Annotated in this window: 41 protein-coding genes, 1 tRNA gene, 1 other RNA gene and 2 pseudogenes; 30 read left to right on the top strand and 15 right to left on the bottom strand. The window is 61.2% G+C overall.

The window, feature by feature from the left end:
- The first annotated feature begins 147 nt into the window (after nucleotides 1–147).
- Together HMPREF2792_RS11850 and tgt are read left to right on the top strand one after the other, a co-directional pair.
- Nucleotides 148–2,580, top strand: coding sequence for an MMPL family transporter (locus HMPREF2792_RS11850; protein ID WP_070533847.1), 2,433 nt, complete (start codon nucleotides 148–150; stop codon nucleotides 2,578–2,580).
- A 6-nt stretch (nucleotides 2,581–2,586) separates the two neighbouring features.
- Nucleotides 2,587–3,870, top strand: a complete 1,284-nt coding sequence (gene tgt, locus HMPREF2792_RS11845) for a tRNA guanosine(34) transglycosylase Tgt (RefSeq protein WP_070533844.1) — start codon at nucleotides 2,587–2,589, stop codon at nucleotides 3,868–3,870.
- On the opposite strand, the gene HMPREF2792_RS11840 is transcribed toward tgt, so the two are convergent.
- The 3 genes from HMPREF2792_RS11840 to HMPREF2792_RS11835 form a co-directional block, all read right to left on the bottom strand.
- Entirely contained in the window at nucleotides 3,858–4,598 is a 741-nt protein-coding gene (locus tag HMPREF2792_RS11840) for a sortase family protein (RefSeq protein WP_070533842.1), read from the bottom strand. The genes tgt and HMPREF2792_RS11840 overlap by 13 nt on opposite strands.
- Entirely contained in the window at nucleotides 4,591–4,755 is a 165-nt protein-coding gene (locus tag HMPREF2792_RS13085; RefSeq protein ID WP_154762325.1) for a DUF6290 family protein, read from the bottom strand. Before HMPREF2792_RS13085 ends, HMPREF2792_RS11840 begins: the two co-directional genes overlap by 8 nt.
- Before the next feature lie 115 nt (nucleotides 4,756–4,870).
- Entirely contained in the window at nucleotides 4,871–5,605 is a 735-nt protein-coding gene (locus tag HMPREF2792_RS11835; RefSeq protein ID WP_070533839.1) for a queuosine precursor transporter, read from the bottom strand.
- A 439-nt stretch (nucleotides 5,606–6,044) separates the two neighbouring features.
- Here HMPREF2792_RS11835 and HMPREF2792_RS13360 point away from each other — a divergent pair, with 439 nt between their 5' ends.
- The 9 genes from HMPREF2792_RS13360 (at nucleotide 6,045) to HMPREF2792_RS11790 (ending at nucleotide 22,797) form a co-directional block, all read left to right on the top strand.
- Nucleotides 6,045–6,680 carry a hypothetical protein gene (locus HMPREF2792_RS13360; RefSeq protein ID WP_227486021.1) on the top strand — a complete coding sequence of 212 codons (636 nt, stop codon included), beginning with the start codon at nucleotides 6,045–6,047 and terminating at the stop codon, nucleotides 6,678–6,680.
- The gene (locus HMPREF2792_RS11825; RefSeq protein ID WP_070533837.1) at nucleotides 6,680–9,547 is read left to right on the top strand and encodes a VWA domain-containing protein; all 2,868 of its coding nucleotides are present in this window, start codon (nucleotides 6,680–6,682) and stop codon (nucleotides 9,545–9,547) included. Before HMPREF2792_RS13360 ends, HMPREF2792_RS11825 begins: the two co-directional genes overlap by 1 nt.
- A 70-nt stretch (nucleotides 9,548–9,617) precedes the next feature.
- Nucleotides 9,618–13,283, top strand: coding sequence for a tubulin-like doman-containing protein (locus HMPREF2792_RS11820; RefSeq protein WP_070533835.1), 3,666 nt, complete (start codon nucleotides 9,618–9,620; stop codon nucleotides 13,281–13,283).
- Nucleotides 13,283–16,120: a hypothetical protein gene (locus tag HMPREF2792_RS11815; protein ID WP_070533832.1), complete on the top strand. Its 2,838-nt coding sequence runs from the start codon at nucleotides 13,283–13,285 to the stop codon at nucleotides 16,118–16,120. The genes HMPREF2792_RS11820 and HMPREF2792_RS11815 overlap by 1 nt, the downstream gene beginning before the upstream one ends.
- Before the next feature lie 23 nt (nucleotides 16,121–16,143).
- Nucleotides 16,144–18,579: a SaeA-related protein gene (locus HMPREF2792_RS11810; RefSeq protein ID WP_070533829.1), complete on the top strand. Its 2,436-nt coding sequence runs from the start codon at nucleotides 16,144–16,146 to the stop codon at nucleotides 18,577–18,579.
- Nucleotides 18,580–18,581: 2 nt separating this feature from the next.
- The gene (locus HMPREF2792_RS11805; protein ID WP_070533827.1) at nucleotides 18,582–20,315 is read left to right on the top strand and encodes a GAP1-N2 domain-containing protein; all 1,734 of its coding nucleotides are present in this window, start codon (nucleotides 18,582–18,584) and stop codon (nucleotides 20,313–20,315) included.
- An 18-nt stretch (nucleotides 20,316–20,333) separates the two neighbouring features.
- On the top strand, nucleotides 20,334–21,293 hold the full coding sequence (locus HMPREF2792_RS11800; RefSeq protein ID WP_070533825.1) for a hypothetical protein: 960 nt from the start codon (nucleotides 20,334–20,336) through the stop codon (nucleotides 21,291–21,293).
- Nucleotides 21,293–22,303: a TRAFAC clade GTPase domain-containing protein gene (locus HMPREF2792_RS11795; protein WP_070533823.1), complete on the top strand. Its 1,011-nt coding sequence runs from the start codon at nucleotides 21,293–21,295 to the stop codon at nucleotides 22,301–22,303. The genes HMPREF2792_RS11800 and HMPREF2792_RS11795 overlap by 1 nt, the downstream gene beginning before the upstream one ends.
- Nucleotides 22,300–22,797, top strand: a complete 498-nt coding sequence (locus tag HMPREF2792_RS11790; protein ID WP_070533821.1) for a hypothetical protein — start codon at nucleotides 22,300–22,302, stop codon at nucleotides 22,795–22,797. Before HMPREF2792_RS11795 ends, HMPREF2792_RS11790 begins: the two co-directional genes overlap by 4 nt.
- A 25-nt stretch (nucleotides 22,798–22,822) precedes the next feature.
- Here the strand turns inward: HMPREF2792_RS11790 and HMPREF2792_RS11785 are convergent, their stop codons facing one another.
- Nucleotides 22,823–24,154 (bottom strand): hypothetical protein, encoded by a 1,332-nt coding sequence (locus tag HMPREF2792_RS11785; protein WP_070533819.1) that lies wholly within the window; start codon nucleotides 24,152–24,154, stop codon nucleotides 22,823–22,825.
- Nucleotides 24,155–24,212: 58 nt separating this feature from the next.
- Between HMPREF2792_RS11785 and gluQRS the strand changes: the two genes are divergently transcribed.
- The 6 genes and pseudogenes from gluQRS to HMPREF2792_RS13080 all read left to right on the top strand — a co-directional run bounded on the left by gluQRS (nucleotide 24,213) and on the right by HMPREF2792_RS13080 (nucleotide 28,884).
- Nucleotides 24,213–25,145, top strand: a complete 933-nt coding sequence (gene gluQRS / locus HMPREF2792_RS11780; RefSeq protein WP_070533873.1) for a tRNA glutamyl-Q(34) synthetase GluQRS — start codon at nucleotides 24,213–24,215, stop codon at nucleotides 25,143–25,145.
- A gap of 70 nt (nucleotides 25,146–25,215) precedes the next feature.
- Nucleotides 25,216–26,787: a cation:proton antiporter gene (locus tag HMPREF2792_RS11775; RefSeq protein ID WP_070533817.1), complete on the top strand. Its 1,572-nt coding sequence runs from the start codon at nucleotides 25,216–25,218 to the stop codon at nucleotides 26,785–26,787.
- A 48-nt stretch (nucleotides 26,788–26,835) separates the two neighbouring features.
- Complete coding sequence (locus HMPREF2792_RS11770; RefSeq protein WP_070533815.1) at nucleotides 26,836–27,171, top strand: hypothetical protein; 336 nt, start codon at nucleotides 26,836–26,838, stop codon at nucleotides 27,169–27,171.
- Nucleotides 27,172–27,445: 274 nt separating this feature from the next.
- On the top strand, nucleotides 27,446–27,811 hold the full coding sequence (locus tag HMPREF2792_RS13495) for a VOC family protein (protein ID WP_070533813.1): 366 nt from the start codon (nucleotides 27,446–27,448) through the stop codon (nucleotides 27,809–27,811).
- A gap of 216 nt (nucleotides 27,812–28,027) precedes the next feature.
- A pseudogene (locus HMPREF2792_RS11760) lies at nucleotides 28,028–28,497 on the top strand (IS256 family transposase); the annotation flags it as partial.
- Between the two features lie 141 nt (nucleotides 28,498–28,638).
- Nucleotides 28,639–28,884 (top strand): hypothetical protein, encoded by a 246-nt coding sequence (locus HMPREF2792_RS13080; protein WP_158011605.1) that lies wholly within the window; start codon nucleotides 28,639–28,641, stop codon nucleotides 28,882–28,884.
- A 456-nt stretch (nucleotides 28,885–29,340) separates the two neighbouring features.
- On the opposite strand, the gene HMPREF2792_RS11755 is transcribed toward HMPREF2792_RS13080, so the two are convergent.
- Nucleotides 29,341–29,429, bottom strand: a tRNA-Ser gene (locus HMPREF2792_RS11755).
- Nucleotides 29,430–29,596: 167 nt separating this feature from the next.
- Here HMPREF2792_RS11755 and ffs point away from each other — a divergent pair.
- From ffs to recR, 6 genes are all read left to right on the top strand, one after another.
- Nucleotides 29,597–29,695, top strand: an RNA gene (gene ffs, locus HMPREF2792_RS11750) — signal recognition particle sRNA small type.
- 81 nt (nucleotides 29,696–29,776) lie between these two features.
- Complete coding sequence (locus tag HMPREF2792_RS11745) at nucleotides 29,777–31,048, top strand: aspartate aminotransferase type Ic (protein WP_070533811.1); 1,272 nt, start codon at nucleotides 29,777–29,779, stop codon at nucleotides 31,046–31,048.
- 85 nt (nucleotides 31,049–31,133) lie between these two features.
- Nucleotides 31,134–31,610 carry a suppressor of fused domain protein gene (locus HMPREF2792_RS11740; protein WP_083306439.1) on the top strand — a complete coding sequence of 159 codons (477 nt, stop codon included), beginning with the start codon at nucleotides 31,134–31,136 and terminating at the stop codon, nucleotides 31,608–31,610.
- A gap of 32 nt (nucleotides 31,611–31,642) precedes the next feature.
- Nucleotides 31,643–34,147 carry a DNA polymerase III subunit gamma and tau gene (locus tag HMPREF2792_RS11735; protein ID WP_070533809.1) on the top strand — a complete coding sequence of 835 codons (2,505 nt, stop codon included), beginning with the start codon at nucleotides 31,643–31,645 and terminating at the stop codon, nucleotides 34,145–34,147.
- Between the two features lie 57 nt (nucleotides 34,148–34,204).
- Complete coding sequence (locus tag HMPREF2792_RS11730; protein ID WP_070524027.1) at nucleotides 34,205–34,585, top strand: YbaB/EbfC family nucleoid-associated protein; 381 nt, start codon at nucleotides 34,205–34,207, stop codon at nucleotides 34,583–34,585.
- 114 nt (nucleotides 34,586–34,699) lie between these two features.
- A complete protein-coding gene (gene recR, locus HMPREF2792_RS11725; RefSeq protein WP_070524029.1) occupies nucleotides 34,700–35,356 on the top strand; it encodes a recombination mediator RecR in 657 nt (218 codons plus the stop codon).
- A gap of 25 nt (nucleotides 35,357–35,381) precedes the next feature.
- On the opposite strand, the gene HMPREF2792_RS11720 is transcribed toward recR, so the two are convergent.
- The 6 genes and pseudogenes from HMPREF2792_RS11720 to leuA form a co-directional block, all read right to left on the bottom strand.
- Nucleotides 35,382–36,254 (bottom strand): DUF3800 domain-containing protein, encoded by an 873-nt coding sequence (locus tag HMPREF2792_RS11720; RefSeq protein WP_070533870.1) that lies wholly within the window; start codon nucleotides 36,252–36,254, stop codon nucleotides 35,382–35,384.
- A gap of 136 nt (nucleotides 36,255–36,390) precedes the next feature.
- Entirely contained in the window at nucleotides 36,391–37,170 is a 780-nt protein-coding gene (locus HMPREF2792_RS11715; protein ID WP_070533806.1) for a type 1 glutamine amidotransferase, read from the bottom strand.
- Nucleotides 37,163–38,452 (bottom strand): Mur ligase family protein, encoded by a 1,290-nt coding sequence (locus tag HMPREF2792_RS11710; protein WP_070533804.1) that lies wholly within the window; start codon nucleotides 38,450–38,452, stop codon nucleotides 37,163–37,165. Before HMPREF2792_RS11710 ends, HMPREF2792_RS11715 begins: the two co-directional genes overlap by 8 nt.
- 372 nt (nucleotides 38,453–38,824) lie before the next feature.
- A pseudogene (locus HMPREF2792_RS11705) lies at nucleotides 38,825–39,991 on the bottom strand (DNA polymerase III subunit epsilon); the annotation flags it as partial.
- A gap of 98 nt (nucleotides 39,992–40,089) precedes the next feature.
- Complete coding sequence (locus HMPREF2792_RS11700) at nucleotides 40,090–42,012, bottom strand: hypothetical protein (RefSeq protein WP_070533801.1); 1,923 nt, start codon at nucleotides 42,010–42,012, stop codon at nucleotides 40,090–40,092.
- A gap of 303 nt (nucleotides 42,013–42,315) precedes the next feature.
- The gene (gene leuA / locus HMPREF2792_RS11695) at nucleotides 42,316–44,130 is read right to left on the bottom strand and encodes a 2-isopropylmalate synthase (protein ID WP_070533800.1); all 1,815 of its coding nucleotides are present in this window, start codon (nucleotides 44,128–44,130) and stop codon (nucleotides 42,316–42,318) included.
- A 304-nt stretch (nucleotides 44,131–44,434) separates the two neighbouring features.
- On the opposite strand from leuA, the gene HMPREF2792_RS11690 reads away from it, so the two are divergent.
- Nucleotides 44,435–45,628, top strand: coding sequence for a mannosyltransferase family protein (locus HMPREF2792_RS11690; protein ID WP_070533797.1), 1,194 nt, complete (start codon nucleotides 44,435–44,437; stop codon nucleotides 45,626–45,628).
- A 14-nt stretch (nucleotides 45,629–45,642) separates the two neighbouring features.
- Here HMPREF2792_RS11690 and HMPREF2792_RS11685 read toward each other — a convergent pair whose 3' ends face one another.
- Nucleotides 45,643–46,515, bottom strand: coding sequence for a DMT family transporter (locus HMPREF2792_RS11685; RefSeq protein ID WP_070533795.1), 873 nt, complete (start codon nucleotides 46,513–46,515; stop codon nucleotides 45,643–45,645).
- 146 nt (nucleotides 46,516–46,661) lie between these two features.
- Between HMPREF2792_RS11685 and HMPREF2792_RS11680 the strand changes: the two genes are divergently transcribed.
- On the top strand, nucleotides 46,662–47,927 hold the full coding sequence (locus HMPREF2792_RS11680) for an aspartate kinase (protein ID WP_070533793.1): 1,266 nt from the start codon (nucleotides 46,662–46,664) through the stop codon (nucleotides 47,925–47,927).
- 19 nt (nucleotides 47,928–47,946) lie between these two features.
- Nucleotides 47,947–48,984 carry an aspartate-semialdehyde dehydrogenase gene (locus tag HMPREF2792_RS11675; RefSeq protein ID WP_070524049.1) on the top strand — a complete coding sequence of 346 codons (1,038 nt, stop codon included), beginning with the start codon at nucleotides 47,947–47,949 and terminating at the stop codon, nucleotides 48,982–48,984.
- Between the two features lie 135 nt (nucleotides 48,985–49,119).
- On the opposite strand, the gene HMPREF2792_RS11670 is transcribed toward HMPREF2792_RS11675, so the two are convergent.
- Together HMPREF2792_RS11670 and HMPREF2792_RS11665 are read right to left on the bottom strand one after the other, a co-directional pair.
- Nucleotides 49,120–50,442: a YkvI family membrane protein gene (locus HMPREF2792_RS11670; RefSeq protein WP_070533791.1), complete on the bottom strand. Its 1,323-nt coding sequence runs from the start codon at nucleotides 50,440–50,442 to the stop codon at nucleotides 49,120–49,122.
- A 277-nt stretch (nucleotides 50,443–50,719) separates the two neighbouring features.
- Nucleotides 50,720–51,268: an RNA polymerase sigma factor gene (locus tag HMPREF2792_RS11665; RefSeq protein ID WP_070524053.1), complete on the bottom strand. Its 549-nt coding sequence runs from the start codon at nucleotides 51,266–51,268 to the stop codon at nucleotides 50,720–50,722.
- Nucleotides 51,269–51,444: 176 nt separating this feature from the next.
- Between HMPREF2792_RS11665 and HMPREF2792_RS11660 the strand changes: the two genes are divergently transcribed.
- From HMPREF2792_RS11660 to HMPREF2792_RS11650, 3 genes are all read left to right on the top strand, one after another.
- Complete coding sequence (locus tag HMPREF2792_RS11660; RefSeq protein WP_070533789.1) at nucleotides 51,445–53,001, top strand: catalase; 1,557 nt, start codon at nucleotides 51,445–51,447, stop codon at nucleotides 52,999–53,001.
- A gap of 124 nt (nucleotides 53,002–53,125) precedes the next feature.
- Nucleotides 53,126–54,577, top strand: coding sequence for a hypothetical protein (locus HMPREF2792_RS11655; RefSeq protein WP_070533787.1), 1,452 nt, complete (start codon nucleotides 53,126–53,128; stop codon nucleotides 54,575–54,577).
- A gap of 262 nt (nucleotides 54,578–54,839) precedes the next feature.
- Nucleotides 54,840–56,342, top strand: coding sequence for a DUF5129 domain-containing protein (locus tag HMPREF2792_RS11650; RefSeq protein ID WP_070533786.1), 1,503 nt, complete (start codon nucleotides 54,840–54,842; stop codon nucleotides 56,340–56,342).
- 125 nt (nucleotides 56,343–56,467) lie between these two features.
- On the opposite strand, the gene HMPREF2792_RS12795 is transcribed toward HMPREF2792_RS11650, so the two are convergent.
- A complete protein-coding gene (locus HMPREF2792_RS12795) occupies nucleotides 56,468–57,325 on the bottom strand; it encodes a DUF3800 domain-containing protein (RefSeq protein WP_083306438.1) in 858 nt (285 codons plus the stop codon).
- A gap of 84 nt (nucleotides 57,326–57,409) precedes the next feature.
- Between HMPREF2792_RS12795 and HMPREF2792_RS12790 the strand changes: the two genes are divergently transcribed.
- A partial coding sequence (locus tag HMPREF2792_RS12790; protein ID WP_198530325.1) for a transposase family protein occupies nucleotides 57,410–57,671 on the top strand: 262 nt, incomplete at its 3' end.

Raw genomic sequence — 57,671 nt, 5'->3', positions numbered from 1 at the left:
TTCGCGGCGCTTTCATCTCATCCTGGTGCCCAGCTGGGCGTGCGATACCGTTAGGGCTTCACAGCCCAACTGGTTAAACTGGTGCACATTCATGTCCACCACCAAAGCTTCCGCGAGCAATAATCGCGCATGTGAAGGGGAATTTCCGTGGCAAAGCTGCTTTACCACCTAGGCCGCTGGTCTTACATCAACCGATGGAAGGTCATCATCGCCTGGATCTTCATCGTGGCGGCTGCAGGCGGAGCGACCTTGAGCTTGATGAAGCCGATGACCACGGAGTACTCCATCAGCGGCACGCCTGCTATTGACGCTACCCGCCGCGCGGTGGAGCTGTTCCCGGAGAACGGTAACCCGGCCAATGCGCCGTCGGTCAATCTCGTCTTCAAGGCCCCGGAAGGGCAGAAGCTCAGCGATCCGCAGAACAAGGAAGCTATCGAGGATGTGGTGCACCACATTGCTGAGGGCTTGGACATCCCGGAGGGCAGCCAGCAGCGCTGGGGTAACCCGCTCGACGTATCGCCAGCACTTCAGCAGCAGGTCATCGAGCAGTTCACCTCCATGGGTTTGCCGGAGGAGACCGCGCGGGCGGATGCCGATAACCTGGCCATGGTCAATGCCGATGAGACCATCGCCTACACCACCTTCGACTTTGATGCGGAAAGCCCCTATTCGGTGGACCCCGCGGATAAAGACGTGGTCCATGAGGCCATGGATATCGGCCGCGCGGCGGGGCTGGAAGTAGAGGCCGGCGGCGCGGGCTTCGGTGATGAGATCCAGGTCAATTCGATTTCTGAGGTCATCGGCCTGGCCGTGGCGTTTATCGTCCTGATTATTACCTTCGGTTCCTTGGCCTCCGCGGGCATGCCACTTATCTCTGCGGTCGTGGGCGTGGGCCTGGGTGCGATGGGTGTCATGATCGCTACCCACTGGATTGAGCTCAACAACCTCACCCCGGTGCTGGCCGTCATGATTGGTCTGGCCGTGGGCATCGACTATGCGCTGTTCATCATGTCGCGCTACCGGCAGGAGCGCTCCCGCATGGACGGGCCGGATGCCGCCGGCATGGCCGTTGGCACGGCGGGTTCCTCGGTGGTCTTTGCCGGCGCGACGGTCTTCATCGCGCTCTTCGCGCTGCTCGTGGCGCGCATTAGCTTCCTCACCGCCATGGGCCTGGCCGCTGCGGGCACGGTCTTCATGGCAGTGCTCGTCGCGCTGACCTTGGTGCCCGCGATGCTGGGCCTGCTCGGTGATAAGGCCTTCGCCGGGCGCATCCCCGGCGTGGCCGGCAACCCCACGAAGCGCCGCCCGCGCCGCACGAAAGCAACGATGGGCAACCGTTGGGTGCGCACGGTGCAGCGCGCCCCTGGCATCGTCATGGCCTTGGTGGTGCTCGGCCTCGGAGCTTTGACCGCCCCGGTCCTGCACATGGAGCTGGCCCTGCCAGCGGATACCACCTCCAACCCGGATACCACCCAGCGCAAGGCGGCGGACCTGCTCTCCGAAGGCTTTGGTCCCGGCATCAACGGCCCCTTCCTGGTGATCGTGGATGGCGCCAATGCCAACCCGGAATCCGCGGCGCTACAGCCCTATATCCAGGGCCAGGAGGGCGAGGAAGACGAGCAGAAGAAGGCCGCGCTTTCCTCCTTCATCTATTCCGTGCAGCGCCTCAACCAGGTGGGTGGGGTCAAGCACGCCCAGCTGGTGGGCGTGAGCAAAGACATGAAGTCCGCGCAGATCATGGTCAGCCCCACCACAGCGCCGACGGATGAGGCCACGATTGGCACCGCCTCCGCCTTGCGCACGGCTAGCGCGGAGCTGGAGGATGCCACCGGCGCCGAGATCGGCATGACGGGCCTGACCGCGGTGCAGCTCGATATCACCGAGCGCCTTGAAGGGGCCATGGGGCCATACCTCGCCATCGTGGTGGGCCTGGCCATTATCTTGCTCTTGGCGGTGTTCCGCTCCATCTTGGTCCCGTTGGTCGCGGGCCTGGGCTTCCTGCTTTCCGTCGGCGGCGCTTTCGGCCTGACCGTGCTTGTGTGGCAGGACGGCCTCACCGGCCTGGTGCCCGCGCCGGGCCCGCTGATTTCCTTCATGCCCATCTTCCTCATCGGCGTGACCTTCGGCCTGGCCATGGACTATCAGGTCTTCCTGGTCACCCGCATGCGCGAGCATTTCTCCCGCTTCCCGCAGGGCAGCGGCGGGCAGTACAGCAAGTACAACGCCAACGACGAGGCCACCATCGCCGGCTTTACCGCCGGTGCCCGCGTGGTCACCGCTGCGGCCATCATCATGATTTCCGTCTTCGTGGCGTTTATCAGCCAGCCCCTGCCCTTCATCCAGATTTTCGGCTTCGCGCTGGCGGCGGGCGTGCTTTTCGATGCCTTCTTAGTCCGCATGTCGCTTGTCCCCGCCACGATGTTCCTCATGGGTCACACCACCTGGTGGATGCCGAAGTGGCTGGACAAGCTGATCCCGCAGCTGGACATCGAGGGCACCGCACTCGAGGAAGAATGGGAGCGCAAACACGCGGCAGCATCCCGTGAAGCAGAGGATAAGGCAGCGCAGCCCGTAGAATAGTTCCCTATGACTCACCCTAAGCCGCAGCTTGAGACCGATCTTTCCTTCGACGTGAAGAAGGAGCTGGACTTGAGCGGTCCAGCACAACCGGGAAAGCACGGCCGCACCGGCGTTATCCATACCCCGCACGGTGATATCCAAACCCCGGCCTTCATCCCGGTGGCCACCAAGGCCACGGTGAAAACGCTGACCCCGGAACAGATCCGGGCCACCGGCGCCCAAGCCATCCTGTCCAACGCCTATCACCTTTACCTGCAGCCGGGCCACGACATCGTGGATGAGGCCGGTGGCGTGGCTACCTTCGAGAACTGGCACGGGCCGACCTATACCGACTCGGGCGGATTCCAGGTCATGTCCCTGGGCGTGGGGTTCAAGAAGGTCCTGGCCATGGACGTGGCGGAGCTGACGGATTCTGATATCCGTGCGGCGAAGAAGGAACGCATGGCACAAGTGGATGAGGACGGTGTGGACTTTAAGTCCGTCATCGACGGCTCCTCCCACCGCTTTACCCCGGAGGTCTCCATGCAGATTCAGCATGGCCTGGGCGCGGACATCATGTTTGCCTTCGATGAGCTCACCACCCTGGTGGATACCCGCACGTACCAGGAGGAATCCGTGGAGCGCACGCGCCGCTGGGCGCAGCGCTGCCTGGATGAGCACGACCGCTTGACGCTTGCTCGCGGTCCGCAGAAGCCGCGCCAGTCCCTGTGGGGCGTGGTGCAGGGTGCGCAATACGAGGACCTGCGACGCCAGGCCGCGCGCGGGCTGGTGGAGCTTTCCGATCGCGCCGAGGCGAATGGCCGTCGCGGCTTCGGAGGCTTCGGCATCGGTGGCGCGTTGGAGAAGGAGAATCTGGGAACGATTGTGGGCTGGGTGTGCGATGAGCTGCCCGTCGATAAGCCCCGGCACCTGCTGGGCATTTCCGAGCCGGATGATTTGTTCACCGCGGTGGAGGCGGGTGCGGATACCTTCGACTGCGTGGCGCCGACCCGCCTGGCGCGCCGCGGTGGCGTCTACACCCTCGATGGACGCCTCAACCTCACTAATGCGCGTTTCAAGCGCGACTTTGCTGGCGTGGACGAGGAATTCGGCGGTTACGTCTCGGAGAACTATTCCCGTGCCTACATCCACCACCTGCTCAAGGCCAAGGAATTCCTAGCGGGCACGCTGTGCACCATCCACAACCTGGAGTTCATGATCCGCTTGGTGGATAACATCCGGGCGTCGATCGACGGCGGCTATTACGAGGCCTACCGCGATGAATTCCTGGGGCGCTATTACGCCAAGTGACCGGTGACGATGACGTTGTACTCCAAGTCAGTAGCGCCGTCGACAGCGCAGGCAATGAGTACGATGCGCCCGGGAACCTCGGTATTCATCAGGTCCGCGTCGCTTCCTAGCTGTTCCTTGCCCACCAGGAAAGCGTTATCGACAATCCACTCGCGGCCCGCACCACCCTCAGAGGTCATGCGGATGTGGGAGCCGTTGAGGACGGGCGTCGCAAAGCGCTGTACCTGCGCCCCGTCGAGGCCCTCCACGGTGGTGGGGTTGCTCAGATCGACGTTGGCGGTGACCACCTCGGAGAAGGGGTTGAATACCAGCTTCTGCTGGCCCCAGGCATGGCCCAAGACGTAGGTGGTGCCCTGTTCTGCCGTGGCGGGTGACTCACCCCAGTCTTGCACCCAGCGCACCATGGTCTCCTGTGGCCCAGCGGGGTTGAGGGGCAGGACGAAGGGCATCGAGTCATAGGTCGCGCCCGTGATGGTGGCCGGGCCATCCATCTCAAACGTACCGGTCAGTGCGGGTGACGGGCCTTGGTTGAGCGGCGGCGGGGTAGGGGTGGTGCTGGGCGCTGCGCTTGGCGACGCCCCACTGCTCACCGTCGTCGTTTCCGGTGCCGCGTGGCTAGTCGTTGCGGACGGCGTGGTGACTTCCTCTGTACCCGAGCACGCCACAAGATTGAAGGCTGTGGCCAGGCCAAGAATAGGGAGGAGGGAAGCTCGTAGATGCTTATGCATCGTCGATGTCCTTTAATACCTCATCAAGATTAAACCGCTCGCCAGAATCCTCTGCCATTGCTGTGCGCAGTTCCTGAAGGTCGTAGTAGTCTTCGACCCGTTCCAAAAGTGCTGCACGGGCTGAAGCAGATTTCGGACGGCCTTCACATGCAGCCATTTATTCTCCTTTGCTCTTGTGAATGCATCGTATTACGCAAGTTGGGTGAAGGGAAGAGAGAAATAGACCCCCTCAGCACAGTGCGTGCCAAGGGGGAATTCGGGACGGGTTGCTGCTACTTAGACGGCGCTGCCGTAGAGGTTTCGGCCTCGGCGATAGGTGCGTAATCCTCGCGGCGCTTAACCCAGGAGATAACCAGCGTGGTCAGCGGAAGCATGATGACCTCGCAGGCGGTCTTCCAGAGGAAGCCCACGATGACGTAGTTCAGGAAGCCACTGAAGGAATCGATGCCGATGACGGGTGCTGCGATGGCGCAGAACAGCAGAGTATCGCCGAATTCGCCGACGACGGTGGAAGCAACAAGGCGGCCAATGAGACCCTTTTCGCCGGTGCGGGCCTTCATCTTCACCAAGGTGAAGGAATTGAGCAGCTGGCCCACGAGGTATCCGGCTAGGGAGGCGGCGAGAATCTGCGGCACGAGGCCGAGAGTTGCTTCGAAAGCTTCTTGGCCTTCGTAGAAGTCCGCGGCGGGCAGCCAGACCGCAATGTAGAAGGAGACTGCGGCCAAAAGCGCCATGGCAAAACCGATGTAGACGGCGCGGCGAGTGGACTTGAAGCCGTAGCACTCGGAGAGGACATCGCCCACGATGTAGGCGAGGGGGAAGAGGAAGAAGGCACCATCGGTGATGAGTGGGCCGAGTTGGACGCCCTTCGTGGCGTTGATGTTCGAGATGAGGAAGGTAACGACGAACACCGAGACCAGCCACGGGTACAAAGTGGAATGTACCGGGATGAATCGGATGCTCTCGCCACCGTTTGTGGTGGTTGCGGTTGCCGATTGAGTTGTCATGGCACAGCATTTTTCCACGAAACTAGGGGAACTAGAAATAGGGAGTTTCATTCGGTTCACGCGGGGAGCACTCCCTTGCCCGGCGGTTCCTTGGGAAAAGGCAGCGGAACAGGTTGTTTCATTGCCGTGGTTCCAGCGCTTCGCCCATCAAAATCTGCAAACTGGGCAGAAAAAATGCACGTAGTATGGCATTCTTTTGCTTGCAGTGTTTTCGTGTTCCCTGAACGTTTCCTGTCTATTGTGCCGCGGTGCGTGCTCGAAGAGATTCGGGGCGTTCGAAGTCCGAGGCTCGTGACAGGCATGTCGTGTCAGGGGGTGCGACTACCTTGGTTTCTAGTCCTTAGAGCTTTCCGGCTGATCTTCTACCTTCTGCGTCGCTAGATGGGGGAGGCACCAGGTTTGCCGGTGGCCCAACTTCGTACAAGGGAAGGTCATCGATATGACGTTTGGTTCCCCAGGCTCCTCACCACAGTTTGGCGGGCGCCCGCCCCAAGGTGCTAACCGGCCAGGTGCAGGATCCGCACCTAGTTCTGGCTCCGGGTTTGGCTCGCCCACTGGGGCTGGGGGCTTCGGCGGTTTTGGCGCCCCGAATCCTTCCCAGAATCCTGCGCAGAAGCCCTCTCCGGGTTTTAACTCCGGTTCGGGCGCGGGCGGCTCCTTTGGCGCGCCGGGCTCGCCGGATGGTTTCGGTGATTCCTCGCCCGCGCCGGATTACCGCCGTCAGGTGGCAACACCGACGAGCCCAACGAAGGGGCCGTGGCCGCTGCTCATTGCCGCTGGCGTATCCGCGGTCATCGCGCTGATCCTGTTGATTCTTGCGCCGCTGCTCGCCGCTCCGACGGAAGGCCTTTTCTTCGGCCTGGCAATCGGGGGATGGCTCTTGGCTGGAATCGTGTCCTTCATCCTCTTGGGCTTGTACACGCTGAAGAACACGCAGCGCCAGGCTGAGACCTTTTATATTGAGGATACGACGCAAACCTTGCTCTACCGCGTCATTATGGGTGGAAGCTTTGTCCTTGTCATTGTTGCTGCGGTGGAAATCGCCTTCTACGTAGGAAAGGCGGTTGGCGCCTAATGAAGAAACTCACTCGTGCACTTGCCCTATCCGCGGCGGTGACTATCGCTGGATTCGGTGGCAGCTTAGGCGCGGTAGCTCAGGATGCTCCGCCGCCTCCGGAAGCTCCTGAGGCCCCAGAAGCCCCAGAAGCTCAGCCGGAAGAGCACCCTGAGGGAATCGGTTCCGAATCCTCGCTCTCTGAGGTTTCGCAAAAGAACCTGTCCGATTTCGGCTCCTGTATTGCCAGCGAGAAGTCTGCGGACTTGCTTTTTGTTCTTGACCAATCAGCGTCGTTGGTGGGCTATGAAGGCTCTCAGCCGACGGACGCCGATGCCTTCCGCGTCGATGCCACGGGGGACATCGTGAAGCAGCTGGCACACCTCGGGGAAGATAACGGCGCAGACATCAACGTGAAACTCGCCGGCTTTGGTTCTGACTATTACAGTGATCCGGCCGAGTACGGCGGGTGGACCAATATTTCCGGAAACGGTGATGCCCTGCAGAGCGAATTGGACAAGTTCCGCAAGGAGGACCGCGTAGCGGACCTCGAAACCAACTACGGCGCGGCTTATAAAGGCGCGTTGAAGGAACTGGCGTCTCACCAAGGAAGTAGCTGCCGCGGCATCGTGTTCTTTACCGATGGCAAGTACTACACCGACGCCGAAGCCAATGACCTTCAAGGTGCACAGGACAAGCTGTGTGAGGTCAATTCCTCTGTTACTGCGTTCCGTAACTCCAATATCCGCCTCTTTAACGTGGGACTCGTTCCGGCGGCGGAAGCCCAGGACCAGGTCCGCCAGCTCACCCGCATGGCGGAGGGTGAAGACTGCGGCCAGGGTGCCCCGAACGGTGCATTCTTCGACGCGGGTGAGGACCCGGCAGCGCTGTTCGCGGCCTTCCGTAACCTCATCCCCACCTCGGGTGGCGTGACCAAGGACGGCAACTTCAAAGACCAGTTTGATTTCGTCCTCGATGACTCCGTATCCCCTGTGCGTTTGTCGGCGGTACCGAAGAACTCGGTGGGTGAGGACGATCTCATCCCAACTCTGACTGGCCCCGATGGCGAAACCGTGGAACTCAAGCCGGATACCACGAAGGTTGCCGGTGCGAAGGTCTCCGTGACGGAGAACAACAAGCTGCCGGGCATGGTCGATATCGCGATGGAAAAGGACGGCGATTCCTGGGCAGGCGCGTGGACTTTTGGCTACAAGGTGGCAGAGGGGACCGAAGGCGAGTACCTCGCATCCGTTGTCATGGTGCCGGGCCTTAACCTGGACCTCAAGACGGAAGATGGCGCCAAGGTAGAAGGCGGCATCAACTCTGACCAGGTATTGAAGGGGCAGTTGGTCGATGGCCACGGCGAGCCCCGTGCGCTGGAGGGCCAGGGAACCCTTCATGCGGAGTTCGTGCCGGAGGATGGTTCCCCGGTTACCCTCGTGGACAATGCCCCCATCACCGATGGGCAGCCAGTAGACATTCCGCTGGAGAAGGTGGAAAACGCAGCATCCGGTCAGCTCGTGACCCGCGTGGAAATCACCACTAAGGACACAGGTGAGCGCCCGGGTTCGAAGCTGGACCCCATCAACGCTGAAACGCCGCTGACGGTTACCCCGGTCAACATGCCGACGGTGGGCTCGGCGCAGACGATCACCATGACGGAGAAAGAAGTTACTGTCGACGTCCCGGTGACCGGCCCCGGCAAGGTATGGGTAGCAGACCAGACCGTGGATTCCGCTGACGGGATGCTCCCCTCGGGAGTTCCTGCCGTTGCGGTGAGCTCCAAGCACAACTCGGAGGATTCCGCGCTGGAGCTCTCCAGGGACGAAAAGGCGACCATCCCGGTGACGTTGAGCGTTAAAGAGATGGCGGATGGCCCGCTGCGCGTGGATCCGGTGATCAACCTGCAGTCTGCTGAGGATAACCAGCAAATGGAGCTGCCGCTGACGCTGCAGGGTTCCATGACTGCGCCACTGAGCAAGTCCGCTTTCGGCCTCTCCTTTGTCCTCGCGGTGTTGCTTGCGCTGCTGATTCCGCTGGCCATCTTGTACCTCATGAAGTGGGTTAGCGGCCGTATTCCGGAAAAGCCCCGAATGTTTGCGAAGACCATCCCGGTACGCCGCGAGGGTGCTAACCTCGTGCGCACCGACAATGGCCGCCCGTTCGCGGTGTCCAAGGAGGAGTTCCAGGGCGCTGTTCCGGTAGAGACCACCGGACGCTCTGCTCGCTTGGGCAGCAACGATGCCAAGGTAAAGATGGGGCTGAGCCCGTTTACCGCCGCCCACGTGGAGGTCCAGCGCGATGGCACCATTTCCGGCAAGGGCAAGAAGTCCGGCTGCCGGGCAGTTCTGCCGCTTGCGGTGCAGAACACGTGGTTCTTCGTGGGCAACGAGAAGGATCGCGATTCCGGTGAGATTGTCATGACCATCGATACGCTGGCCCAGGCCAGCGCGTATGACGAGATGTCGAAGGAGATCAGCCGCCAGGCCCTGCAACTCTTTGACCAAGTCGAATTCCCAGCCGAGAAGCCCGACAAGGCACAGACACCGCCGCAGTCCGGCCAACCGGGGCAGCCGGTCCAGCAGAACCAGCCTGGCTCCCAGCCGCCGAGCGGTCCGCCGCCGCAACGTGGACCGCAGCAGGGTGCTCCGCAACCTGGTGGATTCGGCCAGTCCCAGCCTTCCGGCCCGTCACCTCACGGCCAGCAAGGGCGTGCGAACGGGCCGGGACGCCCCGGCTTCGGCGGAACGCCAAACGTTGGCGGTGGCACTGGCTTTGGTGGGGGCTCTGGCTTTGGGCAACCAGGCCAGCAGCGCCCGGGTAATCCTGGTAACCCTGGTACCAACGGCGGCTGGCCCCCAAGCCCGGGATTCGGCTCCCAGGGCTAAGCCGGTAGAGCAGTACACAACAGCCATAAACAGCACAGAAGCGAACCTCCCCTTCGAAAGGTAGTTAAAGATGAAGAAGTTCCTCGTCGTCGGTTGCGGTGGCTCCGGCGCCAAGACACTGGCGTTCATGATGGATCAGCTCAAGGCCGAGCTGCGAAGCATTGACCCGGACATGACCGAGCTGCCCAAGGCATGGCAGTTCGTCAACATCGACGTGCCGCTCGAAGAAGAGGCTGGACCGCAGAAGCTGCCGAATGTAACCCAAAACGGTGGCCACTACGTAGGCATTGGTGCCCGCCAGAACTACAACTCCTTCGACGAAGGCGTGTCCAGCACCTTGGGGCGCGCTGGCAAGCTCGGTGAGATTGCAACGTGGGCCACGCGCAACCCCTCCACCAACGACGTGAAGCTGGCGGACGGTGCCGGCCAGTATCGCGCGATTGGCCGCATGCTGACGCTGCCGAATCTCAAGAAGATCCGCCAGTCGCTCAAGGAAGCGGTGGATGAGATGTTCACACAGGAGGCAATCCAGGAGCTCAACCGTCTTAACTACAAACAGACCAAGCTGGATTCTGATACCGGTGATTCCCAGCCGGTTGTCCTCGTTGTCTCCTCCATGGCGGGTGGCGCGGGCGCCTCGATGTTCCTGGATGTGTGCCGCGTGCTCACCACCATCCCGAACGTGAACCCGCAGGGCACCCTCATCTTCATGTACACCCCCGAGATCTTCGCCGATAACAAGGCGGATGACATGGCTGGTGCATGGCCGAACTCGCTGGCTATGTTCGGTGAGGTCGTCGCCGCGCAAATGGGTAATGCCTACGAGCATGACCGCGCCATCTTCGAGGCCTTCGACATGGGCACCCCGCCGGAGGGGCAGACCTTCGGCCGTATTTTCCCCATCGGTTCCAAGATGGGTACCACCAGCGCTCGCTTCGGCGATGGTTCCGCCATGTCCATCTACCGTGGCCTGGGCCGCGCGCTAGCAGGGCTGATGGCTTCCACCAAGGCCAGCGATAACCTCGTGTCCTACGCGCTGACCAATACTCCGGCCGGTGACGGCGGCCGCCGCTTTTTCGGCTGGGATCGCCCAGACGGGACGCCGTGGGGGCGCCTGCCCTGGGGTTCGCTGGGTTATGCCCAGGTTTCGATGGGCCGCGACCGCTTTGCCGAATACTCTTCCCAGCGTCTTGCCCGCAGCGCCTTCGAGCGCCTCTTCAACGGGCACCTCGACCCGCAGAACCCCGAGGCCGGCGAGATGCAGATTGCTAAGAAGCTGGAGGAGCGCCTGCCCAAGGCCTTTAGCTCTATGACGCTTGATCCCTCCTGGGCACAAGGCGGCCAGATTGATAGCGGCACCGTGTGGAATTGGCTCAACAGCGTCTTTGGTGGCCAAGCCCAGCAGGCCGCGGATAGTGCTGCGAAGCACCTGCAGAACTTCATTCCGGTGGGCCAGGGCCGTAACGTCAACGAATGGCGTGAAGAGTTCGAGGGCAACATGGCCGATCCCCGCAATGAACAGGCCATCGCATCTGTTCTGAACAATGCTGCCTATGACATTGTTTACCGCTACGCCAACTTCTTCAGCGATGGTGTCCTCGCCACCGTAGAGTCGGAGCTCGCTGCGGTGGGCGTGCCCTATGTGCGCGAGATGCTCTCCAAGATCACGGACGTGCTCACCAACTCCGACCGCCTCCTGCCGCGCCTCTCCGAATACTCCGGCTACTACCAGAACACCCGCGTGCTGGCGAAGCCAGAAGGCGCGGACCCTATCCTCAGCCCGTTGACCGGCAAGGGCCAGATGACGGACCCGACTCCTACGGTCAATGCTCTGATGGGCCTGTACTTCAACCAGTTCTACAGCTACGCCCTCATGGCTATCGCGCATCTGCTCAAGGATGTCCTGCAGGACTACGCCGATGAGAACCTCTTCCACCTCAAGCGTGAGCTGGGAGATGCCCACGCGGTGCTGGAGAAGGCCGTGTCGAAGCGCCCGGAGACCAACAAGTTGGCTGACGTCCGCACTGACGAGGTCAACTCGTGGCCGACGGAGCTCGATGAGGTCGTGGAAACCCGCTTCAAGGGCGCCGAGAACGAAATCATGCTGACCGACGTCAACAGCTTCATCTCGGACTACCGTGACCAGATGCTGCGTACCATCCAGGGACAGCAGTCCACCTCGGATGTCACCAACTACGAGCAGGCTTATCCTTTTGCGGTGCGTGCGGTCATCCGCGGTGAGTGGGAATCGCTTGATGCAGCCCAGGCGCCGAATGACACCCTGGCCCCGCAGAAGCGCACCAATGATGCCTACTCCAACCGTGCTGGTTGGGTATCTAAGTACCTGTCGCGTCACCCACAAAGCGGTGAATCCCGCGAATCCCAGCGCGCGCACTACCGCGCCAAGATTCGCCCAACTGATTTGCTGGAGCGCTCGCGCCAGTGGATTAATCGCCGTGATTATGAGTTCCAGAAGTTCAACTCGGTGGATCTGCGCCGCTACCTCACCCTTACCCCGGATATCAACGAGGTCGAGCACGCGCAGCGTCAGCGCCGCTTCATCGAGGCTTTCCAGCTGGCCCTGAGCTATGCCCGCCCCTTGGCTGCCGTCAACGATGACATGGTTCAGCGTATCCACGGCAAGTCCGTGCAGTACACCTACTCCTTCTCCGATATCCCGTTTGCGGAGCTGGGTTCTGCGGAGACCGGCATCGCCTCCCAGCTGGAGTCGGTGCTCAGCCGCCCGGAGATTGACGGGCCTTCCACGGTGGCTCTGCGCAACTCGCTGAACATGTCGGACCATGTGCAGCACATCGAGATCTTCGGTTCTTACCCCAACTACTCGCCGATCGTCTTCTCCTCCATGTTTAACTACATCGCCAAGGACATCGAGAAGCAGGACAATTTCGACGGCTCCTGGTGGTCGGAACGCCGAACCCGCCCGCTGCCAGCAGCCCTGCCGCTGACGAAGACGGAGCGTCAGGCCATGGTGGCCGGCTGGATCATCGGACGCATTACCGGCCGCGTCTACATTTCCAATGCCGATGCAGCCAATGCGGCGGCCCACATCTTCGATGACACGGATGGTGGCGTGAATGGTTGGGTTGATTTCCCGGATCCGCTGCTTATCTCGCCGCGCCGCATGATCAAGAAGTCCGACTGGATGCCTTCGGTTCTGGAGTCCATCTTCATCGCCTACGCGAAGGTGCAGGAAACCGGACACTATGGTTTTGCCTCTTCGCTCTACCCATACCAGCTGTTGCGCGGGCTTTTCGACGACGGCCTAGACTTCGCCCACTCCGGTGCGTCCACGCACCCGGTGGTCCACCGCCTCGCGCAGTTCTTGGCATCCGGTGAAGCCCCGAACCGTGGTGTTATAGGTACCTCCATCCAGGACCGCTACGAATCCTTCGTGGAGGAGCTGGATAAGTTCGCCCGCGGCGCAGATCACTTCGTGCCGGGCCACACCAACTCCTTGCCGGGACAGGGACGTAAGGAAAAGCCCTTTGCGGAGGTACGCTCCCGCGAAGTCGCCTCGCATACGCCGTACTACCGTGACTTGGCGCTAGACGTCATCGAGATGGTCCCGGTCATCCGCAACTACCTGAATCAGGCCAAGACGGTGGCGGAGAATCCCGTCGCCCAGCCTGCCCCGCAGGTGCGCAGCTCCGATTCTGGCTTTGGCCAGGACCTCGCTCCGGAATTCAACCTCAACGACCTGGATGACACCTTCTAATGACGAACGTAATTATTTTCGGACACGGCGCCACCGCGGATGACATCCGCTCCCGCCTTTGTGACTTGCGTGCGGTCGGCCTGCTGCAGGACTTCCTCTGGATCGACTATGCCCACCCCACGAGCGGAGCTGTTGTGCGCTCCTTTACGGAGGAGGGCACGGCGCGCTTGTCGACGCTCGACGATGCCCTCCGCAGCTTCAGCGGGGACGTCCTCCTCGCCACCATTGACCCGATGGATGCGGAACAACCGCAGGACGTCGACAAGCTCACGGAGTGGGTCGGTGCCGTCGACCAGCGCCTGATTCAGGCCTCCAACCTGCGCGTGCGCCTGTTGTTGTCAGCCCTTCCGCGCGAGAGCGTGGACATCGCGCCGCTGCAGGGCTGGAGCAACCTCGTGCTCTCCCCAGAAGAGGGCGGGACCCCAGCCTCCTCGCGCATTCGCCCGATCAAGCGCACCGCAGATGGCTTCGAGCTTGCCCAGTTCGCAGCCCCGGCCGTAGCCAGCATCTTTGGTTTATGGCGCGGGATGCCCGAGCCTGCGGTGTTGGATCCAGAAACTCACCGAGTCATCGAAACAGGCGACCGGCAGCGCTTCCGTCTGGTGCGCGCCTTCCACCGCACCATCGATGCCAGTGATATCGAGGATAAGGTCAGGAAGGCCGTCTTCGATCCCAGTCAGCGCTTGCCGCAGCCGCAGGTCAATAACATTTCGCGCGCTGTGCACTACGCCAATCCGGAACAGCTGACGGATCAGTGCGCTCAGATGTTCATCAACCAGGAGATTTCCCCGTTGGTGAGCGCCCCGACTGCCTATGAGGAGCTGCAATCTCACAAGGTCAGCGGCTGGGCGGCGCTGAAGGATAACCTGCGTCTGTACTGGTCCACCGTGGTAGGCAAGCCGCAGGATTGGGTCGAGGGCCAGCGCGGTGCAATGAACAAGAACGCCGCTACCTTCCTGCAGAAGATGCTCTATGGCCAAGACTCCAGCGTGGAAGTTGTCTTGGCCGGGCACTCCGGCAAGGGTAGCGGCGCAACGAGCGTCGACGAGCTGCGCCAAGCCAGTGAGCACACCATGCGAGTCGCCCGGGAGCAGCACTTTTCCTTGGGCCAGGAACCGCAGCTCTCGCGCACGTGGGAGGCCTACCACGACTACGCCTTGGGGCTTGTCGACGGTTCCTGGCGCGACAGCATCGATACCAAGGGCCTGCGCAATAACCAGGGCAACATGTACATCGTGCAGTACGGTGGCCAGTCCGTGCAGGATGTCAGCGCTTCTTTTGAGGGCTTCCATCCGCTCATGACCAGCACGTTGGGCTATACGCACGAGTCCCAAGCAACCGTCGCGCCTTTCGATCCGGTAGGCGCTGAGCGTTTTGCCGCCGACATCGAGTACACCAGCCAGCAGACCCGCAATGAAGCGGTCAGCCGCAAGAAGCACGAGTTTGCCTCCTGGCGAGCGAAGAACAGCACCACCTTCGCGTGGAAGGTAGGCCAGGGCCTCTGGGATAAGCTGGGGCACGCCCAGCAGAAGTACCGCGACGCGCACGCCAAGGCGCGCGAGCTGCAAGAACTGGCCAATAGTTTCCAGGCGCGTGATTTCAACGCGGAGAACAAAGCACTGACCCGGAAGCTGCGCACGATGTGGATCGTCCTCTTCGTGGTGCTTGCCCTGATGACCTACATGGTGGCTGGCCGCTATAACCCGGACTTGCCGCTGGGTGAGTACCTGCAGTGGTTCGACTGGCCGTGGTACGTCGTGGGCATCATCGTGGTTGTCCTTCTTTTCCTCGTGTGTTCTTGGGCGGTCTTTACCAAGGCACAGCGTGAGATATTCGACTACGTGCAGCGGCGAAAGCTGCTGAACCGCAACCAAGAGATCGCCGCGCAGAATCTGGCCACGGCCTCTGCGGAGATCTCCCGCATCTCCAACGCCTATAACCAGTTCCTGAGCTGGTCGGCGCTGTTGGGCCGCGCGATTTACGCGCCCTTTGGGCGTAAGGAAACGTCGAGCGATCACCTGCGGACGCCGCAGTCGGGTCTTCCGGAGAATGCCCGCATTGCCCAGGCCGTGCTCAACCGTGACGATGCCGTGCGCATGACGGATGAAATCCGCTCCCATATTTTCCAAACGGAGTGGGCACACCGTTCGCTTAAGTCACTGCTCGATGACATGAATGACACCTTTGAGCGCAACCGCACCGGCCACTCGGCTGTGGCCCTCAATGAGATGTGGGGAATGGCTGGCCTCGGCTCCAGCACTGCGTTGGATAAACTGTCCCGCAGCCTTGACCACCCCTACATGCAGGACCGCGATCACAAGCAGCAGGAATGGCAGAAGGTCATCACGGATCCGCGCATGACCCGCAGCCTGCAGCAATACCTCAGCCGCGTCACCTTCCGCGAGGAAGGCGGAAGCCGCGTTCAGAGCACCGCCGAGTTCCTCGACGGCATGAACCAGGAAAAGGGAGCCCTCCAGGCCTTTAGCTCCAACGCGCTGACCAACGCTGGTGGTGCTGAAGGATATACCGAAATCGATGGCTCCCGCACACGCATCGTCGAGGTAGACAGCCAGACCGCGCTGACCAGCCAGCTCTCGCGCTCTGTGACGGTGGTGCAGTACGGAAAGATCACTGACTTCAAGTACCTGATTCCCGACGCGGCGTCGAATGCCCCGTCCTTTGTGAATCCTGCGGATCTTTCACTCGACGACCTAGATGACATGGACCACATGGGCTTTAAATCGCCGGTGCAGGGAGATAACCAAGGGCCGACTACGCAGCCGCCGTTTGGTCGGCCGGAGGCACCGGACCTCTCAGACCTCGACGAAACTTTCTGACGAGACCTCCTTAAGGAACGTTGATGACACACAACCCGAAACCTTCGATCACGGATATGCCGCTGAGCGAGCTTAAGTCCCTGCACCAGCTCAAGCGCGTGAACGCCGATGATGTGCGCGCGGCCGTATCGGCGCCGTTTAGGCAGTTCGCCGAACAGATTGCCGCCGCGTATAACGGCGAAGAGGTGGCCCACCCAGAGCTGAGCGCACAGGCGCGCAACGCCGCAGTGGCCCAGGAAGAACGTGCCGCGCAGGAACGTGCCGCGCAAGAACGCGCGGCACAGGAAAAGGTAGCGCAGGAACGTGCGGCACAGGAAAAGGCAGCGCGAGCCGAAGAACAAGCCCGCCAGCGGGAACAGGCACAACGTGCCGCTGCAGCTAGTACCGCAGCAGGTGGCGTGGCGCAGGCAGGCTCCGCGCCTCAACCAGAACCGGCACAGCCAGCGGCACAGCCGCATGATTTCTTTGCCGAGTGGGAGGCACTGCAGGCCGAGGAAGAGCAGAAGACCCAGGTCAACGAAGAGGACTACATCACTATCCCGGGCTTTGGGATTAAGGCGGAGTATCAGTTCCGCCAAGACCCGAACTGGGAAGCTCCCGGCATCGAATTTGAGGTTGAGGTGCCGCAAGAGGACGCGCTGGCGCAGGATTCTCACGAGGACTTTGGCTATGGCATCGAACCAGAACCGGAGCCGGAGGATACCGACCTTCGCCATCCGGTGCGCCTGTGGTGGCCTGAGCTTGAGCACTCGCCGGAAGAGGTGGTGTTTTACCGGGTAGTCGCCGATGATTCAGAAATGGTGGCCTCCCCGGATGCCGGTGACACCCTCGTTTACACAAAAGGAACTGCCTACCGTGATCACACCCCGGGCGAGGCAGGTCTGCGCCACTACGCGGTGTGGGCGTACAAGGGCCGGGATCTTCGCGAGCTCATCAATAGCCAACCGGTATTCATGGGAGACACGGGCGTGGTCTTCCCACCGGTGAACGTCCAGGTATCCACCATCAAGGGAGCCATCCAGGTGTCCTGGGACCTGTTACCGGGGCACTCGAGCGCCATGGTTTATGCCTGCCGGGACAGCGAGAAGGAAAAGCTCTCCCCGCGTTTCGAACAAGACGTGGATAGCAGTGGGCGCAAGGCCACCATTCCGGTGCAGGAAGCCGGGCAGACCGTCGTCATCTCGTTGCTGGGCCAAGCGGAGTTCCACGGCGCTACCGAGCAGAGCCAGGACGAAGTCGCCGTTCAGCGCTCCGTGAAACTTGCCAGCGAGCTGGAGAAGCTGGAGCTCTCACGCTGTGAGCGCCGCAGCGAATACGGACAAGACAGCATCGAGGTTGATTGGTACTCGCCCAAGACCGGCGAGGTAAAGATCTATCTGACACCCACCGCCCCGCAGGCGGACCTTCGCACGTCCGCAGTGCCAAAGACGTACGTCGAAAGTGCGCTATCGAGCGCCATCAGTGAGACCCGTGGAGTGTCTGAACCGGGCTCTTTCCAAACCACCACGGTGCCGTGGCCGCCGGATTGGTACGAGGTCTACATCACCCCGGTGAACTTTAACGACGCGGATGCCTGGGTGGGCGAATCCAAAGTGCTGCAGCGCGTGCAGTCCATTGAGGATGACCAGTTCCGTCTCATTGAGCGCGTGGACAGCCAGCTCATTACATTTGATTGGCCGAAGGGTGCGACGGCAGTGGAGTACTCCACTAATCGCGAGCACGATCAGATCCGCGAGGAGGATTACGACCTTCAAGGAGGAATCCGCCTGCACCTCGATCAGCACGGCGATACCGTGCGACTGAAGCCTTATGCAGTCTTCGCGGGCAAACGCACTGAGGGCGATGAACGCGTGATTCAGTACGAGGGCCTGCGCCCAGTTACCTATGACTTTGAGGTTGATTACGCTCAGGGCCAGGTCGGGGTGTTCCTCTGGAGCTTGGGCAACGGCGACAAGCGCCAGTTCTCCTGCCAGGTGGTCTACCGTGCTGACCGCCTGCCGCTCTTCCCCGAAGACGGCGAGGCACTCGGCATTGTGGAGACCAACCTGCAGAGCACCACACACGTGGCTCAAGGACTGGGCCCGATGCGCGGGCAGTACCCAGATTTCACGGTGTCAGTTGGCGAGCGAATTCAACGTAGGGGATTCATCCGTCTGTTCGCCGTCGAGGGCTTTGATAGCCAGGGCGATACCTCTTTCGACAGTTTCGGCGGTGAGGACGTCTTTAGTAGTTTCTCGGAGAGCTACAGCGATGCCTCCCCCACGTTGAGCGCATCGGATAAAGCCGTGGTGGTGGAAGGCGATGTGTCCTACAAGCTGGGGCTGTACCCACCCGTGCAGAATCAGGCTCCTAACTATGAGGCGCAGTACGGCCAACAAGGATACGAGCCCAACGCTTATGACCAGCACAACTATGGCCAAGATTATTCTCAAGACCAGTACTTCCAAGGAGGCCAGTAGTTATGGGTGGCGCCTTTAGCTATGCATCTTTTTCCCGCGCCAATGGCCGCGCCGGTGGTTGGGGAGTGGGCCAGAAGGCCGGCGATATTACCCAGGAGGAGCTGGCTGAGCTGGTGTCCTTCGTGCCGACTTCGCTCAACAACGGCACGACGATACCGGATTTCCCTTCCGCCCAGCAGCGCGCGGAGCTGGTCCGCCGCACCGCAGTTTTTGCTCTCACTCCTGAGGCGGAAAAGTGGGTCACTATGGTCTCCGTCCCCGCAGGCCTAGATGCGACAGGCCGCGGCGGAAACGTCTTCACCTACACGTCCATTTCGCGCACGGGCACGCCGCCGGCGCCGGCGACGGTCCTGTTTTCTCCTGACATCCCAGCGCCGTTTTCCATCTACGAGGTGGATAAGGTGCAGATTCCGGAAAAGATCTCGGCGCGCGGACCGTTGCACTCGGACGTGTTGTTGGAAGAGTTTCTGGATGGCGAATTCCGCTATCCAGAGAAGCTGCCCGCACCGTTCAAAGCCGTGACCCCGAACCCTAACCCCACCTTCAACCGTGCGCTGGTCACCGCCATGGCTACGGTGTTGAATTCCCGCAACGGCCTGGTCATTCTCGTGGTGCCCGATAACCAGGCAGCGCTGTGGATTGCTGCCACCGCCCGCGAGGTGGGGGAGGATGGTTTCGGATTCTCCACTTTTGAGAAGGCCGCCGCCATCAACGAGTTTCCGCTGAGTACGTCCACCATGCTCGTGGTACCACCCAGCGAGAAGCAGCGTCTTAAGGAAACCGCGATCCCCGGCAATCCAGTCGTGTTTGCACTTGATGAGGCCCTGCCAGATATCAGCGCGTACGAAGCACGTGCTGCGGAAGAAACTGAGGCCGTGGCCCCGGAGTCGCAGCACGAGCAGGCCGAGCAGCGCACGGGTGCAGCACAGGAACCGGAAGAGAGCGCTGCAACAGCCAGCAAGCCTGAGAAGAGTGCAGCACTCAGCTTCGACGACTCCTGGGGCGAAGACCCAGCTGATTTTGGAGCGCCTATCCCAGACGCCTCGCCTTTTGCGGCCCCGGGTCATGGCCCTGCGGGTATTCCGCCGAATCCCCTCGATACCCCCGCGCCGAGTACGTCGCAGGAGAACCCTTTCGCCACGACAGCAGAAACGGCGCCGTCGCCAAGTGCAGAAGCCGCACCAGCAGCTGAAGAAGCACATCCGCAGCCGGCAGCGGCATCGGGTGGCAACGCCAATGTTCCTGGGCTCAGCGCCGAGGAATGGCATAGGCTCAAGGATTTCGATCCGCGCTGGTGGATCGAGCACCTTGATACCAACCGCGGACGCGCCATCCAGTTGGCTTACCTTGACAGAAACTCGTTGGGTGAGGGGCTGGACAAGTTACTGATGTCCGCAATCGTTGCCTCTTGGGTGTTCTATTTCCCGCGGGACTTCAACCTCCTAGCAGAGGATGCGCTGCGGCTCTGGGAGGACCGCGAGCTCGAGCACATCGCGCACCTCACCGCAATGCACTTTGCGGGAACATTCGTGCCGGAGCATTGCGAGCGCTATGCCACGGGGCGCGTTGCCATGGTGCTGGACCGCACGACACAGTTGCTCGCGGAGCGCTCGGCGCGCGCGCAGCAGCAACCCGCCCCATCGCATTTTGCGCAGCATACAGCGTGGCAGCACCGTGGAGCAGTTCACGGAGGACTAGGCGAACACGGTCGAAACACGGGATTCCACGGAAGGTAAGAGAAGGGAAGAAACGTCATGGCTAAATACACACTGCGGGACGGAGAGTCCCGCCGCATCGGCTCAGACGGCATCCTGCGCGTTGAAGCCTTCGAGATGGGAACTGGCGGCGCCTCGATGGAGCTGGCGATTATGGGAGAAGGCGTTGATGCCGTGCGCGTCCACGACCTCTCCATCATGGTGCACTCCCTGCCTGAGCGCGCCACCATCGTCGTGCGCCCCAAGCGGAATGGGACCTTCGGCCTGCGCAGCGAGGTCCGCCTGACGGTAAGCAACGCCGGTGATTCGGTGACGTTCCCGCGCGTGCTTATCGACGCCGCCGAGGACTCCGCCGAACGCCTCGCCGAGGTCACCCCGGAATCTGGGAGCTACCTCTTGGAAGCATTCGGCACGACCGAGGGCGCCGGAATCACAGATTCCGCCCGCGAGGTGCGCTCCAAGATGCGCCGCGCGGAGCTGGATGTCGCTGGCCTCGATGATGTCACCGTGGTCATCGATGGCTCTGCCTCCATGCAGGTCAACGTCACTCCGAAGATCATTGAAGCGGCCGCCAAGTACATCGATGCGCTCTCCGATGCTTTCCGGCACTTCCGCGCCACTGACGGGCAGGACAGCATCGAGACCCACAAGGTGGATGAGCTCACCCGCTTCATCGCGGGTGTGATTGATAGTGGAGCGGAGCGCGTAGGCCAGCGGCCGTGGCGCTTGCCGACTCTCACCTCCACGTCCTCGCTGGTCATCTACGTCACCGATTCTCCCGTGGCCTCCATGCTGGAGACCCAGGTGCCCACCGTTGTGCTCATCACCAGCGCCATCGGCCGCCAGGAGCTCGAGCTCGCGCGCATCAACGGGACTCCGGCTCATGTGGCGTATGCGGTGATCGACGGGGACGTCGTCAAGCAGCTCGAATCCGGCGCCAACACTGAGCTTTCGGAATTGACTGACCGCGTCACCGCCATGCTGAAAGAGAGGAACTAATGAGCCAGGCACGTTGCCCGTGGACCTTTAAGCCGCTCGAGGATGGTGTGACAGTAAGCCCGTACACCAACAGGGAGCTGCCGCCGGGGTGGACCGACGCCGTGACGCATTGCGTTGCCATGGCGGGCGCGCGTAACTCCGGTAAGTCGCTGTACACCGCGGTGATGATTAAGCAGCTCAAGCAGCTGGCGCACAAGCACAACCGCTCCGTGCAAGCGGCGGATGAATCCACGCGCGAGCGCTACGCGGAGGTGTATGAAAAGCCGCTCTTTGAGGAGATGCGAGCCATGGACCCCACGCCGAGCGCGGTGGCTACCGACGCCTACCAGCGTGATCCGCTGATTTTTGAGCTCGGCAAGTGGCCCGATGAACAGGGCTTTGAGCGAATGAATTACTTGGTCTTCCGCGACGTTGCGGGCGAGGACCTGGAGAACCCACCGGAGAACGAAGCCGACCGCGAGAACCTCGCGTTCTTCTCCCACGCGGATTTGGTGATCTTCCTCTTCGACCCGCTGCGCGTGCAGCAGATTCAAGACTTTATCCACGGCTTGATTCCCAATATTGGTGAGCTCGGTGCGGATTCTTTGCGGGTTTTGGATAACCTGCTGGCGTTGCTCGATACGGATACTCCGCCGCCGCTGGCCGTGACCATCTCGAAGTTCGACACGGTGCAGAAACTTGAGCAGGTGGATGACGTGCGCTGGAAGAAGCTCATGGCCAACCGCGGCTCCGCCTTCCGCCGGGATACCGGGTGGAATTTCCGCGATTCGGACCGCTGGATGGTTCACCTCGAAGCCGAATCGCTGTTGCGCTTCCTGGGTGCCAACGACCTCATCAACAAGATCTATTCGGCAGCGCCGAGCGGCGGTAGTTTCTTCGTGACCTCCGCGTTGGGTGAGGCCCCGACGGGCCGCCAGCTAGCCCGCAGCGGCATTGCGCCCTATCGCGTGCTGGATCCCATTCGCTGGTTGCTGAGTCAACGCGGTGTCTTTGCTGAGGATGTGGCATGACCTTCGGCAACCCGCAGTCCCCAGGAACCCCACAGCCGGGCTCGCCTGCTGCACCCGCGCCGGACTATCGCTATGGGCAGGTCAGCGACACCGTCCGCCAGGCCCGCCGCGCGGCCGATATGAAGGCGCAATGGGCCCCGTGGCCGTTGAAGATCGCAGCGGTGCTGGAGGTCTTCATCACGAGCTACACCGTCTACAACATCTGCCGGCTCATTGCCTTTGAAAACAGTCCGGCGGCGGTAACCCGCACGGACCAGCTTTCCACCGAGCTGGGAGTAGTGCTCGGCGCGCTGGTTCTCTTGGTGTGTGGTCTCACCACCTATGTGCTGCATGCACAGCAATCCGCGCGGATTGCGTTGACCGTTATCAGCGCCATCGTGGTGCTGCTCATCCCGGCAAGTTCGGTCATGCCCGCGTCGATCGCTTCGGCGGCGGTCATTGTGCTGCTGTGGCTGCCGGCGAACCGGCAGTGGTTCGGCGGCCAGGCGCGATGAGGCTAGGCCTCGTGCATCGCGGGGCTTAGGCCTTCTTGCGTAACTCCTCGAGCGCGCGGGAATTTCCGGCTGCCTCAAAGAGGTTGAACGCAAAGTGGTACATCTTGCGCGCAGGCTCGGCCGCGTCGGCGGAGGTGTAGCGATCACCCAGAAGCTCAGCAACTTCCGCCATGGCGTTGTGCTCAGAGGGCGTCGTGGCTTCGGCGGCGGGATGGCGCTCTAAGAAGTCGAGCAGAACCTGGGTGGATTTATACATGTCCTGCGCCTGCGAGCGCAGGCTCTCGGAGTACAGGACGGTCCACCTAGCGGACACGGGCAGGCTCTGGAGCTTGAGTGAATCCACGTAGCGGGAGGCCAGGATGTCATAGGCTTCCTCAGGGGCACGGTGTTGCACGTCGAGGGTCACGGTCTTGAGGATCGAACGGAGCTCGCCGTCGAGGTCTCCGTAGCGCTGATACTCGCGGGCAGCAGCGGCGAAGCAGGCCACGCGTTGCTCCATATCCGTAGCGGAGTGCTGTGCAGCATCGCTGTAAAAGCGGGCCAGCATCGGTGCCGGAAGCTGCTGGTATTCCTCATCCGCGCGCGCGTTGGACAGGATGGTGAAGGAATGCGCAGCAACGCGCTCGCAGTCGGCGGCAGAGCCTGATGCCCACAGCGCGCCCACGGCGGATTCGAGGATGGTGCGGAGGATGTCACCCATCGTGGCCCCTGCTCCGTCGAATTCTCCCGCGGTCACGGCGTCGTTGATAGCCACGAATTCAGCAGCGTGTGCTTTCGCTTCGCCGCTCTTGGCGGATTCTAGGCGCTCTTGGAGCTCGGCCAGCGAGACGTTGTTGCCGAAGCTCGAGGATGGGCTATTGGCGTCGGCTGAAGCATCCACGCTGGCGGGGGCGGACTCGGAGAAGTCCTTGTGGCTTGCTGCGATGCGGGCGGCGGCAATCTCATTCAACGCCGTGTCATCGCCAGCCGCGGCTGCCTTGGCGGCGAACTTCTCTGCTTCCTCGGTGTCGTTGTGATCCAGCCATGCGCGGGCGACGCGGGTATAGCCTGCGGCCACCAGCGATGGTTGTCCGGTCAGCGCGCCGAGTGCGGCAATGGTGAAGGAATCGTCGACGTTCTTGATGGTGCCGGCGGCCACGCGGAGGGTCTCCCGGGCCTCCAAGTAGAGGGCGGCGGGAACGGCATCTTCCAGGCTGCCTAGGAAAGTATCATCTGCGAGTACTCGGTTAATCTGCTCATCAATGTGGGCGGACTCATCGGTAGGGAGAGAAAGCCCCGGAGCCTGGGCGCGCGCATAGGCGAGCATTTTTTTGGCGTCGGCAGAATCAAGCAGGGGATACGTCGCATCAGAAGCCATGGGGGAGAGTCTAGTAGAGGACTTCGGCGCGCGCGGGGCTCCTCGTAGACTGGTGGCCATGGATTCTCTTAGCCCCGCCGGACGCTACGCCCCGAGCCCGTCCGGCGATCTTCACCTGGGTAACCTGCGTACGGCGTTGCTGGCCTGGCTCTACGCCCGGAGTAGCGGGCGCCGCTTCCTTGTGCGCGTGGAGGACATTGACACGCAGCGCTCCTCGCGGGAGGCGGCGCAGCGCCAGCTGGAGGACCTCGCTGCGCTCGGCCTGGACTGGGACGGGGAAGTCATCTACCAGCAGGATCGCTACGCGGCTTATGAGGAGGCCTTGGCGCAGCTTCCTACCTACGAGTGCTATTGCTCGCGCAAAGATATCCAGGAAGCCTCCCGCGCGCCGCATGCCATCCCTGGGCAGTACCCGGGGACGTGCCGTGCGCTTAGCGACGATCAGCGGGCCGCCAAACGCGCCGAACTCGCCGCTCAGAACCGCGTGCCAGCCATACGCTTGCGTGCCGACGCCTCCTCCTTCACCATCCACGACGCCCTCGCCGGCGAGTACACCGGGGAAGTGGATGACTTCATCCTGCGCCGCGGCGGCCAGCCCCCGGCGGATCCGAACCGGGGCATGGACTGGGCCTATAACCTGGCGGTTGTTGTCGACGATGCCTTCCAAGGCGTCGATCAGATCGTGCGCGGCGATGACTTGCTGTCTTCTGCCCCGCGTCAGGCATACTTGGCGCACAAGCTGGGCTATCCGGAGCCGGAGTTCGTTCACGTGCCGCTCGTGCTCAACGCTGAGGGTGTGCGTTTGTCCAAGCGCGATGGGGCGGTGACCCTGCGTCAGCTGCTCGAGGGGCACGATAGGGATGCGGGGGACGTCGTCAAGCTCTTGGCCCACTCCTTAGGGTATGAGGCCTCTTCCGTACAGGAGCTGTGCCAACAGTTTCAGCCGGAGAAGCTATCGCGGGAGGCCTTCGTCTGGGATGGCGCTGTGTAACTGCTCTCCCTCGCCGGCCGCACAACGGTAGTCTGAGAACAGAAAAACTTAAACGGGGAAAGAAGCGCGTATGGAAGTTTTATTTGTCCTTATTGGCCTGATGCTGTTGACCGTCATTGTCATGGCGGTGGGGGACAAGATCGGGCTTCCCTGGCCAGCGCTTCTGACCATCCTCACGGCGGTGGCGGTTTCGGTATACGCCACTTTTTCGAATGGCACATTCGAGTTCGCCGTACCCGCCGACCTCATTCTTCCGATCTTCTTGCCGCCATTGCTGTGGGCGCTGGCAAGGAGAACATCGTGGGGTGTTATTCGTGAGCAGTGGATGACCATCCTGGCTCTGTCCGTGCTGCTTGTGGTGGCTACGACCCTTGCGGTGGGATTCACCGCTCGCGCATTCATGCCGGGCTTGGGGCTAGCTGCAGCCATCCTTATCGGCGCCGCGATTGCCCCGCCGGATCCGGTGGCCGTCGAGGCTGTGGCAGAACCTGCCGGTATCCCACGGCGCATCATTTCCGTGCTGCAGATCGAAGGCCTGTTTAATGATGCCGCGTCTATTGTGGCCTTCCACCTCGCCTTGGAAGCCGTGACGAGTTCGGGTGAGATGCACGCCGGGGAAGCGGTGACGCGTTTCCTCTACTCCGCGGCTGTAGCCGCCATCCTCGGGCTCGTCGTGGGGCGCGTGTCTTCGTGGTTCGTCGGCGCGGTTCACGAGGTTGTTGCTCGCAATGCCTTGACGTGGGTGATTCCTTTTGCCGTGTACATCGCCGCGGAGGAGCTCGGCGCCTCCGGTGTCATCGCGGTGGTGATTGCCGCGGTGGAACTGCACTCCCGCGCACCGATTCAGGCGGAGGATCGCCTCTCCGGCCAGTCATTCTGGGAGACCGTTGAGCTACTTTTCACGGGTGTGGCTTTCGGCCTCATCGGCCTGACCGTGTTCAGTGCCATCGACGCCGCGGGTGCGGACCTCTGGCACGCGGTCATCATCGGCGTCATCCTGTCCGTTGTTGCCTTCCTCGTGCGCTTGGTGTGGATGTACGCCTTCTATCTCATTAATAGGCGCCGCGGGAAGCCACGCCTGGCGCCGCTGCGCCTGCAAGAAGTGCTGCTTATGACGTGGTCCGGCATGCGCGGTTTGGTGACTCTTGCGCTGGTTCTGTCTGTTCCGAGTAGTTTGAGCTTCTACAACGAGTTGACCGTTATCGCCCTCGTGGTGCTGCTCATGACCATGGTGATTCCCGGCCTGTTGCTGCCGTGGCTTATGCGTCAGCTCGACCTCACCACGTATTCGCAGGCAGCCACGGATAAGATGCGCGCGACCATTACCTCCCGCGCGCGTAAAGCCGGCATTGCTGCGATGCGCGCGAAGCATGAGGAACTGGACCCCGACACTGCGGCAAATATTGCCCAATGGTTTGAGGACCGCCTCGGCGAAGACGAGGATGGTGAGGACGCTACAACTCGTCTGCGCATGGCCATCGAGGCCCGTGAGGTGGCCCTCGCGGCACGGCGAACAGCCCTCGCCGGCGCCCAGCAAGAGTTGCTGCGCCTGCGCCGCGATAGGGAATTCAACCCGATGATTGTGGACGAAGTGCTTGCCGACGTCGATCGGATGTCCCTCGGCGCAAAGAAACACAGTTGAGGGGAGTGCTGATCCGTGACTAAGAATGAGGGCGAGAGGAGCGAATCAATGGACGCCTATGAGTACGCCCAGCTGGAAGACGGCCTGGATTACCTCTACGACTTCTTCGATGCTGACTTGGAGGAGCGCGTGCGCGCCGGGCGTGAGCTGTTGCCAGAAGGCATGGAAGCCATCTTGGGCGACCACACCCTGGAAGACTACGTCTGGTTGTGGATCAAAGAACCTGGCCCCCGCGGCTTCCGCCAGTTCCTGCGCGATGGCGGCTATGACGAGGCCGAGGTGAAGGAGGCTTTCCTGCTCGCCCGCACGGAATGGGGCATGAACACCCCGCCGCACGTGGAGTGGCTCAAGGAAGACGGTTTCGAGGCCCCCGAGTTCGAGTAGGGGCGGTTGACCATGGGCGTTCGATGGAGGCGCCTCCCTTAGCCGCAAAGGAACCAAAGTACTGACACCTTATGCGAAACTCCGCATGCAATCACCTGGGGTTTTCCTGCCTGGGCCCCGCAAATGGTGCCTTTGCTTTGGTTCCTTTGCTTGAAGGCTTCAAGCCACCGCATGAAGAATCCAATAGCCTCGACTTCTAATACCGCACACGTGCAAAGGGGATTTGGAATAATCGCAACAAATCTTTGGCCCAGCGAGAAAGGTTATTCCAATCATGCGATTCGATCATTTGACCATCTTGACCCGCAATATCGAAGCCTCATGGGAGTTCTACCATCAACTTCCGAACTCCGAAGCAAAGCCATTGTCTGCTGAAGAAGGATATTTTGAAGTGTCGTTTGATGACAGCGTAATTGGCGTATTCGATTCTTCAGTTTTTGCTTCAGCCACTAACACTAGTCCGGCAACCCCCGGCGGAGCAGTAATCCAATTCTCTGTCGAGGACGTCGACGAGTACTGGAGTCAACTCCCAGATTCCTATCGCGAGACTTCTGCCTCACCCAAGAAAATGCCATGGGGTTCGTACTCCGCCTACATTTCGGATCCAGACGGAAACATCTTGGAGTTCTATACGTGGTGAAGTCAGTTTGCTGCTTCGCAGAAATCGGCTTCTGAGAATTAACGGCTTAAGGGACTTTTCGTGTGGATAAACCGATACGGATTCCCAAGGCGGCCTGGGATAATACGGTGATCTTGATTTTGAATCGGTTCCAACAGCCTGATCGGTGAAATCGACATCGGATAGCCATAGACCTGTGGTGGGAGGACTGCTGCTGGTGCGGTAATGCCAATTCATATGGCTAATAGGAATCGGCTGTCGTGCGATATGTGCGGCCACTTTCTGGTTAAGAACAACAAAACTGCGGCAGGACCCCAAGGCCGGCTATGCCCTTAGTGCAACGTTTTCATCGATTAACACCCGCGCACACCAGTGAGATTCGGCATTTTAAAATCTTTATTGACTGGGTCCTTTCTGGGGAATCCGCAGACCACTTGGCCAAACGCCTTGGGATAACAAGGCGGACTTTGACCCGGTGGTTTAAGCTGCTGTGGTTTATCATCGTGCTAACAGCAGCAGATCCCTATCGTGTCTATGACCAGGTCTTTATCGACGGCACCTACTTTCACAAGAAATGCTTGCTGGTAGCCTGCACCGAAACGCACGTCATCGCCCGACATTGGTGCCTGCGTGAAAGCTCAAACGAGTACCTGAAACTGCTCGACAAAATCGCGGAATCGTACATCGTTACCACCGACGGGTCGGGGGAGTGAACCTTTGCTGATCGGTGGTTGGGTTCCACAGTGCCGACTAATGGCACACACCTATTTTCCCTTTCATGCACTCTTCAAGCCATAGAACCCGAGAAGAGTATACGAAAGTTCCAAATTTAGGTGGGGGGATCAATTGTGAGTAAAGAATTGTTATTCTCATGGGGATTCCTGCCTTCGGGCGATGACGGAAGTTGTAAGGAAGATGCGGAAATGAAACTATTTAAAGTCTTTACCCTTGTCATTCTCATTGCAGGCGCTTTGTTGTGTATAGCGGGCTTATTTTGGGAAACTCGGCTTACTAATCTTGGGCTTCCTATGGCCCTTCTAGGAATAGCTCTTTCAGTTGCTGCATCAGCTAAAAGGAGAAGTAAAGAGCAATAGGAATATGCTCAGTCTAGGTTTTGTCATATAGAAAGACGCCGACTCATTGAAGACTGAGGTAGCGCCTTGCCGGTTGTTGTCTGTCAGCTCAAGCAAGTAGAAGCCCCTAGCGGCAAGGCGTAGGCGATTTCGGAAGAGATACCATGCGACAGCACGGTCGACATGATCACAAATATTCCACCCATTCCTGGCTACCTCTTAGCCAAACAGCTCATGGGATATCTCGCTGTCCGCAGTCGTATCGACAATAGTCGCCTACGACTGCGGGAAACTCGGCCTACGTGGTTAAGAAGAAGACCACGCGCAACCCTAGGATTTGCAATACCAGCCGAAGAAATGGCCGAACTCCAAGGCTATGCCAACGAAATCTAAAACCGTGTTTCCACGACCGCTAGAATCGGCCACCTGCGCATGAAGAAAAGTCCCCTGGATGATGACATCCAGGGGACTTTCTAATGGCGGAGGATAGGGGATTTGAACCCCTGAGGGATGTGACTCCCGCACGCGTTCCAGGCGTGTGACATAGGCCGCTAGTCGAATCCTCCGCTGGAAAACATTACATGAGCCCCCTAATGAAGCAAAATCGCCAGGTCAGGGCGAAAAACTTAAGAATTTAGTGGCTTGAGGTGGGGAGTGTGCTTGGAAGCGGAGTGGGGAGCTGGGTGGCGGGGGAGCGGTTTGGCGTCGGCAAGCAAGGCGCGCTAGGCTAGACCGCAGGATTCCGCGTGGCGTCCATCCTCTGAACTCCCCCAGGGCAGGAATGCAGCAAGGGTCAGGAGGCTCTGGCGGGTGCGCGGGGTCCCCTTTTTGTATGTATGCCATCACACGGGGGATGTGACGGGGCGTTAGTATGGTTGCCATATGCCCGCACTACGTCCCGGAAGGAAGACGGATGTCTCTTCTTAATCTTGAAAAGTCCGAGCTTGATGAGCTTGCCGCGCAGGTGCGCAAGGACTACGAGGCCCTCAAGGCTGAGGGGTTGGATCTTGACTTGACCCGCGGTAAGCCGTCCAAGGCCCAGCTGGATCTGTCTAATGACCTGCTCGTCCTGCCGGGCCGTGGTCACTACACCGACGCTGCCGGCAATGACCTGCGCAACTACGGCAACCAGAAGGGCATCAAGGAGCTGCGCGATCTGTGGGGCAAGCTCACCAACATGGACCCAGAGCTCCTCGTCGCGGCGGACTCTTCCTCCCTGAACATCATGTATGACCTCATCCTGTGGGCCTACACCTTTGGCACGAACAGCTCTGAGAAGCCGTGGTCCAAGGAGGAGACCATCAAGTGGATCTGCCCCACCCCGGGTTATGACCGCCACTTTGCCATCACGGAGTCCTTCGGCTTCGAGCTGATTTCGGTGCCGATGGAAGAAGATGGCCCGGACATCGAAGCAGTCGAGGAGCTGGCCAAGGACCCGCAGGTTAAGGGCATGTGGGTTGTGCCGATGTTCTCCAACCCCACGGGTGCCGTCATCTCGGAAGAGAAGACCCGCCGCCTCGCTGCGATGGAGACCGGCGCACCGGACTTCCGCATCGTGTGGGACAACGCTTATGCCGTGCACACGCTGACCGAGGACTTCCCGGAGGTTCTGCCGATTCTGGAGATTGCGGAACAGGAAGGAAACCCGGACCGCTTCTGGGCTATGTCCTCGTCGTCGAAGATCACCTTCGCTGGCTCCGGAGTGAGCTTCTTCGGTTCCTCCGAAGACAACCTCGAGTGGTACCTGGAGCACGCCGGTATCCGCGGCATTGGCCCGAACAAGATCAACCAGCTTGCGCACTACGAGTTCTTCGGTTCCGCCGAGGGCGTGCGCGCGGTTATGCGCCGCCACGCTGCGCTGCTGGCGCCGAAGTTCGAGGCGGTTCTTCGCATCCTGGATAAGAACCTCACCCACCATGAGATTGCGGACTGGACCCACCCCAAGGGCGGCTACTTCATCTCCCTCAACGTGATGGAGGGCACCGCCACCCGCGTGTGGGAGCTGGCCCGTGACGCCGGCATTCTCCTGACCCAGGCTGGTTCGGCGTACCCATACGGCGAGGACGCCAAGGACCACAACATTCGCTTGGCACCGTCCCTGCCGCCGCAGGAAGAAGTCGAGGCAGCAATGGATGGCGTGGCCACCTGTGTGCTGCTCGCCGCAGTAGAGAAGCTGGGGGCATAAGGCAATCAACTCCGACGAGACGGCCTACTGGCTCGACCAGATCATCCCGGCTGACCTCGAGTTCAGAAATGTCGAGGGGCAGCGCTTGGGCTTAGCCTCGCTGGAGGGTGAGCAGTCCCTCGCGGTCACGTGTGGCTTCGCCGATGTCGATACCGGGCTGGCGCATGCCGAGCAGGGGATCGATGTGCGCTGCGAACTGCTCACCGTTGCACGCACCGGCCAACCGGAGGTTGCTGCCGCGGTGAGCGCGGCAGCGGCATTGCTTAAACAAGCCGCAGGGCTGCTGCCCGCGCAGCCGGGCTTGCTCTTGCCCAAGCTTTTTGCGGAGGATGACGAGCGCTTCGCTCATTTCAGCGTGCGCCATGGCATGCTCATCGCCCCATACCTGTGGGGCGGACAGACCCCGCAGCTGGCGGAAAAGGAGCGCCTGACGCTGGTGTGCCAATTGCTCATGCTAAGCGATGCCGAGTATGCCTACGCCGTTGAGGAAGGCGTGCCGGCGCTGCAACAAGCGGTGGCTGAACAAGGCATCGATCTGCTGGATTGGAAGCGCTCAGAGTGACGTGTCGGGTTGAGACGCTACACTGACTAACCGTGGCTCTTTACCGGAAATATCGTCCAGCAACCTTCGCGGAAGTGGTAGGCCAAGAGCAGGTCACCACGCCTTTATCCGCCGCCCTCGACGCAGGGCGCATTAACCATGCGTACCTCTTTTCCGGCCCGCGTGGCTGCGGAAAGACGTCGTCGGCGCGCATCATGGCCCGCTCGCTGAATTGTGAGCAGGGGCCAACCTCAACGCCGTGCGGCGTGTGCGATTCGTGTGTCTCGCTGGCCCCGGGTGGCCCGGGCAACCTCGATGTCACGGAGCTCGACGCCGCCTCCCACAACGGTGTGGAGGATATGCGCGAGTTGCGTGACCGCGCCTACTACGCGCCGGCGGAGTCGCGCTACCGCATCTTCATCATCGATGAGGCCCACATGATTTCTGCCTCCGGTGCGAATGCCTTGCTCAAGGTTGTCGAGGAGCCGCCGGAGCACGTCATCTTCATCTTCGCCACGACGGAGCCGGAGAAGATCATCGGCACCATCCGCTCGCGTACCCACCACTATCCCTTCCGCCTGTTGACCCCGCCGGCGATGAAGGGGCTGCTGGAGCGCACCGTGGCCTCGGAGAACGTCCACGTGGATGACACCGTGTACCCCATGGTCATCCAGGCAGGCGGGGGTTCGCCGCGTGATACGTTGTCCATCCTGGACCAGCTGTTGGCGGGTGCCGGGCCCGATGGCTTGACCTACGAGGTAGCCCGCCCGCTTCTGGGTGTTACGGACGTGGGGTTGCTGGATAACACGGTGGATGCCCTGGCTAACCAGGACAAGGCGGGGCTTTTCCGGCTTGTCGACGATGTCATTGAAGCCGGCCACGAACCTCGCCGCTTTGCCATCGACCTGTTGGATCGCTTGCGGGATCTGATGATCCTGCAAGCCGTGCCCTCAGCATTGGAGGAAGGTCTGGTCTCGGCGCCGACTGATCGCGGGGAAGTCCTTACCGCCCAAGCGCAGCGTTTCTCCGGACCGCAGCTGGCCTACTTGGCGGAAACCGTCAACGAGCGCGTGTCCTCCCTGCGGGGTGCAACGTCCCCGCGCCTACTTCTAGAAATCCTCTGTGCCCACTTGATCGTTGGCTCCGCCCCCGCTGCGGCAGCTGCCGGTCAGGTACCCAGTTCCTTGCCGCAAGGTGCGGGGGCACAGCCTTCCGCACCCGCTGTGCAGGGCTCCGCGCCTGCGCAGCGCCAGCCATCTGCGGTCGCTAGCGCGCAGGATCCCGCTGCCGCCGCCGCGGCTATCATCGCGCAGCGTCGCAGCCGTCAGGCGGCGAAGCAGGAGGCCCAGCAACAGCAACCACAGCAGGCCGAGCGGCCCCAAGAACCAGCCCAGCCTCAAGAGGCGCAGCAACAGGCGCCGCAGCAACAGGAGGCTCAGGAGCAGCAACCTTCAGCCCCCGAGGCCTCGCAGACTCAGGCGCCGGAGCGTCCTGCACAACCGGAAGTGCAGCCTGAGCCGCAGCAGGAGCAGCCGGAACAGCCGCAGCCATCGGAACAGCCTGAACAACAGGAACAGCAACCTGAGCCTGAGCAGCCCCAGGACCTCGCCGCGGAGATTCGCGGGCGATGGTCTGATCTGCGCGCCACGATTGGGCGGCGTAATAAGGTCGCTGAAATCATGCTCGCCGAAGCCCGTGTCCTCGGCGTGCGGGATGAGACTCTCGTCCTTGGACACACCACGGGCGCGTTGGCTGAACGCATCAATTCACCAGGCACCAATGAGGTCATCGTGACTGTCCTCAAGGAAGAGCTCAGCCGAGAACTGAAGGTCACGTGTGTTATCGGTACCGACCCGAAGGCGCACGGTTTCACGGTGCCAGAGCCCACCCAGCGCACCCAGTGGAATCCCAACCAACCGCAACGTGAGGCCGCCGAGCCCGACGAGGAGGCAGAGAGTCCGGCAGCGAAGGAACCCAACAACGCCAGCGATGATCCATGGGGCGCGCCGCGCCAAATCGGGCAGCAGGCTCCGTCGTCTGAAACGACGAAGGAGCAACCCCAGCCCCAGCACGGTGTGCGCGAGAAGGCAGACTCGCGCCCGCCGGCAGAACCACAGCGGTCGGAGGCCGCCCCGCGCGGGGCGGCGGTGCCCCCAAAGAGGGAGGCCCGTGGCAGCCAATGGCGATCACGCATCGCGCAGGCGACCCAGGTCGCAGCCCAACGCGATGAAGAGTTTTCCAAGGTTCCCAAGTTCGGCAACGGCGTTCCGCTGCCGCCGGAGCCGGGCCCGGACGAAGGCGAGTTCGAGGCCCCACCGGAGGAGTACGGCCCGCCGGCGGGGGCGAATGGGGCGTCGGAAAGCGCAGGCCACGCGTCTGTTTCGTCGCAGCAGTCAGCGCCCCAGCATGCGCCCGCACCGCAGCCGGAGTACACCCGCGCGGATGAGGAACGCGAGATGATGGAGGCCGCGCAGAGCGCCGGAGAGATGGACCACCGCAACGCCACGGAGGTCGCCATGGAGCTCCTCGCGCAGGAGTTGGGAGCGCGGCGACTGTAGCGCGGCATCTGTACACTTGGCGCGTAGTGAAAATAACCGCACGAAAGGACTTTTAGCATGACTGAGAACGATCCGATGCAGCAGGCAAATGACATGAACGAGATCCTGGCGCAGGCCGCTCGCGTCCAGGCTGAACTAGAAAAGGCACAGAAGGAAATCCTGGCCGCCACCGTCGAGGGCAGCGCAGGCAATGGCCTGGTGAAGGTCACCATGACCGGTGGCGCTGAGCTGCAGAGCATCTCCATTGATAAGTCCGTGGTGGACCCGGAGGACATCGATACCCTCCAGGACCTCATCGTCGGCGCCTTCAAGGAGGCCCACGCCGCAGCTGGCCGCCTGGCACAGGAGAAGATTGGCCCGCTGTCCCAGGGCATGGGCCAGTCCCAGCAAAACTATGATGGTCCGTCCATCCAGGATGTCTTCGGCGGTAACCAGTAAGCCGCGCGTTAGACTTAAAGGCCGTTGTTGCTCTCTTCGCGGAGGGCGGCGCGGCCTTTTATTGTGTCTCCGGCCGTCAAGGTCGTGGGGATTGTTAAGTGAGGGGAGCATTGCGTGTTTGAAGGACCACTGCAGGATCTCATCGATGAGTTCTCGCGCCTGCCGGGGATTGGCCCGAAGTCAGCGCAACGCATCGCCTTCCACGTTCTGCATCAAGACCCGGAGGAGATCGATCGCCTTCAGAAGGCACTGGGAGCGGTGCGTGATGGTGTGACTTTCTGCCGCATCTGCTGCAATATTTCCCGCGAGGAAGTCTGCCGCATTTGTGTGAACTCGCAGCGCGATGCTTCTACTATCTGCGTGGTGGAAGAGCCCAAGGATATCCAGGTCATCGAGCGCACCGGCGAATATAACGGCCGCTACCACGTACTGGGCGGCGCGCTCGACCCGCTGGCCAACGTGGGCCCGAAAGACCTCAACATCTCGCAACTGCTGCAGCGCCTCGGCGGCGTACTACCGGACCGAGAGCTTGCGGATTCCACCCCGGAAGAGCCGCTTTACGACGATTCCCCGGACATCACCGAGGTCATCCTCGCCACCGATCCCAACACAGAAGGCGAGGCCACCGCGGCCTACCTCGTGCGCCTGCTACGAGATTTCCCGGGACTGAAGATCACGCGCCTGGCCTCCGGCATGCCGCTGGGAGGCGACCTTGAGTTTGTCGATGAGCTGACGCTTTCGCGTGCGTTGAGCGGCCGCCTGACTGTTTAATCGCGAAGTTTCAGAAAACAGAGAATTAACCGTTGAACTTTTTCTCCTGAGCTTCCATATCGGTAGGGCTCATGGGGATTTCGGTTGTGGAATAACAACTTCGGTAGCTGCCAAGATGATTCGCATAAACGTCCCGACCAGTGCCCGCAGCACGAATCTTGCTGTGGGGACTACTCGCATGGGCTAGTCTGTTCCCGAAGTACTTGATTGCCCAGTCGAACTCTTTGAAATCTGGGTCGTATTTGTAGGCTGAAATTCTTCCAAGAAGTGCGCAAATCCAATCTGCGCATTGAACTGTTTGATAGAGATGGCTTTCTACCTCGAACGGTGGTTCAAGAAGTTTGTCTGCATCTTGGTGGGAGAACATAAAAGCGGCGCTAGAAGCGAAGATCTCCATGCGCTCTTTTGGGCCCTGTTTATCGAGAACCATTAGGTGCCGTTGGTTTTCAGCAAGCGACCAATTGACACGCTGAATAAGTTGTTTCATTGCGTGGTCATAACGTGAGCGTTCGTCTTCGCCAGTTTCTTCGTTGGTGCCCCGTGGCTTTTCTTGGCCGTAGAAAATGACTTGTGCGTCGAGTTGCTCAAGCTTGTTGAGTATGCGGTTTATGATGTTTCGGACCTCACGGTATTTCTTGACGTTTTGGGTCGTCAGAAGTGCGGCCCCTTTCTTTTCCCAGCGTTCTACAGGGCGACCTTTCGCGATGACTTTAGCGTCAATTTCGGCTTTGAGTCCGCGTTCTTTAATTCTGCGAAATGCGCCTGAGAGATGCCGAATATTGTCGGCTGGAATAATGAACCCGCCGATTCCAAAGACGGGGTGAGTTTTATAATTCGGATCGCTGCGGGAGACGTAGGCCCCGCTATGTCCAAATTCGTCAAAATATCCGATGTACATCTTCCCCCCTGGATACGCGAAAGCTCGTGTTTTCACACGAGCTTCGGAAGTGGAGCACCTTGGTGCGTCCGTTGCTTACTGTACCGTGTACCGAAGAATCTGGTCAATAGGTTCAGTTAGTTACTTCTGTTGATATCTAGCGTTGCGAGCGCGGTGGCTCCGAGGCGTTAAAACGCTCGGTGCGCAGCTGATCAATGGCGGGGATGTCCAAGGGCTCGAGTTCGCTAAGCGCGACGCCCATGGCCTTGGCCAGCAGCAGATCCGCCAGCTGCGGGTTGCGCGCCAGGACGGGGCCGTGCATGTAGGTGGCGATGACGCTGCCCTGTACCGCGCCCTCGGCTTCACGCTGGACGGCCTTGTCGGAGAGGTCCAGGATGGCGGCGGTATCTGCGTTACCGGTACCGCGCGTGAGCGTTCCCAGCGGCTGGGCGGCAGGGCCCAGGATGGTGGCACCCATGTGGTTTTCAAAACCGGTGAGCGGTTCGGTGAGCTCAGCGGTGATGCCGGCCTTGGTGGGTTCGGTGGCTACCTCGCCGATGGCGCGCTCGGCCATGGAGGCGGTGGTGGCGTCGATAAGCCCCACGCCATCCACCACGCGGCCAGATGCACGGAAGGACTCGCCGAGTACCTGCAGGCCCGCGCAAATCGCCAGAATCGGGCGACCTGCGGAGGCAGCGCGGGTGAGGCCACCGTCAGCGATGAGGTGCTCTGCCGCGAGAATCTGCGCGGTGTCCTCGCCGCCGCCGAGAGTGTAGACATCAAAGGATTCCGGCACCGGCTCACCCAGCTTGATGGGGACAATCTCCGCCTCGTGGCCGCGCATGCGGGCGCGCTGGCCCAGGACTAGGGCGTTGCCGTCATCGCCGTAGGTGCCCAGGATGTCAGGGAGGATGAGGCCAATCTGCAGGCTAGTCATTCGAATGCTCCTTTGCTGCTGCGGCGGTGAGTGCCTTCTTCAGATCGCGGAAGGCGGTGTAGTTGGCCAAAACCTCGATGCGGCCTTCCGGACAGGATTGAATAGCGGTGAGCGGGTCCGCAATGAGCTCGTGCGAGATATCCGCGTAGACCAAACGCACGGCTAGATCCGTGCCGCGCTCGCCGGCTGCCTTGACAGGGATGCCTTCGAAATCCTCGAAGCGCACGTCCCAGAGCCAGGACATATCAATACCGTCGGCCACGTGGCCGTTAGTGGCGATGACCAAGCCATCGGCGTCACGGTCCACCATGGACAGCGCCTCCTGCCAGCCGGCCGGATTCTTAGCCAAGAGCAGGCGGATCTCGCGCTTGCCCAGCGTGATGGTGGAGTAGCGTCCGGCCACGTCGTTGACGCCTTCGGCAGCGGCGATAGCCTTGTGGCGGTCCACGCCGAAGGCCTCCACGGCAGCAGCGACGGCCTGGGCGGCGTTACCGCGGTTGGCCCGTCCCGGTAGAGCAAGCTTGAGCTTGTCGACGCCCTCCGGGCTCACAATGCCTTCCTCCGTCACCGCCCAGGTGGGGGTGGGGCGGCGGAACTCGCGGCCGTCGGCAAGCACTTTGACCGCGCGCCAGTCCTCACCGTCACGCACAATGTGGCCGCCGGTGCGCGGACAGGTGACGGATTCGCCCATCCAGCCGGCACCCGCGGACACCCAAATGACATTCTTTGCGTCATAGGCCACGGAGGTCATGAGGACGTCATCACAGTTGGCGATGACGAGCATGTCCGGGTGGGCTTCGACGGCGCCGCGCAGGGCGCGCTCAATCTTGTTGATCTCACCGACGCGATCCAGCTGGTCGCGGGAGAGATTCAGCAGCACGAGCGCTGTGGGGTTGAGGTTATCCGCAACGTGGGGGACATGGAGCTCGTCTACTTCTAAGACAAGATGGCTTGCATCTTTGCCAGCTAAGAGCGCGGAGATGATTCCTGCATCCATGTTGTCGCCGCCATCGTTGGTGGCCACGGTGTGCGTAGTGCGCACGGCTGCGGCGAGCATCCGCGTGGTCGTGGACTTGCCGTTGGTTCCGGTGACCAAGACGGCTGGGCGCTGCTTGGCCAGGTTTTGCATGATAGTGGGGTCAATGGCGTTAGCGATGAGCCCGCCGATCATGCCGCCCGCACCGCGGCCCGTGGCGCGCGAGGCGGTGGTGGCCAACGCCGCGGCGGAGGTTGCAACCGCGGTGCGCGCGGAAGAAAACGCGCTTCGGAAGTTAAAATTCATGCTCCCCAGAGTAGTCGGGGGATGCTAGCTATCGGTGTTGTGGGAGCGGTTGTGTCCCGAGTTTTGCTGGTTCTGCTGGTTGCCATTGCTGCGACGGCCGCGTCCGCCGCGGCGGCGACGCCGACGCCCTTTGTTGCCGCCCTTGTTCCGGTTGTTCGAGTTGGAGTCCGACTGAGCAGGCTTGTCGCTTGCGGATCCGTCGGCCGGGGAGCCCTGGTGTTTCTTCTGCCCTTGTCCCTGTTTAGGGGAGTGCTGGGCGTTGGAGGACTTGCGGCGCGAGCGGCGGCGGTTCTTGTTCGTGGAACGATTGCGGTTGGGCTGCCCACTGCTGTGGCGCTTACCCGAATTGCTCGTTGCGCCGGAGGTGGATTGCTCCTCAGGTTCGGTCGGTTCCTCGATACGCTCAAGGGCCGCGAGGAAGGCAACATCGGACATCAGCGGGATGTCCTTGCGGTGAGCATGCATGGGCTTGCCCACGAGGTTGGTGGTGATGTTGCAGACCACGAGGGACGTCTCGCGGGAGAGCTTCTCCGAGTAGTTCAGCTCCTCACGGGCCAACGCCGCGATGATGGTGTCGGGGTCCTCGGTGATCTCCGGGGCAACGACGATCTCCATGCCACGGATGAGTTCCTTGCCGGGCACATAGGGGCCGGGGTTGTGGTGCTGACGGGGAGCTTCGGCAGCGTCGACGCGGACGTGGGAACGCTGTAGCCCAAAGCGATCAGCTCGCAGCTCATCCGGTGCCGCGCTGCTGAGCGGGCCCGCGGCTTGCGCACGGTAGAGGTCCACGAGCAGACGGGTTGCCTCGCGGGAGGTGTCCTTTTCCGGTCGGTGCGCACGGGCGACGCTGGCGGTGGGGTCGGGCGCGGGAAGACCGGTATCCCGCGCGACGGCCGCTAGGCGGATATCGGTGCTCCACACGCTTTGGCGGCGAGCGGTGGCAAGCGTATCCACGATGGTTACTGGGGTGGGAACGTGTCCCACCTTGAAGCGACGGCGCCGGCCTTTACCGCGGTTGCGGTTGCGCGCACGGTTTTGGCGGGCGGCGGCAGTCATCGCGCGGCGCGCTTCGGCGACGATGAAACCCCAGGTATAGGGGGCATCGTGAACGATGAGCGTGCGGCCATCGATGAGCCGATCCAGCGGCTTGAGCAACATGGAAAAGGACTGACCCGCCTGGATTTCCTCAGCGCTCAAGCCGTGAAGATGCCGGGGGCCAGGGTCTTCGCCGGGGTTGAGGACGGCGTGGAACTCTTGGCCGGTTTCACCCGCGGTGTTGAGTGTCAGCGCATCCACGGTAAGCAACCGACCTGTGGAGGGGTGAATGCCAGTGGTCTGGATGGTCAGCGCAACAAAGGGGAAGGCAGCGAGGGCTGCTTCGCGGGCCGACGCCCTATCTTCTTTGCTGTTCTGCTTGTTCTCAGCTGGGTGAGGGCGCGGTCCTGGTTTCGGGGCGCTGGATTGTGGCGACGCCGCGGCCGGCGTCTCTGCTGCGCTGAGCTGCGCTGCAGGTTCGGTGGGGCCGGGTGTCGTAGTCATTGTTCACAGTTTAGTACCCAACCGCGAGGAAGCTGGAAAGGGCACACGTGAAGCTGCCGTATCCCCCGAATTGGCAGCGAGGCAGGGCGTGTTGCGGACTAGTCGGTCTCGATGATGATGACCCAGCCGTCGTGGTCTGGCGTGGGCTCGGGGGTCGGTTCGGGCTCACGGCTCGGCTCAGGAGTGCGGTCCGATGTGGGCTCAGAAGTCTGTTCCGGCTTCGGCGTGGTGCTGGGCTTAGGTGTGGTGCTCGGCTTGGGCGAAGTGCTCGGCTTAGACGAGGTGCTGGGCTTAGTCGTGGTGCTTGGTTGAGACGAGGTGCTCGGCTTGGGCTGCTGAGTCTTTGTCGTGGTTGGCGTAGCAGTCGTGGAGGCAGCGGGCTTGGAGGTCGTCGGCGCAGGAGTAGTCGACTCCGCTGGCTTAGTCGTGGGCGGAGTGCTGACAGGTGTGGTGGTGCGGGACGTTGGCTTCGTCGTAGCAGTCGTCTTCGACGCCGAAGTTGATGAGGTCGGTGTCGTCGAAGAAGTTGGGGTCGCTGAAGGCGATGACGTCGGCACGCTCCGCGTGGAGCTAGGTGCGCTCGTAGTTGTGGTGGTGGAGGTGGAATCCTCCTGGCGGGGCCGTGACGTGCGCGACGTGGACTCTTCTGTGGCTTCGGTTTCCCGCGGTGCTGGCGGCGTGACTTCAGCGTGGTGCGTGTTGCGCGGGGAAGGGAATGCCTCCCCGGGCGTGACGAGCTCTGCACGTTGCGTGGGCTCAGCCAGCTTAATCGGCTCCGTCGGCTCAGACAGTTCTGTCGGCTCCACCGGAGTCGAGGAAGTGGTTCGGTCGAGGGCGCGTGGTGCTACCGAGTGCCCCTGGTTATCGGGGCGGTGGGCGCCTGCAGCCGTGTCCTCGGTTGCGTCAGCTTCGCTGGAAAGCGCGGCGTCAGCTTCTGCATTATTGGCCGGGCTGGGGGCAAGGAGCGAAGTGGTGTGCTCCTCTAAAGCCGAGTCAGCAACCTGATTGGGGGCGGAGTGAAGTGCGTGCACAGAGGATACAAAGCTAGCGGTTCCGCCGATGATGACAGCAACGCTTGCCGCGCACACCAGCTTGACACCAGTACTAGCAGCGGCGATCTTTGAGCCAACTGTTGCGGCGGTCCCGAAGGATTTCAAGGAGAGGACTTGTGCGCCCTGTGTGGCAGCGGAACTTGCGGTGTGCGCCGTGCCTGTTGCCTGGAATCCACCCACCGGCGCGACTGCTGCATGAGCCCTATCGGTGTTTGTGGCCGTCGCGGCAACCGCGCCAGCGGCGGCAGCGATGACGCCGGCGGTCCCCACGGCGACGTGAGCGTCTGGTGTTCCTTCTTCGGAGTAGACGGTGAGGGCTGGGAATTTATCATCCGGTGTGAAGTAGGCGCGCGCAATGGCAATGAGACCCTCGTGCTTGAATCCCGCGATGGTATCGCTCAGCCACGTGGCCTGATCGCGCGGAACGGTGGCGATGAGCTTGTCATCGAGATGAACCTCGATGGCGCGGCGGAAGAAGCGCCGGCTGTTAGTCAAGCGTACGAGTAGATGCGCAGGGTGCTTCGGCAGGGAACGGGTGCGGGCCGAAAAGTCAGTGATGCGAAGGGCGCGGTCGCCGTCGAGCATGCCCCATCGCTGAGCCGGGGGAACATTGATCGGGACGCACAGGCCTGGCTCCGGGAGGAGAACCTCGAATGCCGGAACGGTTTCCTCCACCGCGTCCTCGCGGAGCGAAATCTCTGCGGTGGCCTGTGGGGTCAAACCCGCGCTAATGATCCAATCCAATTCCGTGTAATCGGCGGATTGGGAAGCGGGGATGACGCCAACGATGTCATCTTCATACCGGACGCGGAAGCCGGAGCTTGAGTGCCCACACAGGGTGACGTTGAGGTGATTGTTATCCGCCAGGGAGAGCAGCTGCAGGAACATCTCCGGGTTAACGGCGTCAACCGTGAGGCGGCGAGGTTCACCAAACCCAGAGTGGGGGACCACGTAGTTAGTGACCGTCATAGTGTTCGCCTTCGCCTGCCGAACTGCAACAAATGCGCGCAGTTGCAAAACTGAGCGCAGTAGGGAATGCCGAAGTTCGGGCTGAAATTCTTATTGGGTGCACAAGGTATTCAATGCCTTTGTGCAATTGTGTCGCGTATTTATTCTATAGCTCTCCGTGCTGGCCTACAACAATGTGTAGCCAGCGCGATGTTACGGTCAGTAGCTTTAGCGAGGGGAGTGCGCGTGCGAGAGACTGCGCAAGGAGGAGGCGCGCGGACCAGCTCGCCTCCTCCTTGTGTCGCCCTGTGTCGCGGCGGAGGATTAGTCCGCGCGATTGACCGCTGAAGTAATGGCGTTGATGGACGCACGGGTGGTGGATCCGGCGATGCCGGCACCCCACACTTGTGCGCCATTGACTTCGGCGGCGATGTAGCAGGCGGCTTCGGCATCGTCGCCGGCCGTACGGGACTGCTGGGAATAGTCGATGACCTCGAAGTCGATCCCGACGTCTTCCAGCGCGTTGGCGTATGCGGCGATGGGGCCGTTACCCATGCCGGAGACAATGCGCTTCTCGCCGTTAAAGACGATGGTTGCGGTGACCTTGGCGTCTTCATCCTCCGTGGTTGAGTTATCAACTTGGAAGGTGACGAGCTCCAGCGGGGAGGTGCGCTCTAAGAACTCGTTGGCAAAGATATCCCACATGTTCTTGGAGTTGACTTCGCCACCTTCGGCGTCGGTCACCGCCTGCACGACGGAGGAGAACTCCGCTTGCATGGCGCGCGGCATATTGATGCCATGATCGGTCTTCATGATGTAGGCTACGCCGCCCTTGCCGGACTGCGAGTTGACGCGGATGACCGCCTGGTAATCGCGGCCGACGTCCTTCGGATCGATGGGCAGGTAGGGAACTTCCCAGGTGGTTTCCTGCAGTTCTTCCCACGACACCTCGGTGTTGTTCGCGCCTGGGCGCACCTCCTGCGCCAGGGCGTCCAGGCCCTTGTTGATGGCATCCTGGTGTGAACCGGAGAAGGCGGTAAATACCAGCTCGCCGCCGTAGGGGTGACGCTCCGGCACGCGCAGCTGGTTGCAATACTCCACCGTCTCGCGGATCTTAGGCAGATCGGAGAAGTCAATCTGCGGGTCCACGCCCTGGGTCAGCATGTTCAGGCCCAGGGTAATGATGTCCACGTTGCCGGTGCGCTCACCGTTGCCAAACAGGCAGCCTTCGATGCGGTCCGCCCCGGCCATGTAACCCAGCTCGGCGGCGGCGATTCCCTCGCCGCGGTCATTGTGCGGGTGCAGCGACATGATGATGGAGTCTCGCTTCGCAAAATTGCGGTGCATCCACTCGATCTGGTCGGCGTAGACGTTGGGGCTGATCATCTCCACCGTGGAGGGCAGGTTGATGATCATGGGGTTCTCCGGAGTTGCCTCCATGATGTCAACAACGGCATCGCAGACCTCGACGGCGAAGTCCAGTTCGGTGCCCGTAAAGGATTCCGGCGAGTACTCCCAGCGCCAGTTGGTATCGGGGTAATCCTTGGCAATGCCCTTGATGAGCTCCGCAGCGTCCGTGGCCAGCTTCTTAATGGCCGGGCGGTCCTTGCGGAAGACCACGCGGCGCTGCAGCTTCGAGGTGGAATTGTAGAAGTGAACGATGACGTTCTTCGCGCCCTGGCAAGCCTCAAAAGTACGGCGGATCAGGTGCTCGCGCGCCTGGACCAGGACTTGGATGGTGACGTCATCCGGGATCTTATTGCCCTCGATGATTTCGCGAACGAAGTCGAAATCCGTCTGGGAGGCGGAGGGGAAGCCTACCTCAATCTCCTTGTAGCCCATCTTGACCAGCAGGTCGAACATGCGGTGCTTGCGCTCAGGGCTCATTGGATCGATGAGAGCCTGGTTGCCGTCGCGCAGGTCCACGGCGCACCACTGTGGCGCCACGGTGATTTTCTTGTCCGGCCACGTGCGGTCAGGCAGCGAGACCGGTTCTACCTCTTCGGCGAAGCTTTGGTAGCGGTTTACTGGCATCGAGGAACCGCGCTGCTTGTTCCACGCGGGCTGGTTTTCGTTGCGCGGGCCAGCCGGGGTGGTGATTTCGCGGGGAGCGGAGATGAAAGAATCGTTGGGGGACATGGTGGTTGTTCTCTTCCTTGTCTGGGGCCTATGGGTCTGGGGCCAAAGGCGTTTTACTGTGCTGCGTTGTTTCGATGCGCAGCTACGGCGTGAATCGTGGGGGACGGCCAGCTGCGGTGTGTTGGCATCACCGCGCTCCGCGGCGGGGCGCTGGCCGTGAAGCTAGAAACCTAAAACCCGCCGCGGCTACTAAGGAGGAGAGTGTGCCGCAAAGTCATGTGAGCCACAATACAGCTTTTCTCATTCTATGGCAACTGATTCCACATATTGGGATGGGTGATGTGGGTGGCTAGGATGTTGTGGCGTGCATGAAGAAAACTCCACGAAGATTATTCAGGATCCGGGGGAAGAGACCACGGCGGATAGCGGGCGCGCGGCAGACGCCTCCCCTGCTGGCACGCAGGGGGCGCTGTCACTGGTGCCGCTTGCCACGTTGGTCGCGGTTGTTGGAACCGCGGTGCGCATTGCCGTTCTGAACGTCATCGCCGCCGTCAATGACCAGGAGCTGTGGGATCGGCTCACGTCGTGGGATTCCAAGTACTACCTGGAAATTGCTCGAGTGGGATATTTTGACGCGGATATCCACACTGATGGCCCAGTCTATGAGACGACAATGGCCTTCTTCCCGGGCTTTCCCATGCTGTTGCGGGTCCTGGGATGGACCGGGATCAGCCTCGAAGTAGCCGCGCTCATCGTTAACACCCTCCTCACCGTGGCCATGGCTGCCGGCGTTATGGTCTTGGCGCAGCGCTTGGGGGCGGGGCGCCGTGGGCAATGCGCCGCTGCCATCGTGGTGAGCAGCGCTCCGATGTCCATCGTGTTCTCGATGCCTTATACCGAAGCTCTCTTCGGGGCCCTCCTGGTGTGGGGACTCGTCGCGCTGGATGATCGCGCCTGGTGGCGCGCGGCGGCGTTCGGCTTTGCCTTATCGTTTGTGCGGCTGACCTCCGTGGACTTCCTTGCTGTCTTTGCCTTGTGGGTGCTCATCTATGGGCGGCGCTCGTGGCAGGCCTGGCTCAGCCTCATCGTGGCAGCGCTTCCGCTGCCAGCGTATTTATTGTGGACGCAGCGCTACCTCGCAGAGGCCGGCGGCTACTTTGGCATCCAGACCGAGCACTGGCATTCCACCTTCGACTGGGGTGCTGCCACCGTACGGTTCGTGTGGGAAGTTCTGACGGAGAAGAACGATGTGGGCTACCTGCTTAGCGTTCTGGTGATCCTGGGCGTCCCCGTGCTGCTGGTGGCGGCGTGGGGAAGGCTGAATCCGGTGGCGTGGTGGTTTAGCGCCGCGCTGTGTGCGAATGTGCTGCTTTCCGACGGCATCATGCACTCGCGCCCGCGTCTCCTCCTGCCCGCGATTATCTTGGCGCTTCCCTGGGCCGTGCGCGCGTCTGAGGTGCTGCGACCCCGCGAGCTCTGGCTCGCATGTAGCGCCTGGGTCCTGTGGTCGGCGTGGTTCTCCGCTTATATGCTGGTGGTCTTTGAGTGGGCCATCTAGCGCGGAAGCTCGTCCTAGCGTGGGCTTTGCTCCGCGCGCTGAGTGCTTCCCGGGTTGACCGGCACGCGGGATAGGACGATTGTGGCAACGATCATGATGATGAGCGAAACCCCCATCACGCACCAACCCGCAACGCTACTGACCTGGAATTTTTCGCCCAAGACCCAGTAGCCCAAACCGAAGGCCACGATGGGCTCCATGATGGTCATCGCAGGCAAAGAGTGCGCAAGCGCGCCAGCGTGGAAGGAATATTGCTGGATCACCGTTCCGGCAGCCGCCAGCCCAATGAGCACGTACAGCTCCCAGCTGGCCAGCAAGGCTGTGATGCCCTCGTGGGAGAGGACGTCCACCACTGCCTTGGCTACGAGCGCCACGTAGCCATACAGGATGCCGCACGCGCTCCCGAGCGCTAGGGCGGACTCCTCCGGCCGGTTATAGGCCGCCACGAACAGAGCGGTGAGGGCAAGCGCGCCGAGGGCGAAGGCGGGCCACCATTGGGACCAGGTGGGCGTCGTCAAGCCTGCGGTGGGGCGCCCATAGACCACCATGATGCTCACCGCGATGGTCAGCGTGAGGCACCAGAACACCTCCCGTGCCGGCATCGGCCGCCGGGAATACCAGGCGGCGAGCGGCAGCGTGAACATGAGGGACAGGATGAGGATTGGCTGCACGATGAGCAGCGTGCCGAAGTGGAGAGCGACGAGCTGTAGCGCGTAGGCAATAACGGCGGCGCTGGTCCCCACCCACCACAAGGGAGTCCGAATAGCGGTGCGCATGACGCTCCTGGAGCTAGCGTCCAACACGATGCGGTGGCGTATGACTGTGCCCCAGGCCACGACTAGCGCGGAGGCCAGTGCAAAAGTAATGGCAACCAGGTTTGAAAGCATCGTTTCTACCCTACCTGGAATTAATATCCAGCACGTGTTTCGATGGGAACCAAAGGGCGGTAGTCTAAAGGAGTTGACTGCCGGTCTATAGGTATTGGGCGGTGAACAGGTAATGGCCCTCACAAACAGGAAAGGTGGGACCGTCAGTGGCCCTAGTCGTACAGAAATACGGGGGATCCTCCCTCGAAAGCGCAGAGCGCATTCGCGCGGTGGCGGAGCGCATTGTGGCGACGAAGAAGCAGGGCAACGACGTCGTTGTTGTGTGCTCCGCCATGGGAGATACCACCGATAACCTGCTTGATCTTGCAGCGCAGGTCAACCCCGTCCCGCCGCAGCGTGAGATGGACATGCTGTTGACCGCCGGCGAGCGCATCTCCAACGCACTCGTTGCCATGGCCGTGGAGTCCCTTGGTGCCAAGGCTCAGTCCTTCACTGGTTCCCAGGCCGGCGTGCTCACCACCGAGCGCCACGGAAACGCCCGCATCGTCGACGTCACCCCGGGCCGTCTAACCGAAGCCTTGGAGAAAGGCCGGATCTGCATCGTTGCGGGTTTCCAGGGCGTGAACAAGGAATCGCGTGATGTGACCACCCTCGGCCGCGGCGGCTCGGACACCACCGCGGTGGCGCTGGCGGCAGCGCTCAAGGCCGATGTGTGTGAGATTTACTCCGATGTCGACGGCGTTTATACCGCCGACCCACGCATCGTCCACAACGCCCAGAAACTCGACCAGCTGTCCTTCGAGGAGATGCTGGAGATGGCAGCTGTGGGCTCCAAGATTCTGGTCCTGCGCAGTGTCGAGTACGCCCGCGCGTTCAACGTTCCCCTTCGAGTCCGCTCATCTTATTCAAACGACCCCGGCACGCTCATCGCCGGTTCAATGGAGGATATCCCCGTGGAAGAAGCAGTACTTACTGGTATCGCAACCGACCGTTCCGAGGCTAAGGTCACCGTCCTGGGCATACCGGACCGCCCGGGTGAGGCGGCCAAGTTGTTCCGCGCCATCGCGGACGCCGAGATCAACATCGACATGGTCCTGCAAAACGTCTCCTCGCTGGACTCCGGTACCACCGACATCACCTTCACCTGCCCGCGCGCGGATGGCCCAAAGGCCATGGAGATCCTGGCCAAGCTCAAGGAGGAGGGGCACTGGACCAACGTGCTTTACGACGACCAGGTGGGCAAGGTCTCCCTCGTCGGTGCCGGCATGAAGTCCCACCCGGGCGTTACCGCAGATTTCACGGAGGCATTGCGTGACGCCGGGGTCAACATGGAGCTCATTTCAACCTCCGAAATCCGAATTTCCGTGCTTACCCGCGAGGCCGATCTGGAGAAGGCCGCCGTGGCCCTGCACGATAAGTTCCAGCTGGGTGGCGAGGAAGAGGCCACCGTTTATGCTGGTACCGGACGCTAAAAATTAAGGAGTAAAGGTCATGACCACTGTTGCAGTTGTAGGCGCTACCGGGCAGGTTGGCCGCGTGATGCGCACCCTCTTGGAGGAGCGCAACTTCCCGGCCGATACGGTCCGCTTCTTTGCCTCCGCACGCTCAGCAGGCCAGGAGCTCACCTTCCGCGAGGACAAGGTCGTCGTGGAAGATTTGGCAGAGCAGACTGTGGAGAGCCTTGCAGGAATCGACATCGCCGTGTTCTCCGCCGGCGGTTCGACGTCCAAGCAGTACGCACCGCTCTTCGCCGAGGCCGGCGCCACCGTGGTGGATAACTCTTCTGCGTGGCGCCGGGATCCGGACGTGCCGCTCATCGTGTCAGAGGTGAACCCGCAGGATAAGGACAACGTCACCAAGGGCATCATCGCCAACCCGAACTGCACAACCATGGCGATCATGCCGGTGACGAAGGCGCTTCACGACGCCGCCGGTCTCACCACCATGCGCGTCGCCTCCTACCAGGCCGTGTCCGGTTCCGGATTGGCCGGCGTGGAAACCTTGGTCAAGCAGGTGGCCTCAATCGGTGACCGCAACGTTGAGCTCGTCCACGACGGCTCTGCGCTTGAGGTCTCCGAGGAGGATTTGGGCCCCTATGTCGCTCCGATTGCGTATAACGCGCTGCCGTTGGCGGGCAACCTCGTGGATGACGGAACCGAAGAGACCGACGAGGAACAGAAGCTGCGCAACGAGTCCCGCAAGATTCTGGGCATCTCAGAGCTGAAGGTGTCCGGCACGTGCGTGCGCATCCCGGTGTTTACTGGCCACACCATGGTCGTACACGCGGAGTTTGAGAAGCCGATTACCCCGGAGCAGGCCCGCGAGGTGCTCTCGGCCGCGCCGGGTGTCAAGGTCGTCGATGTGCCGACGCCCCTGGCGGCAGCCGGCATCGACCTTTCCTTGGTCGGGCGCATCCGCCAGGACCAGACGGTCGAGGACAACAAGGGCCTCGTCTTCGTCGTGTCCGGCGATAATCTGCGCAAGGGCGCAGCGCTCAACGCTATTCAGATTGCGGAGTTGCTGGTCTAGCGTGTGGCGCACGACAGCGCCGCACTGTTCTCCTCAATAAAAGAAGTCCGCCGCCAGAGTGAATTCTGGGGCGGACTTCTTTTATTCGCTTTTATGTATAGCGGGACGCGCCGCCCGCTATACATGCGGGAAACGCTAGTCCTTCGGGACCTCGGGCTTGGTGTGCTCCACGAAGGTCACGGAGGGGTCTGGATCTTCGCGGTCGTATTCAATCTCATCGTCGGCTTCGAGTTCCTCGTGGATTTCCTCGGCGACGACTTCGACGAACTCCTCCGTTTCCATGTTGGAGGCAGCGGCAAGCTTACGCAGCTCGCGCTCGTTCTTCTTGGTGAAGTGCTCGCGCGGGTCGAGGCGGCGCTTGACCAAGGTGCGGGCGCGCACGCGGCGGTCAGACTCGGAGGTGATCTTGTCACGCTGGGTAATCCAGCTGATGACCATGACTGCAATCATGAGCAGGCCAATCCAACCCAGGATCGGGTAAACGCTGGATACTAGCTGCTTGAAGCCAATGAAGGAGAGGATGAAGCCCACGACACAGGCGCCCGCGTAGACGGGGTAGAAGAGCTTAGGCTTCTTGCGGGTCAAGCGCTTGCCCATGGCATAGAACATGCCGATGGCGGTGTTGAAGACCATGCCGTAGATGATGAAGGTCATGAAGTAAGCCAAGGCCGGGTTTACGTTATGGATTAGCGAGAGCACCGGCAGGTCCTGCTCGTGCACATCCGGCGCCACCATGTAGAGGGACACTACGAGGAGAGCGAGCAGGAGCAGGTAGAAGAAGCCACCGATGAGGCCGCCGACACCGACGGCGCGGTTATCCAGGATGTTGCCGCCGATGACGATGGACATCGAGACCGCGCACATGACGTTGAGACCGGTGTAGTTCAGCGCGGCCAGCCACCAGTTGTTGAGGGGACTTTCCACGTGGGTGACGGCATAATCATTGGCGCTCGACCAGTCGACGTCGGTCACGATGATGGTGTAACCGGTGGCCAGAACCACGAAGATGATGATGAAGGGCGTAATCGCGCCGATGACGTTGCTGACCTTATCCACGTCGAGGAGGCCCACCAGGAGCACCAGAACGAGCATAATGGCCCCACCCACCCAGATGGGCACGCCGTCAAACTGCTGGCTGATGGTCGAGCCACCACCGGCGAACATGACGAAGCCGATGGAGAACAACGTGGCTAGGGTGCCCCAGTCCAGCACTCGGGAGACGATGGGGCCACTAATCTTGTCGTAGACGGCCGTGTGCTCGTTCGCTTGGAAGTAGGAGCCGAGCTGCAAAATGGCAACACCAGTAATGATCATGAGGGCGGAGGCGAGGAGTACACCCCACAGTCCCATGTTTCCGAAAGCCACGAAGTACTGGATTGCTTCCTGGCCGGAGGCAAAGCCGGCGCCGACGACGACACCAATGAAGGCCATGGAAATGGCCACTGCGCGTTTCCACATAAGGTAAAGAGGTCTCTCAATCTCACACGCGCCGGGGAATGTCATCACAACCCAAGGTGTGGTGCGGGCAATCGGGAAAGCCTCGCGGGCCCGGTTCGACTATCGATTTATCACGTGTGCCTCGAAAAAGATTAGGTGTGGTCGATAGGTATTTTCCAGCTGACACTACGATTTCTCGCTGAGCTGGCACCGGACGGGCCGCCAGGACCTGTCAGTTGCCGCACGTCTGCGCAGGTGCTGTGACTCCCGACGCCCATTTATAACGGCTCGATAACGATTATCCGCGCTGGTCGATGAGGTCCTTGCGGGCGCGGGCGACGCGGGAGCGAATTGTGCCCACGCGAACCCCGGCGATTTTCGCGGCCTCCTCATAGGTGTAGCCCAAGACTTGGGTCAGGATGAGGGCTTCGCGGCGGTCTTCTGGGAGGGCGTCGATAAGCGCGCGGGCGTCGATCCACTCGCTCCACGTGCCCGAGCTCTCCGGGGTCGCGGCAAGGGCGGCGGCGTCCTCATACTCGGTGGCGGACTTGCGCGGGCGGGCCATGTCGTGGCGGATGTTGTCCACCCACACGCGGCGAGCGAGGGAGAGCAGCCACGTGCGTGCTGAAGAACGGGCGGCAAAGCGGGGGAGCGCGCCGATGACGCGCAAGTAGGTTTCTTGGGTGAGGTCGTCCGCGATATCTGGGCCGCCGAGGTGGGCGAGCAGGCGCCAGACATCATCTTGGGTGGACTTGATGAACTCCGTGAGGGCTGCGCGGTCGCCGCGGCCCGCCTTGAGGGCGAGATCGGTGACGCGCGCATCGTCGCGCTCGGAGTGTCGTTTCACCTCCCATAATTTACCAGTCGGGGGCGTGAGCCTCGGGAACCGCTGGGGCTCCTCTGTGGGCGTCTACGTTTGGGAAAAATTCTGTTGCGTAGGTCATTTTTAATGGGTAGGCTATGAAAGGTCCGAGATTGATAACGAATCACAAATTATCAACAACTGTAGGAGGCATTAACCCCATGACTAACGCTTCAAACGAGTTCGTTGCAGACAAGGTTCTGGATAAGGGCCAGCGCGCCCCGGGCGGCGAGAACACCACCCGCCCTTCCGGTCAGCCCATTGCAACGGAAAACACCAGCATCACTGCTGGTGAAAACGGCCCGGTCGTGCTCAATGACATCCACCTTATTGAGAAGCTCGCACACTTCAACCGCGAGCGCGTGCCGGAGCGCACCCCGCACGCTAAGGGCCACGGTGCCTTCGGCGAGCTGCACGTTACCGAGGACGTATCCGCTTACACCAAGGCCAAGCTCTTCCAGAAGGGCACCGTGACCCCGATGATGGGCCGCTTCTCCACCGTCGCCGGCGAGCAGGGATCCCCGGATACCTGGCGTGATGTCCACGGCTTCGCGCTGCGTTTCTACACCGAGGACGGCAACTACGACATCGTGGGCAACAACACCCCGGTGTTCTTCCTGCGTGACGGTATTAAGTTCCCGGACTTTATTCACTCCCAGAAGCGTCTGGGCGCTAATGGTTTGCGCGATGCTGACATGCAGTGGGATTTCTGGACCCGTAACCCGGAGACCACCCACCAGGTCACCTACCTCATGGGTGACCGCGGTACCCCGAAGACCACCCGCCACCAGAACGGCTACGGCTCCCACACCTTCCAGTGGGTCAACGAGTCCGGTGACGCCTTCTGGGTGAAGTACCACTTCAAGACCCGCCAGGGCGTGGAGAACTTCACCGACGCCGAGGCGACTGAGATGGCCGGCAAGAACGCGGACTACCACCGCGAAGACCTCTACAACGCCATCGAGGAAGGCAACTTCCCGGTCTGGGACGTCAAGGTTCAGATCATGCCGGTGGCAGAGGCCGAGGAATACCGCTTCAACCCGTTCGACCTCACCAAGACCTGGTCCAAGAAGGACTACCCGCTGGTGGATGTCGGATACTTCGTGCTCAACCGCAACCCGCGTAACTTCTTCGCGCAGATTGAGCAGGTTGCCCTGGATCCGTCCAACATCGTCCCGGGCATTGGCCTGTCCCCGGATAAGATGCTGCAGGCACGCGTCTTCGCGTACGCCGACCAGCAGCGCTACCGCATCGGACCGAACTACAAGCAGCTGCCGGTGAACCAGCCGCTTAACCAGGTCAACACCTACGAGCACGAGGGCTCGATGCAGTACCTGTTCAATGCCCCGGAGGATCCGGTCTACTCGCCGAACCGCCACGCCAAGGGCGGCGGCTACATGGACGGCGATGAGAACCTGCGCTTCAAGGAGCAGGAGACGACCACCGCTCCGGACCTCTACGTGAACCCGGATCCGGCCGGCATCGACTTGGTTCGTGCGCCCTACGTCCGCCACGCCGAGGACAACGACACCGTTCAGGCCACCGACCTGTATGAGAACGTCTACGACGACGGCGCCAAGGAGCGCCTGGCGGATAACATCACCAACGCTATGGCTGGCGTGTCCCCGGAGACCGAGGAGCGCGTCTACGCCTACTGGGATGCTGTCTCCCCGCAGCTGGGCAAGCGCGTGCGCGAGCTCTTCGCGGAGAAGAAGTAATTAACGCATACGCGTTAATTACGTAACCTCAGTAGCCCCGCTAGTGACCGAAGAACACGGTACTGGCGGGGCTTTTCCGCGCGCCTGACCGCTTCTTCCCAGCGTGAACGATAGTTTCTTTTACATGACCTCACGCCTAGCCAGTCCTGCTGACGCTAACCGGAAGGTTGGCACCCGCGCTCTTATACTCACCCTCGTGCTCATCGTGCCGCTCATTGTCGGTGCGGTCGTCGCCGCCGTGTCCGAGTGGCAGCCAGCCGAAACCTGGTCGCAGGAACAGGCCGGGGCTCCCAGCGATGGCACCATCGATCCGGCTGAGCTTTACGACGTCTCCCGTGCCCTCTCGGAAGCCAATGCCCAAGCCGGCTTTTTGGCCAACGGCACGAAGCAACTCGCTGACGGCACAGGGGAGCTCCAGGATGGCGCTGATGAGCTCGGCGGTGGAGTAGACCAGCTGGCCGGCGGCTCGCAGGAGCTTTATGACGGGCTCGTGCAGCTGCAGTCCGGCACCGCCCAGCTGGGCAACGGTGCCACCGAGCTGGCCGACGGCGTCGGCGGGGCCGTTGACCAAGTCGTGGGCCTCGGCGTGGTTCGCGGACAGCTCCTGCAGGCAATCGACGGCACCTTAAAGGACCTAGAAGGAAACAACTCGGCGGAGGCGAAGAACATCCGCTCGCAGCTTGGTGATCTGCGAGGCCAGGTGGAGAACTTCCAATTCGACCAATCCGTTCAGGATCAATTGACGCAACTCAAAGATGGTTCGCGCGACCTTTCCAATCAGCTGGCCGTCACTGGTTATGCCTATCACGATGGTGTCTACCAAGCCACCGAGGGGGCGAAGCAGCTTAACGCCGGTATTGGTGAGCTCAACGCGAAGGTCGATGAGGCCTTGAAGGGCGTGGACAAGCTTGTTGCCGGTGCGGAGAAGGTCGATGGCATGGCCAAGCAGAACCGGACCAAGGTGCAGGGTGCGCAGCGTGCGATGCCGACCGTCGCCGGGCCCGCCGAGGGCGAAAGTGAACCCGCTCAGCTGCTCAGCCCCATCGTCGCTATGTTGCTAGCAGCCATCGCTGCTCTTGGCGGCGGTGTTATCGGCGCGCTGTTGACGCGCGTGGAGCGCCGCATCCTCACGCTCCTCGGCGGGGCGGTGCTGATTGGTGTCGTCGTGGGCTTGCTCGTGGCCCTCCTGGCTACTGGCGTGACCGCAGCCGCGGTGGCCTGGGCGGGGCTCGCGGCGGCGGGGGCCGGGGTGGCGTCGGCAAGCATTGTGTTCGCGCTTGCGCGCGGCCTTGGCGCGGGCGGCTGGGTCCTGGGCAGCGTGCTCGCCGTGGTGCAGGTGGGCATCGTGGGCTGGGCGTGGAAGGCGGCGTCGACCGGCACCGATCTCAACGCCGCGATGAGCGCGCTCGTGCATCTCTTCCCCATGCAGTGGGCCACCTCCGCCATCACCGTGGCAGGTAATGGCGGGCAGTCCCCACAGTTGTGGACTGCTCTGGCCATTTTGGGGGTAATCACGATTGCGGCCTTCGTGCTCGTGGGGGCACCTGCAGGGCGGGCAGAAAAGGAAAAAGCCTAGCTCACGGCCCTGCGTCCGGCATATCGCAGAAGTGCCACGATATGTTACTCGGTTTTCCAGATTTTGCTACCGCTGTGAATAGAAAGAGTGCTAGAGTGAAAGTCGCTCACAAAGCCTACTTAGGGGGTAGGCAAACGGTTTCTCCAATCCGTTGTGAGTGATAGGGAATAGGGGCGACGCGGCTGCTGTAGGGGCACCGCGTCGTTTCCAATTGTGGGGGTAAAGTTGGCGGCACCGACTGCTCAGGAATTGGAGAAACACCGTGACCGACTCCCGCGATATCAAACCTTTCGCTGCCAGCCGCGGCCCCAAAGTGACCTCTGTTGGGGCCATTATCGGTGCGGCGCTGGTGGGTGGTCTGTTGCTCGGGGGAATCGGCGCGGGTGCGAGCTTGGCGGCCTTCGATGAGCCCGAGCGCTCCGACTATGTCATCCAGCCCGCACAGCGTGAGGTGCAGGCTGACATCATGGACCCGGACGATGTGCTTACCCAGGAGGAAGAAGAGCGCATGCTTAGCGATGTCTCCCGGATCGCCGCCCCCGACGTGGTCCAGGGGCTGCACTACATGGTCTTTGCCAAGAACAAAGAAAACGTTAACGACTCCGTGGAGGAGTACCTGCGCGATAATCACCCGGAGCTCATCGGCAAGGATAAGTTCGCCGATGGCCAGGTCTTCGTCGGCGTGGGACTCGACCCGCGCCGGGCCTTCGTCTTTGCGGGTGAGGATGTGGCCGGGCAGATGAAGCTGCGCAAAGATGACAGCCATTTGGAGCAGTCCATCGAAGCCATTAAGCCGGGCGTGCGGGATGGCAACATTCCTGCTGGCCTTTTTGCTGGCGCGGCGGCGGCGATCGATGTGGACCGTGCTGCGGATGCCCAGTACGAGAGCGCGAAAGATGGGCGCATTGGGGCGGCCATTGGCCTCGGGGCGGCGGGCCTGGGCGTCGGTGGCGCGGGCGCAGGCATCGTCGGCGGTACTCGTCGCAGCCGGCAGAAGAAGGCGCAGCAGGCGCGCGAGGACTGGGACTACGTCTCGCAGACCTATACCGGTGTGGCGCAGCGTCTGAGGGAGATCGATATTCGGGCGCACTCGCTGCAATCGGGTCTGGTGGATGAGCGTTTGCGTGAGGACTGGGAGGGCCTGCGTGATGACTTCCTCGCCATCGATGCCCAGGTGGGATCCCTTATGTCGATTCCAGCCGATGCGCCGGATGAACAGTTCCGCTCGTATGCCGAGCCCATCGCCCACGCGCGCGAGCTGTGTGAGCGCGTGGAAACCGCCGAAGTCAACATTGAAAAGCTGCGCCGCATCGAAGACGCTGATGCCGATGCCCGCCGCTTCGAGCTCTACGAGTTGGGTAAAGACCTGGCCCAGGCAGGCTACTTGGCGGCGGACATCGACTCGGCGCTTGAGCGTCACGCCAAGGAGCTGGAAGGTGCCGCCGTTGCACTCTCCAATGAGCCCAATCACCCGCAGTTCATGGAACGCTACTTGGAGCTCTTGGACCGCACCGCGCTACTCTCTGAGCACCTGCAGGCGCAGCTGCAGAAGCGCAACGAGGCCGACGAGCGCCCAGAGCGCACGCGCATCTATGACTCCAACTTCTTCGCCGGTTCCGGCTACCACGGCTATGTGCCCTTCTACGTTGTGAGCACCTGGGACAGCGACGCCACCGCCGCCAACAGCAGCTCCTCCTCCAGCGGCGGCGTCAATAGCGGGTTTAGCTCGGGCTTTTCCGGCTCGGGTGGATCTTCGAGCTTCTAGGGCTGGTTAAAAGCCCTTAACCGTGAAACGCAAGAGAACTCGAAGCTGCCTACTGCTTGGTTCCCGTTGGCAAAACCTCTCACAGGGAATTGGCTTCCTGCAGGAGATTTGTGGCAACCATGCATTTACCTGAGTGTGGCTTTCCTGACCCGTTCTAGTTTTTCCCGGTTTTCCTGACTCACATTTAGGAAGTCGATAACTGGCCTCTCGGCATAGATAATCTCTGAATGGTGGAGATCTGAGATGGATCGCCCGCATAGGTGGAGTTTCGATTCATAGGTGAAAGCTCCTCGCGCAGCCGATAACTGACTCGCAAAGGGGATCCATGAATAGCGAGAATCTTCTACTAGTTGATATTCGACAGCTCGTTTTACTAAAGCGCATACCCAATCAGCAAACTGGATATTAGAAGAGAGTTTACTGTCGATGTGCATGGGCGGTTCAATTAATCGCCGCATTTCCTTATGCTCGGTAGCTCGACCCAGAATATGGGCGTACATCACAGGTAAGCGCTGGATTCGGGATTTTTCATTGATTTGATCCATTAGCACGAGCATCGATTGGTCTAACGAATGTGCATGATTCGCCAGCCTATTTAAGGATTCCCTCATTGAGGTTTCTTCTCGCTGGCGAAATTCATTTGGACCACAGTTAGTCTCTTTGGGAGTGCCTATTGGCTTTTCTTCAGCATAGTAGAAAAGGTTTCCATTCAATTGCCTAAGTTTGGAAATCAGACTTCCAAGCAGTCTTAAATTTTGGGGACGTTCATCGTATGCCTTGGCGAACAGTAAATCTGCGCCTTTTCTTTCCCATCGACCAGGATCGACGTTGTCTGGAATATCATTTTGGAAGAATTGCTTCTTTCGTTCCGCGAAGAAGGCGCCAAATTGCCGAGCATTATCTTCGGGAATTACAAAGCCGCCATAACGGCTCTTCCGGTTTTGGGGTGCGTAGCGGGGTGAAGTAGAACACGACGGGTTCAGCGGGTCACCACAACATGTAGGGGTCCCTGGGTGTGAAGATGAAAGTTCCTACACAACCATCTAAACCCACCAGGGACCCGTACTGTGAAGCCTACTGGAAACCTCGTCGCCGACACCATCTGCCGTACCGCGGAAATCGGACTTGCCATCACCGGTGCCGCTGATGCCGGACCACTGACCATCATTGAGACCACGCCAGTAGCCGTTAGCGGCGCGTGCCCGGACTGCGGCCAGCCAGGCAAGCTGCGCGACCACATCACCCGTCGACTCGTCGATCTTCCCGTCGTCGGATTCCCCACCAGGCTGCACGTAAAAGTCCCTAGATTCCGGTGCACAGCCGCCTCAT

Origin of the sequence: Corynebacterium sp. HMSC068H04, assembly GCF_001811255.1 — a bacterium.
GTDB classification, from domain to species: domain Bacteria; phylum Actinomycetota; class Actinomycetes; order Mycobacteriales; family Mycobacteriaceae; genus Corynebacterium; species Corynebacterium hesseae.
The sequence above is the reverse complement of the archived record's forward strand: the minus strand, read 5'-3'. Positions and strand labels throughout refer to the sequence as shown.

Coding starts and splice junctions, on each gene's coding strand:
- HMPREF2792_RS11820 (WP_070533835.1), top strand. CDS start 9,618: ATGAAGAAGTTCCTCGTCGTCGGTTGCGGTGGCTCCGGCGCCAAGACA.
- HMPREF2792_RS11745 (WP_070533811.1), top strand. CDS start 29,777: ATGTCTCTTCTTAATCTTGAAAAGTCCGAGCTTGATGAGCTTGCCGCG.
- HMPREF2792_RS11685 (WP_070533795.1), bottom strand. CDS start 46,515: ATGCTTTCAAACCTGGTTGCCATTACTTTTGCACTGGCCTCCGCGCTA.
- HMPREF2792_RS13085 (WP_154762325.1), bottom strand. CDS start 4,755: ATGGCTGCATGTGAAGGCCGTCCGAAATCTGCTTCAGCCCGTGCAGCA.
- HMPREF2792_RS11710 (WP_070533804.1), bottom strand. CDS start 38,452: ATGAATTTTAACTTCCGAAGCGCGTTTTCTTCCGCGCGCACCGCGGTT.
- HMPREF2792_RS11730 (WP_070524027.1), top strand. CDS start 34,205: ATGACTGAGAACGATCCGATGCAGCAGGCAAATGACATGAACGAGATC.
- HMPREF2792_RS11700 (WP_070533801.1), bottom strand. CDS start 42,012: ATGACGGTCACTAACTACGTGGTCCCCCACTCTGGGTTTGGTGAACCT.
- HMPREF2792_RS11660 (WP_070533789.1), top strand. CDS start 51,445: ATGACTAACGCTTCAAACGAGTTCGTTGCAGACAAGGTTCTGGATAAG.
- HMPREF2792_RS11840 (WP_070533842.1), bottom strand. CDS start 4,598: ATGCATAAGCATCTACGAGCTTCCCTCCTCCCTATTCTTGGCCTGGCC.
- HMPREF2792_RS11835 (WP_070533839.1), bottom strand. CDS start 5,605: ATGACAACTCAATCGGCAACCGCAACCACCACAAACGGTGGCGAGAGC.
- HMPREF2792_RS13360 (WP_227486021.1), top strand. CDS start 6,045: ATGACGTTTGGTTCCCCAGGCTCCTCACCACAGTTTGGCGGGCGCCCG.
- HMPREF2792_RS13495 (WP_070533813.1), top strand. CDS start 27,446: ATGCGATTCGATCATTTGACCATCTTGACCCGCAATATCGAAGCCTCA.
- HMPREF2792_RS11720 (WP_070533870.1), bottom strand. CDS start 36,254: ATGTACATCGGATATTTTGACGAATTTGGACATAGCGGGGCCTACGTC.
- HMPREF2792_RS11815 (WP_070533832.1), top strand. CDS start 13,283: ATGACGAACGTAATTATTTTCGGACACGGCGCCACCGCGGATGACATC.
- HMPREF2792_RS11670 (WP_070533791.1), bottom strand. CDS start 50,442: ATGTGGAAACGCGCAGTGGCCATTTCCATGGCCTTCATTGGTGTCGTC.
- HMPREF2792_RS11715 (WP_070533806.1), bottom strand. CDS start 37,170: ATGACTAGCCTGCAGATTGGCCTCATCCTCCCTGACATCCTGGGCACC.
- HMPREF2792_RS11785 (WP_070533819.1), bottom strand. CDS start 24,154: ATGGCTTCTGATGCGACGTATCCCCTGCTTGATTCTGCCGACGCCAAA.
- HMPREF2792_RS11810 (WP_070533829.1), top strand. CDS start 16,144: ATGACACACAACCCGAAACCTTCGATCACGGATATGCCGCTGAGCGAG.
- HMPREF2792_RS11790 (WP_070533821.1), top strand. CDS start 22,300: ATGACCTTCGGCAACCCGCAGTCCCCAGGAACCCCACAGCCGGGCTCG.
- HMPREF2792_RS11770 (WP_070533815.1), top strand. CDS start 26,836: ATGGACGCCTATGAGTACGCCCAGCTGGAAGACGGCCTGGATTACCTC.
- HMPREF2792_RS11775 (WP_070533817.1), top strand. CDS start 25,216: ATGGAAGTTTTATTTGTCCTTATTGGCCTGATGCTGTTGACCGTCATT.
- tgt (WP_070533844.1), top strand. CDS start 2,587: ATGACTCACCCTAAGCCGCAGCTTGAGACCGATCTTTCCTTCGACGTG.
- HMPREF2792_RS11675 (WP_070524049.1), top strand. CDS start 47,947: ATGACCACTGTTGCAGTTGTAGGCGCTACCGGGCAGGTTGGCCGCGTG.
- HMPREF2792_RS11655 (WP_070533787.1), top strand. CDS start 53,126: ATGACCTCACGCCTAGCCAGTCCTGCTGACGCTAACCGGAAGGTTGGC.
- HMPREF2792_RS11825 (WP_070533837.1), top strand. CDS start 6,680: ATGAAGAAACTCACTCGTGCACTTGCCCTATCCGCGGCGGTGACTATC.
- HMPREF2792_RS11800 (WP_070533825.1), top strand. CDS start 20,334: ATGGCTAAATACACACTGCGGGACGGAGAGTCCCGCCGCATCGGCTCA.
- gluQRS (WP_070533873.1), top strand. CDS start 24,213: ATGGATTCTCTTAGCCCCGCCGGACGCTACGCCCCGAGCCCGTCCGGC.
- HMPREF2792_RS11795 (WP_070533823.1), top strand. CDS start 21,293: ATGAGCCAGGCACGTTGCCCGTGGACCTTTAAGCCGCTCGAGGATGGT.
- leuA (WP_070533800.1), bottom strand. CDS start 44,130: ATGTCCCCCAACGATTCTTTCATCTCCGCTCCCCGCGAAATCACCACC.
- HMPREF2792_RS11805 (WP_070533827.1), top strand. CDS start 18,582: ATGGGTGGCGCCTTTAGCTATGCATCTTTTTCCCGCGCCAATGGCCGC.